This is a genomic window from Halorubrum californiense DSM 19288 (assembly GCF_000336875.1).
Classification (GTDB): domain Archaea; phylum Halobacteriota; class Halobacteria; order Halobacteriales; family Haloferacaceae; genus Halorubrum; species Halorubrum californiense.
This window is the reverse complement of the sequence record NZ_AOJK01000077.1, coordinates 1-55,532: the sequence shown is the minus strand read 5'-3', so window position 1 is coordinate 55,532 and position 55,532 is coordinate 1. Positions and strand designations below refer to the sequence as shown.

Below are 55,532 nucleotides of genomic sequence, written 5' to 3'. Positions count from 1 at the left end.
TGTGTATAAGAGACAGCTCCTCGACGGACGCCGCCACCCGCTCGTACTCGTGGCGCAGATCCTGAAGGTCGCTGCGGAGCGAGTCGTATCTGTCGCTGTAGCCGGCGATTCGGTCCGCCGAACTCTCCAGCTTCGCCTTCAGCGCGTCCCACTCGCCGTACAGCCCGTCGATGTCCGTCTCCAGGCTCGATATCTCGGACCTGACGTTCGGTAGGTGGGTGTTGCGTATCTCCGAGCGCTCGTCTCGGGCCGCTCTCCGGTCGTCTTCGAGGGATTCGATGTCGGACTTGAGCGAGCGGACCGCGCTCTTCCACTCCCGCATGTCGGACTCGTAGCGGTCGGCGTCGTCGTACTGGAACTTGCTCGGTTCCTTGTGGTTCTCGAGCTCGCGTAGCTCGTCGTAGCCGTCGCTGATCCGACTTCCCAGCTCCGGGATGACCTCGTTTTCGAGCTCCCGGGCCCGGTCCTCGAGTTCGCGTTTGTTGTCCTTCGCCTCTTCGAGGTCGCGTTCGGCCGACTCGATCCGGTCTTCCGTGCGCCGAATCTCGTCTCGGATCTCCTCGGCCGTCGCGAGCTCCCGTTGGACCGCCTCGACCAGCTCATCGATCGCCTCCCTGACCGTCTGTATCCGGGCGGCGAGCTCCTGTAGCTCGTCGAAGAGCGGGGCGAGCTGGAGCATCCGCGTCGCCCCGGTCGCCCTGAACGACGCGAGGGTGTCCACGCTGCGTGCGGTCGCGCGCGCCGACTCGACCCGCGCCCGCTTCCGGTCGCCCTCCGCCGACAGCTGGGTGCCCGTTCGATCGCGGATCTCGCTGTCGGTGTCGGTCGCGTCCGACATGGTGTCGTACCGGCTGTCGATCCGGTCGAGCACCGTCCGACGCTGCGCCTCGCGGACGACCTCGGCCTCGTACCCGCTCTCGACGAGCGCCTCCTTGGCGCGCTCGCGGACGGACTCGTGTTCGTGTTCGAACGCCGGAGCGAGAAGCACGCGGACGATGTCGGTGGTCTCCAGCTCGTCGAGCGCCTCCACGAGCGGCTCCAGTCGGTCCGGGTCGGCGTCGCCGGCCTCCCACAGGCGCTCGATGGCGTCCGCGAACTCGACGAGCCGGTGGTCGACCGCCGCCTCGATCTTCGCCGCTGCGACCGGGTCGGAGCCGACCGCGTCGGGGTCGATATCCCAGAGGGCCTCGTGAATCTCCGGGGGGCGGACGGACAGCCACACCCGGGCCGCGTGTGCGCTCACCTCCGGGTCGAACGCCGCTCCCGCGCCGTCGACGATCGTCCGGAGCGTCTCGCGGATCGTCTCGTCGACCGCCAACTCGTCGTCGGAGAAGAAGACGTGCCGCATGTGATCGTCTTGAGCGGGCGTCTCCGTGTGTTGGTGGGGGGTAAGCCCGACGAGGATCTCGCCCAGCACGTCGATGCCGGCGTGCGTCGCGTCGGCGTTGAGGTCGTTCTCGAGGACGAACTCGCACAGCCGCTCGGCGTGGCCGCGGAGTCCGCCGATCGCTTGGAGCGTCTCGAAGGCCGTTTCGACGACCGGCTGTCGCTGCTCGACCCTCGTCAGATCGACCAACCAGTCGACGATCGCCGGCCCGACGTACCCGACGACGACCAGTTCGGCGACGAGCAGCGACGGCAGCTCGTCGGTCTCGCCCGCGAGGTACGACTCCAACCGCTCGACGGCGTCTTCGGGCGACTGGTGGGACTGGAACTCCCGCGCCCACGTCCCGAGCGTCTCGAGCGCCGCCCGCTCGACGTCGGCGTCGTAGTGGTTGCGGAGGGGGTACAGCACGTCGATGACCAGCTCCGTCGGGACCTCGGTGATCGACTCCTCGGCGAGCGTCTCCAGCAGCGAGACGCGGGGCTGGGTGCCGAGCGTCGGATCGACGAGCCGCCGCCTGATGTCGTCTTCGCGAAACGCCTCGATCCGGTCGTTGGAGGTCCGGTCGTCGGCCTCGGTGACGCGCCGGAACTGCGCTTCGGCGGCCGCGACGGTCTCCGAGGACGTGTCCCGGCGGAGCAGGCTGTGGATCTCGTGGAGAAACGAGATGAACACGTGGGGATGCTCGTGGCGCAGTTCGTAGGCGCGGTCGCCGATCGCTTTCACGCCGGCCTCCGATTCGACGCCCGCGTTCGTCCGGGACCCGAGGTGTCTGACGAGGCGGACGAGGACGCGGAGCTCCTCGTCGTCGTCCAAGCGTTCGAACGACTCGAGGAACGTCTCCCAGTCCATCTCGCCGGGCAGTCCCTCGATACCGCCCTCGGTCGTCGTCGCGACCGCGAGCAGGTGGCGCGGCTCCAGCTCGTCCGGATCGAACGCGCCCGACAGCGCCGACCCCTCCGCCTCGTCCGTCCGCCCGGCGAGGAACCGTTCGAGTCGGTCCGGGGTGAGCGTGCGGTCCGAGCTCATATGAACGAGGGGACGAGGACCCCGACGAGCACGCCCGCCAGGAGCGCGAGCTTCGCGTACTCGACCCACTCGGGCGTCTGCGCCTCCTGTAGCTCGTCGATCGAGCGCTGAAGCTCGGTGACGCTCGACCGGAGCTCCCCGTTCGACTGCTCGATCGTCGAGGCCACGTCGTCCTGTATCGAGGAGTTCCGGTCGGCCTGCTCGCGGATCTGCTCGAGGACCTCGCCCGACTCGCGTTCGAAGGTGGACGCCGCCTCGTTCATCGGCTCCGCGATGCCCTCCAGCGTCTGTATCGTCTCCGTCTGGCGGCGGTTGAGGTCGGAGAGCGTCTCGCTCACCTCTTCGAGCCCGGCGAGCGTCTCGGGGACGTTCTCCGCGAGCATCTCGCGGGTCTCGGCCTCGCGCTGGATCACGTCGTCCAACTCGCTCACGGTGCGGCGCATCGCCTCGGAGTGCTCTGAGAGCTGTTCGAGCCGCGACTTCAGCGCCTCCGAGTTCTCGCGCTGCGTCATCGTGTGCTCGGTCTGCCACTCTTGGAGCCCCTCCATCGACTCCTCGTACACCTCCTCGACGCGTCGGTGTTGGGCGGCCCACTCCGAGAGCACCTCCGTCGTCTCGGAGAGCAGCTGCTGTTGCTCCTGTTGCCACGTCTCGACGTTGGCCGCGATGCGCTCGACCGGCTCGGCGGCGTCCTCCAAGGTGTCTCCCCACTGTCTGAGCCCGTCGAAGTCGTCGACCGTTTCGATCGCCGACGAGAAGCCGGTCACCGCCTCGTCCATCTCCTCGAAGGTGGCTTCGAACTGGTCGCCTATCTCGTTGAGCTCCTGCTGAGACTGTTCCAGCGTCTCTACCTGTTCGGTGACCGCGGTGTCGACGGACTCCTCGATGCGGTCCGCGGTGTCGTCGAGCGAACCGCTGAGTTCCTGTTCGAGGGAGTCCAGCTGCGCCTGTTCCTGCTGTCGCGACCAGTAGCCGACCGCGCCGACAGCGACTGTTCCAACGACGATAGCCAGCGTGATGATGGTGGTGTCAGTTGTGATCATCGGTAAGAGAGTCCTTCCGCCCTCGCTTCTCGGTTCAGCGTCGATAGCAACTGCCGTCCTCCGCGACGGAGGTCGATATCCGCGAGCATCTCCTCGAACTCTTCCGTCGAGACGCCGCGCTCGTCGAGCGCGTCGATCAGTCGCTCGGCGTGCAACGACACGAGAATCTCGACGAGCCCTTCGATGATGTCGAGCCGGTCGGTCGCGGCCGGGTGCGACGCGCGAATCTCGTCGGCGACGCGACCCGCCACGCCGAGGTTCATCACCAGCTCCAGTTGGGCGGGCGTCAGCGGCGACGTGAGTAGCCGCTCGGTCGCGTCGGCCGCCTCGACGCCGTCGACGGCGTCGGCCGCGCCGTTCGCGAACTGCATCAGCTCCGCGATCGCCCGGTAGAACCGTTCGGAGTCGCCGTCGACGCGGTCCGCGTCGGTGAGGAACGTGCGTAGCCGCTCCCACTGTCCCGTCTCGGCGAGCGCCTTCACGTACGCCGTCGTCACGGCCGAGTAGTGGGGCTCCGGGAGGTCGAACGGCCCGTCGGTGTCCGCGAGGATGTCCACGACCCGACGGTGTGCGTTTCGCGCGTCCGCGAGTCTGACGCGGTAGCTGTCGGCGACGGCCGTGTCGTCGTCGAACGATTCGAGCCGATCGATCAGATCCGTCGCCTCCTCGACAGCCAGCACGCGCAGTCGGTTCTCGATCGCCCGCTGGAACCGATCGACCGTCGGCTCCGTCTCGATGACCCGGGTCCAGATGTCGTACGCGTCGTCCCACCGGTCCCGCCGCTCGGCCGCCCGAGCGGCCAAGGCGGCGTCGCGCGGGTCCTCGCTGTCGGCGGTCGCGTCGCCGGCCCCGTACGCGTCGAGGACGTCCTCTGCGATCGACTCCTCGCCGGCCTCGTCGGCGACCTCGTACAGGTCCGGGCCGATCCCGTCCAGCGAGTCGGCCGGGTAGAGGTGGCGTCGGTAGAATATCAGTGCGTCCGAAGCGCCCGCCCCCTCGCGATGGATGAGCGCGTCGACGGCCGCCGCGAGCAGGGGCCGGTGGTCGGCCGGAAGCGTCTCCTCGTCGGCGCCTCTGCTCCACCGCTCGACCGCGCACAACACCTCGTCGTACAGCCCCTCTCGACGGCCGAACTCCGCGAGCCCGACGAGCTCGTCGACGTCGTCGCCTCGCCGCCACCTGCGAAGGCCGGTTCCGACCAGCTCCGTGACCGCCTCGTCGAGCCCCAACTCCTCGGCGATCCGGACCGTCGCGACGGACTCGCGCGGGTCGACGGAGTCCTCGATCCGCGCCGCGAACAGCTCGCTGGCGGAGTCTCGAAGTTCTCGGTCGAGGAGCAGCCGAAGTCGGCGTTCGACCGGGAGATCCGTCCGGTCGTCCGAGAGGAGTTCGAAGAGCCGGTCGTCCGCGAGCGCCACCGACGCGCCGTCGCGCCGAACCGCGGTTTCGAGGATCCGGAACCACTCGTCGCGTTCCCGGCAGAACGCGAACGCCTCCGCGGGCAGTTCCGGGTCCGACCCGGCGTTGTTCGCCAACAGCCACGCGATCAGGTCGGACTCCGGGTCGCGGTCGACGGTCACGTCGCCGAGCTCGGACGCCGGGAACCCGCCGCGAACGATCAGCTGCGCTGCCGCTCGCAGGCCGGACCGGTACGCCGCGCCCGTATGGGGCGCGGAGAGAAAGGACCGAACGGCGTGTATCGACTCGTTCCGGTCGACGTCCGCCGACCGCGCGGCCTTCCGTTCCGCCTCGACGACCCGTCGCAGACTCCGCGAGTACGCGAGCGAGTCCACGGTCGGAATCGTCCCGCCGTCGGCCTTGACGAGACCGCCGTCCGGAGGGGCGACGGTATCGTGAGGATCCGACCGATTGCCGTTGTCTGACACGACAACTCATGTCAGTCGAGATTACTTATATCGCCCGATCCCCACAATCGGCGTTACGTCCCTCCAGAATCGAGCGCGTGGATTCCGGTGTCCGATCCGACATACACCGTCCGATCCGCCACCGCCGGCGAGGCGGAGACGCGGTCGCCGACGCGGTGACGCCATCGCGGACGGCCGTTGGAGACGTCGAGCGCGTAGACGCTCCCCGTGTCCGACCCGACGTACGCCGTCTCTCCGGCCACCGTCGGCGCCGACCGGACCCAATCGTTCGCGGGGAACCGCCAGCGCTCCTCGCCCGTGGCGCGGTCCGCGGCGTACACGTGGCCGTCGTCGGAACCGAACAGGACGGCGTCGTCGGTGACGGCGGGCGACGCGTGGACGTCGCCCTCGGTGTCGAACGTCCACCGCACGGAGCCGTCGGCCGCGTCGAGGGCGTACAGCCGATTCTGCGAACTGCCGACGTAGACCCGGCCGTCAGTGACGGCGGGGGTGGTGTGTATCACGAAGTCGGTCTCGAAGCGCCAGAGCTCGGCCCCCGTGTTCGCGTCGAGCGCGTAGGCGTTCCCGTCGTCGCACGCGACGTACACCGTGCCGTCGACCACCGCCGGCGACGAGGCCGACGCCTCGCCGTCGGCTCTGAACTCCCACAGCAGCTGGCCGTCGGCGCCGTCGAGGGCGTACACGGAGAAGTCGTCGCTACCGACGTACACCGTTCCATCCGCCACCGCCGGGGAGGACAGCACCCAGAATCCCGTGTCGTAGGTCCACCGGGGTTCGCCGGTGTCGACGTCGACGGCGTGTACCGACTGGTCGGTGCCGCCGACGACCACGGTGTCCCCGGCGACGGCCGGGGAGGATCGGATCCGGGAGTCCGTCCGGTAACGCCACACCTCGGCCCCGGTGTCGGCGCGCAGCGCGCGCAACGAGCCGTCGTCGCCGCCGACGTACACCGTGCCGTCGACCACCAGCGGCGACGACGCGACGGGCGCGTCGGTAGCGGTGTGCCACCGCGTCCGCACGCCGTCGGTCGGTCCGGCAGTCCCCGCGGTCGACCCGCTCCGAGCCGGTCCGCCGCGGTACATCGGCCACGCGTTCGGGTCGGTCGACGGGTCGAGAGCGGTCTCCTCCGTCACCGTATCGCTCTCGACGGAATCGACGTACCCCCGCTTACACTCCGGACAGATGTCGCCCGGACGCAGCGACGCCGAGCGATGGCCGCACTCCGGACAGACGACCGGTTCGGGTTCGACCGACTCCGCGACGCGCTCTCCCGCAGTGCCGGTCGCGGCCTCGCGGGAGCGGTCCTCCGCTTCGACGCTCGTCCGCGACTCGCCTGGCCCGGCGGACGACCCGGTGTTCGCGGTCGATCGAGCGGCGCCTCGGCTCACCCCGTCGTCGCCCTCTGCCGCGTCGAGGAACGCGCTCCGGAGGGCGTCCCGAAAGGGACGGAGGTACAGCCGGTTTCGGGGGTCACGCGCGAGCGCTCCCCGAAGCGGCTCGTCGACCGCGGCCGGCACGTCGGCCAGCCGGCTCGGCTGATCGGGGCGACCGTCGCCGCGCTCGGGCAGGCGGCCCGTCAACAGCTCGTAGATAACGACGCCGAGTTGGTACACGTCTGAGTCGACGCCGATCCGGTCGCGATCGGCGGGTGACCGCATCTCAGGCGACGCGTACTTCGGCGTGATCGACCGTGCGTCGTGACGGCGGACGCCGCCCTCCGGGCTGCCCGCCCAGTCGATGAGCTTCGGCGCGTCCCACGTCCCGTCGGGCGTCGGGACGAACCGGACGTTCTCCGGTGTGATGTCGTAGTGTCCCACCCCCCGATCGTGCGCGTGTGCGACGGCGTCGGCCAGCGCGTACGCCGCCCAGAGCCGGTGCGTGACGTCCAACTCGTCGCCGCGCTCGGCCAGCGATCCGGCGTCTAAGAACTCCATCGCGTACCACGGCCACGGCTGTCGGCTCCAGCCGAGGACCGTCACCACGTGGGGGTGGCGGTCGATCATGGCCGTTCGCTCGGCCTCGGCGCTGACGCGGTCGCGGGCCTGCGTCCCCGCGGTCTGCTGCTGGGAGACCTGCTTGAGTGCGGTCGTGATCCCGTGTCCGCGCACCCTCGCCCGACGGATTTCGATCCCGTCCCGCTGTGACAGCGGGGGCTCGTTCCGGTCGTACGCCAACTGGTCCTCGCCGAACGGCGGGAGATCCGGGCCCGCAAACGTGTCGACCGCCGGAACGGCCGGAACGCGCTCGGAGAGGTCTGTCTCGTCGGGCGACATCTGTCCGGCCCTGCGAACGCGATCCACATAGTCCCGTCGGGCGGCAGGGAAACCGGACGTTCTCAGTCGAGGACTCCGCGGCCTTCGGACGTACTCGGTCCGGAGTCGGGGCCCTCGGCAGAATCGGGCGGCTCGCGACTCGGGGACGCCGGGCCGACGACCTGCGGCCGAGCGCTCAGACCGCGACGTGTAGTTCGTCCTCCAGTTCTTCGACCGCGTTTCGGAGGCGACGACGCTCGTCCTCGGCGAGTCGACTGGTCCGCGTGTCGCTCAACGCGGCCTCCACGTCGGCGACGTTGCGCAGCGCCTGCCCGCTCACGTCGTCGATGCGGTCGATCAGATCGACGAGCCGGTCGATGCGGGGCGTCAGGTCCTCGCGCTCGGTCGACGGATCACTGGCGGCGGCTTTCAGCTCCGAGGCCTGTTCGAGCGCCTTCACGAGTGCGGTCGACGGCCCCGAGTCGCCGGACTCGTCCGGCGAGTCGGCGTCCATCCGCGCCTTGAGATCGACCAACTCGGAAAGCCGGTCGACGTCGGCAGCGGAATCGCCGGCAGCGGAATCGCCGGCGGCGTCGTCGTCTGTCGGGCCGGAGCCGTTCACCCGAACGGATCCGATCTGCGAGTTATCGATCCGGACGTTCGTTTCGTTGGAGTTCTCGATCCGGACGCTCGTCCGGTCGGTCTTCCGGGACGCGGACTCGTGCGGGTCGCAGTCGTGATCGGCGACCGCCGAGTGGCTCTCACAGACGGGTCGACCGCAGGCCGCACACTCCGCAGTCGCCGCCGCGCGACAGACGTGACACTCGTCCATATCTCCTCCTCCGACCGGAATCGGTTAACGCTTTGCCACGACTCGGCCGTATGCGCCGGGGGGCCGAATCGCCGGCAAGCGGAGACTGTATTCGGATCATGTCACACAAAATAAAGCACAAATGTTCAAGTGACGGCTGCTCGCATGTGACAACATGGTTGCACTCGACCCGATCGACGCCATGGAGGACGGCGAGGAGGTCCACGTCGACGACAAGGGCAACATCACGCCCGCGGAGGACGTCGGCGACTCCGAGAAGGGCGTGAAAATGAAGCCCACGCGGTGGGCGTAACCCGAACGGCACCGACGCACCGATGCGCGATACCGATCCGGGGACCACGATCAAGTCCCAGCGGTGGCACGGGAGACAGTGGTACGAGCGGGATCGCGAGCGACTCAAGCAGGAGGAGCACGTGATGAACGAGAAGTTCCCGCAGTTCTCGCTGTACACCGTCGACGACCAGTTGTACTGGCGCGGAACCCTTCGGTCGAACGACTACAACCGGTACGACGTCAAGATATTCTATCCCCAGTCGTNGTACACCGTCGACGACCAGTTGTACTGGCGCGGAACCCTTCGGTCGAACGACTACAACCGGTACGACGTCAAGATATTCTATCCCCAGTCGTACCCGTACGAGCCGCCGGAACCGTTCATCGTGGATCCGGACGTGCGCGAGTACAACCCGCCGCACGCCTACAGGAACGGGCGGCTGTGCGTGTTCGAGCAGACGGACGGCACGTGGCAGCGAAACTCGACGATGGCGACGATGGTCGGACTGGTCGGCGCGTGGATAAACGCGTTCGAACACTGGCGCGCCGGCAACGAGTGGCCGGGGCCCGAAGCGGACTGAGCATGCCCGGAACGCGTGATTCCGTCGTCGAGGATCCCACCGTGATCGTCCCCCGGCCGGAGCTTGACACGATCCGGAGCGAAACGGCGGCCGACCGGGAGGACAGAAGCGAGACCGGGGGCGTGCTCATCGGCAGGCGACTGGACGACGAGCGGCTGTTCTGTTTCGCCGCGACGCGCCCCGGGCCGAACGCCGAACACCACAGAGCGGAGTTCTCACCCGACGTGGATCACGCGCAGTCGATCCTCGACGACTACCGGACGGAGTACGACGTCGTCTGGATCGGGACGTGGCACAAACACCCTGGCGAGATGAACCGCCTGTCCGACGGCGACGTCACACAGATGCGTGACTTCGTCCGCGATCCCGAGACCGTCGACGAGATCGTCGCGATCGTCACGACGTACGTCGACGGAGTCGTGAAACTCAATCCGTTCTATATGGATCAGACGTTCGAGTGGCGCCGGATCGGCGTGGAGTTCGTCGACGGCGTCGGCGAGTACGAGTCAGAACTACGCCGCGATGACGGCGTCGAGGAACCCAACTGGGAGGGCGCCGGGGACCCCCGAGGCGACGACTCGGGCCCGAAGTCGTCGGATCCCGGCGCCTCCCGAGACGACCGAAACGACCGTCTCTCACGGCTCAACGACGCGCTCGATCGCTTTTTCGGCCGCCGCTGACGCGTCGGCGGGACGACCGTGGGGTCCGGGACCGCGTCCGACGGTCACCGGTCGCGGCGTCGAGAGTCGGACGAGTCCCGTCGAGTGTCCTCGCGTCCTCGGGAGCCCGACGACCCTCTCCGGGTCTCCTCGCGTCCGCGGACGTCCAGTTCGCCGACGGCCGAGTCCATCACCTCGACGGTGGTGTCGTTCTGCTCCGAGCGGCCGTTGATGAACGTCTCGATGTCGAGGATCACCTGTCTCGTCGACTCGCCGGCGATCCGGAGCGCCTCCTCGACCATGGCCCCCGGGAGATCCGCGGGGCCGGCGGCTCGGCGGTCCCGCTCCGCGGTCGACGACTGGTCGGACACCGCCTCGACGATCGCCGAGACGTTCTCGCGGACCTCGCGGCTGTCGGTCCGGTCCCAGAGGTCGCGCAGGCTCGGCACGGCGCCGGCCTCTCGGATCAGGGCGGGGTCGCTGCGGGCGAGACACGCGAGCGCGTCCGTCGCGTTCACGAGCGTCGTGTGTTCGGACGACGAGAGGAATCGAGTGAGAGTCTCCGTGAACGGTGCGACCGCCTCCGGGTCACGCGCCGCCAGTTCCGCGAGGATCGCGATGACGTTTCCCTGAACCCGCGAGTCGGTTTCCGTGCGGAGGATCGCCTCGAGGTCGTCGACGAACGGGGCGACGGACTCGGGGTCTTCGCGTGCGACCGCCGAGAGCGCCCCGGCGGCGGCGATTCTGGTGATCTCGTCCGTGTCGGTCGACAGCCGCGTCGCGAGTCGGTCGACGGATCGGTCGACGCGGGTCGGGTACGCGTCGGCGACGTTGTACACCACGATCGCGGCGTGGCGGCGGACCTCGCTGTCGTTGGACGCGAGCAGCGCAGCGAGTCGGTCGCGGCCGTCGAGCGCGCCTTGGGGGGCCGACCGTGTCGTGTACGCGAGGGCTTCGACGGCGTTTTTCACCACCGTGGAGTGCGAGTCGCTGAGCGCCTCGACGAGCGAGTCCGAGTGCCGGGCGACGTCGTCCGGGTACGTCTTGGCGACCATCGCGACCAGCGCCGACGCGTTTCCGCGGACCGTCCGCCGGTCGTCCGCGATCGCGTCCACGGCGGTCCCGAGCGCGCCGTGGACCTCCTCGGGATACTCCGTCGAGACGCGCGCGAGCGCCAACGCCGCCCGCTCGCGGTGTTCGGGCGTCCCGCCGGAGAGGAGTCGCTCCAGCGTCGTCTTGTACCGGATCGCGGCGTGAAGGTCGCTCTCGGCCTCGCGCAACACCGCCGCGACCGGACGGTCGTTCGGGTCGTGCGCACCCATGATACGCCCGACTTACTCGTGTGGTAACATAAATCCGGTCCGCGTTCGAGCCGCGGAGCCACACCTGAACAGTATGTTCTCTCGACCGAGACCGTAAACTGGGAAAAACCTAACTCAGAGGGCGTTCGTGTTAGTTCCATGGCTGATCGGGAGATCGAGGTGAACGTTTCAGAAACACAGAGTCGATCACCGACTCGGGCCAGAGTTCCGGTGAGCTTGTCCGAAGAGAACGAATGTATCGAAGAGGCCGTTGAGTCGGTGATAAGCAGTACTCAAACACTCCACGAGGCAGTTTCTGGACTAGACGGCATCAGGTTAGCGCGAAAAGGCGAGATTAATCTCCCGATGGGTTCCTACGAGGTGGGGGTGGAATCCGACGGCGAGGTGATCAACAGCCCGGTGTCGGATGAGGAGCCGCCCCATCAGGCGAGCCGCGATATCGACATCGAGATCATGACCGATGTCAATCCAGAACACGTCGCAGAAGTTGTCCGATCAGTCTTAGCAATTGACGGGAGTATTGGAACAGTTGAGTATCAGCTCGACGATGAGGTCAAAGAAAACGTATATCAGCAGGCAGTAGAGGAAGCAGTTGCCAAAGCGCGACAGCGCGCAAAGGTCGCCGCCGAGGCCGATGGAGCGGAGCTGGGGTCGCTGCGCCATGTCACGATAGGGGGCGCCGATGTGAACTCTGGGTCGGTTGGTGTGAATGTGAATCCGACAAGCTGGACAGCACCCTCAATGGACCCGATAGACATCATTTCGGACGACGATGACCCGCTGACATCCGTACTGGTCGAACCGACCCCTAAAACCGTCACCGCCGAGGTTCGCGTCGTGTTCGATCTCGTCGTCGACGGTCTGTGAAATGCGACGCACGCATTCGTTGACTAAGAAAGGATGCTTTCCTCGCCTCAAGCTTCGTCGATATCGTGTGTTTCGACATGCGTTCAGCCGTGTTTGATCGAAGATCGGCTTAAAAGCGCATCGTATCCCAGGTTACGTCGCCTCCTGAATTCGCAGATACGTGACGGACAACTGTTAAGAGATCGCGGAGAGAGTGACGGTCCATGTTCGTCACGCTTCCGCGGGACGTCGTCGCCGCGGCCATCGACCGCGCGTCGACCGTCGACGGCGTCGCCACGGCGACACTCGTCGGCACCGAGCGACCGGAGGAGTCGGTGATCCAAGTGTGGAGGCTTCGCGACTCCGGTCGGGCGGGCGCTCCGATCGACGGCGACGAACCGACCGACCACCGGTCCGCGTTCACGCCCCCCGCCGCGACGCTCGCGGCGACCGGATCGGTCGTCGTGGGCGACGGACGCGACGCGCCGGAGCCGTCCGCCGACGTCGACGCCGAGGGGCCGACGGTGCGGATCGCTCCGGCTCCGGAGGGCAGCGAACGGTCGAGAGAGACCGTCGACGTCGACGGAACGACGTGGCGGGTCGATATCGACGAAACTGACGGGCCGTCGTCCGGCGGGAACGACAGCGTCGCGGTCGTTCACGGCGAGCGCGACGCGCGAAAGCGGATCGACGGGCTGATCGACACGGACGCGCTGGCGGACGCACACGTAACGATCGTCGGGCTCGGAACCGTCGGCTCGACGGTCGCGGTCGAACTCGCGAAGTCGGGAGTCGGGAACTTCACGCTGATCGATCCCGACCGGCTCGAGATCCACAACGTCGTCCGCCACGAGTGCGGCGTCGACGACCTCGGCCGGTCGAAGCCGCGCGCGGTCGCCGACCGGATCCGCGAGACGAACCCCCTGGCATCGATCGCAACTGCGGCCGTCGACGTGACGGAGCGACCGGGAGAGTTGGCCGAACACGTCGCCGACACCGACCTCGTCGCGGTGTGTACCGACACCGAGGCCTCGAAGCTGGTCGTCAATCGCGAGTGCCTCGCGGCCGACGTCCCCGCGGTGTACGGGGGCGTGTACGCGGGGGCGACGGGCGGCGACGTGATCCGCGTCGTGCCCGGAGAAACCCCCTGTTACGACTGCGTCCTCGGCGACATGGCCGACGACATGGCCCGCGACGAGCGCGTGTCCGGCGAAGCGGACTACGGGCGCGACCCGGACGATCAGCCCGGCCCCGAGCCCGGCCTCAGCGTCGACGTCGGGTTCGTCTCGCTGATCCAGACGCGATACGCGCTGGCGATGCTCTCGGCCGGGGCCGGCGACGGGGACCGGGCGCTCGATCGGGACGTGTGCTTCTGGGGGAACGAAGCCGGGTACATCTTCGACCGGCCGCTCCAGTCGCGGTTCGCGACCGTCTCCCACCGCGAGGACTGCTACACCTGTGGCGGGACCGGAACGCTCAGCGTCGACGACCACCAAGGCGACGAGCCGGTTCTCGACAGTGTCACCGCGGTCGACGAGGACCCGCGCCCGGACAGACGCGATTAATCCTCTCGCTCCACCAACTGTCCGTATTCGTCGGTTTCGAACTCCGTCCCGTCCTCGATTCCCGGGTGGGGCCGCTCGCCCGCGTCCGAGTCCTTCGAGAGCTTGGTCGAACGCGTTCTCGACCCCGTGGTTCGCGAGCCGCCGGAGGTCGACGACGAACCGCTCCCCCCGTCGTCGCCGAACAGCGCCGAAACGAATCCGAGGACGAACGCCCCGCCGAAAAACAGGACGACGGCCGCGACCATCGCCTTGAAAGCCCACGAGGCGAGACCCGAGACTGCGTCGAATCCCCCGCTGAGCGGACCCTCTCTCAGCGACGGCACGCCGTCTCCGGGAAGCGGTCCGTCGTTGAGCGGTCCGCCGTTCCCTCCGTCGCCGCCGAGCGGTCCGCCGTCCCCTCCGCCGCCGCCGGCCGCTCCCGCGCCGCCCCCGATGCCGGGACGATACGCGTGTACCCGACCTTCGCTGGCCGTCGCGAGCAGTTCGTCGGCCGTCAGCGCCAGCCCGGAGACGTAGCCGTCGACGTTCGCCCGCCACGCGGACTCGCCCGACGTCGCATCGATCGCGTACACAGTGCCGTCGTTGTCGCCGACGTACACGGTCCCCTCGCCGACGACGGGGTCGGCGTACACCGGGGAGCCGGTCTCGAACACCCACTCGGTCTCGCCCGTCGCGGCGTCGACCGCGCGGACGGTCCCGCCGACCGAGCCGACGTAGACGGTCCCGTCCGCGACCGCGGGGCTCGACGCCAGCGCATCGCCGTCCACCGAGCCGCCGCGCAGGTCGACCTCCCACTCCGGGCTCCCGTCGGCCGTCGAAAGGGCTGCCAGCGTGCCGTCGTCGTCCGCGACGAACACCCGACCGTCGGCCACCGCCGGGCTCGCGGAGAACCCCGCCGACCGGTCGGCGCGCCACTCGACCGTGCCGTCGTCGACGTCGACGGCGTAGACGTGGGCGGTGCGGTCGCCGACGTACGCGATGCCGTCCGCTATCGCCGGCGTCCCCACGAGCGCGCCGTGAGTGCCGACCTCCCACTGGTAACTGAACCCGTCCGGGTACAGCTGGAGTCGGCGGAGGTGTCGGTCGACGGTGGCCGCGAGGACCGTCCCGTCGCCCAGCGGGATCGGACTGGCCGTGATCCCCTCCCCGAGGTCGTAGTTCGTGACTCGGTTCTCGGCGTCGACGACCTCGCCGACGTACCCGTTGTCGGTCCCGACGTAGACGGCGTCGTCCGTCGCGCCGGGGCTCGCCGTCACGGAGCCCTCCGCGGCGAACTTCTTGTACGCCTCGCCGTCGTCGCGGCGGATCGACGCGATCCCTCCCTTCGTGTTACAGTACACGCGACCGTTGACGACGACGGGATACGCCGAGCCCATCTCCCACGGCGTGTCGGTCGCCCACGCCTCGCCGAACTCGTCGGCAGAGACCGCGTCGACCCCGTTCTCGTTGTGACTGCTGTTTCGCTCGTCGTAGCCGAACAGGGGCCACGCCGCGCCGCCGTCGGTCGCGGCCGCCGACCCCGTTCCTCCAGCGACGGCCGCGGCGGCGGCGGCCCCGGCGCTGAGGGCTCCTCGGCAGAACTCGCGGCGGCTCGGATCGGTCGTCACGATCGGATCGTATGTTCCTGTAGTGTCAGTTATATCTCACGGTGGCCGAGACGCGGCGGGTGCCACCGACACGTATCACTAGGTTGGCCGAGCGACAACGAACAGATGTATACGATCTGGCGATCATGTTCCTCGGCGCCGTTCTGGGGTTCGCTCACGCCGCCAAGAGTTGGCTCGCGATCAGGGTGAAAGACGGAAAGCGGTGCGTCCCGAAGGTGTTTCTCTGGCGGGGGATCCGGAACCTGATCGCCTCCGTGGGCGCGTTCGTCGCGATCCTGAGCGTGGGGTCGGCCACGTCGTCGACGGCGACGACGACGGGCCCGCCGGAAGCGATCGGCCTGCTCTTCGCCGCGATGATCCTCTTCGCGATGGGATTCGGCATCGGAAACGGACTGTCGAATCTCACCGGCGGGACGCTGTCGTACGCCACCGAGGGACCGTACCAGCCGACCCCGTCGAACGACGAGGAGGTCTCTCCGTCGACCGACAAGTACGGGCAACTCACCGAAGACTGACCGCCACCGTGACGTTCGCTCGTCGTCCGCGGCAGACCGGCACACCCCCGAGGTATTGACAGTAAACTTATCAATGCGGCGCCGTATTCGGAGCCGTGTACGCGACACTCGTCTCGCACGCCGGCGACGGGACCGAAGTGGACGTCCCCGACGACGGTCGTATCGAGATCTACCGCGTCCCCGACCGAGGCAACGAGGTCGTCGCGAACGTCACCACTACCGACGACGCCCCCGTCGGGCTCTCCGCTCGCGATCCCAGCGTCTCCCGGCGCCCGAAACCCGTCGAACTGTTCCAAGCCGACGGCGAGGTGTTCGTGAAAGACACCGGGATGTCGGAGCCGGTCGTCCTCGAAGACGTGTTCGAGTCGATGACGCTCACCGCGGGAGACCGGTACGCCGTCCATCAGGACGCGACGCTCCGCATGGGATACGACACGGAGATCGGGATCGACGTCGGGCGGGAACGCGACGACGTTCCGATCGCGTGGCGGATCGAAGCGGCTCGCCGGGAATTCGAGCGCGGAACGAACGAGGAGGCGTTACACGCGGCCGAGGCGCTCGTCGATCAGCTCCGGCTCCGCGGCCGCGACGAGGACGTGTACGCCGACGCGCACGCGGCGTTCGAAGACGTCCGCGACCAGCTACAGAGCCGCGTTCGGCTCGGACACGACGACGCCGACGTCCCCGACTCAATCCGCGACGACGGGCGCCGATCGCTCGACCGACTGCGAACAATCTACACCCAGTGAGATGACTGACGCACAAGACACGCCCGGAGCGAGGCTGGAGCGCGCGCTCGGAACCGTCGCGGACGATTGGCTCGCGAGCGTCGCCGACGCGGCCGACGACGGCGCGCCGGCCGCGATCGCCGAGCGCGCGTCGACGCTCGCTCGCGCGGAGCTGCTGCCCGACGAGGAGTACCGCCGAGAGTTCCGGCGGGAACTCGACGCCGTCGCGACGGCCGTCGACGACCTCGCGACGGAACGGCTGCCGGACGCACGGCTCGCCGGCGCGCTCCCGGCGGCCGTCGACGCCGTCGACCTCGACGGCGACTCGCCGGCGGCCCANGCTCAGAGATGTGTATAAGAGACAGAGCGGTACGAGGCGGCTCCCGAGAGCGTGGCTGACCCGGCCCGGGAGGCGGCCGTCTCGGCCGCGTCGGGGTCGTACGACCGAGCGCTCGACCGCAGCGTGGCGAGCGTCGAGGCGCTCGCGGAGGCGCTCCCGCTCGCCCGGCGCGTCGATCGCCTCACCGCGGCGGTCGCCTCGTTCCGGCTTCCGACGTACGCCGAACTGGACGGGCTGAAGCGCGACGCGCGCAAGGCGTTCGCGGCGACCGACGAGCGCGGGATCGCTCGGCTCGAATCGCGCGTCGAGGCGGCGGACGAGGTCGCGTGGGGAGCCCCCGACCTGATCGAGCCGACGCCCGAGGAGTTCGAGGACCTCGTGGCGGACCTGTGGCGGTCGGCCGCCGATATCGGTGACGTCGCTCGCACCCGACGCAGCGACGACGGCGGCGTCGACGTCGTGGTACAGTTCGCCGACGGCCGGACCGAGGTGATCCAAGTGAAGCAGTTCGCGGCGGGCAACACCGTCGGTCGGCCGACGGTCCAACAGACCGAGGGAGCCGTTTCGCAGTTCGACGCCGACGCCGGCGCCGTCGTGACGAGTTCGTCGTTCACCGATCCGGCGCGGTCGGCCGCCGCCGCGTACGACGCGATGCGGCTGTTCGACGGCGAGCGACTCGTGCGCGCGCTCAGGGAGTCGCCGCTCGTGCCGCCACGGGCCCTGTCGCCGGACCGCTGACGGGATGGAACGGGTCGACCGGGATATCAACCGCCGTTTGCGACGAGGTATGGGCCGTGTTCGTCGTGATAGCCTCGGCTGCCGTCGCCGGCGTCTTCGATCCGGTCGAACGCGCTCGCGACGACGTGTTCTGGGGCGTCGAGTTCCGAGGCCACGGCGCTCAGCCGGACGGTGTCGGTCATCGGGTCCTCGACGTACTCCTCGCGGATGTGGCGCTCGCAGGCGTCGACGCGCTCGACGTGTACCGCCCGCTCGAACAGTTCGCGGTTCGCGTGAACCACGTCGTCGCTCCGGTCGTAGAAGAGTTCACCGGTACGCACGTCGACGAGACAGAGACTCACGTCGGTGCCGAGGCGGGTTCGAGAGAACTCCGACTCGGTGACCAACCGGCGGACCCGATCGGTCCATCCGGTCGTGGAGGCGGCCGCGATCAGGTGCGGAACGCCGCGGGTGTTGGCTCGTTCGGTGACGCGGTTGATGACATCGAGGAGGTCGTCGAGTCCGGCGGGTCTCGCGTCGAAGCCGTTGATGGCGTACGCCTCGAGGTTGCTGTGAACGGTCGCTTCGATGACCAGTTCGGCGTCCCTGACGAGGCCGAACCGGCTGCTCGTGACGACCGTGTAGCGCGAGCGTCGCCGCAGCGGATAGTGGTCGACGTCGACGTCGTCGCTCGCACCCTGCTCGTCGAGCAGCGACGCCATCCGTTCGCGCTCGTCGCCGGCCTCGTGTGCCCGACGCGCGAACTCCGACGGCGGCTCGAACGCCTCGCCGCTCGGCAGCGTGATCGAGTGCGCCTCTCGGACCGACTCGTCGAACCGGGAGACGAAGTCGACCTCGTACAGCCGGGCGATCCGGGCCGGTACCACGCCGTCGCCTCCCGCGTCGGCGTCCGACTCGGCGGGCAGGGACGCGGAGACGCGGTCGACGCGCTCCGACAGCACCTCGTGTTCCGTTTCGAGCCGGTCCCCCGCGGCTTCGAGCCGTTCTCGCTCGCGCGAGAGCCGAGAGAGTTCGCCGTCGAGCTCCTCCCGGCGGTCCCGGAGCCGTTGTAGCTCCTGTGAGACGATCTCTTCCGCGTCGTCGGCGACGCCCTCGGCCGCCTCGTCGGCCGCCCGCCTGGTCGCCTCCCGACCGGCCTCGGTGAGCTCTTCCAAGGCGTCGTCGAGGGTCTCCCGCTTGTCGGCGAGGCCGTCGATTGCCTCGTCGAGCGCCGCCACGTCGGCCCGGCGCTCCTCGCGGACCGCCTCGACCTCGGTCGCGACCTCGTCGAGCTTAGACTCCAGCCTCTCGGTGTCGACCGCGGCGCCTTTGTCGCCCTCCATCGCGGCGACCTCCCCCTGAATGCCGGCGATGTCCCCCCTGATGGCGCGCTCTTGGTCGCGCAGCGACGCGTGTATCCGCTCCGAGAGGTCGTCGAGCTGCGTCCGGACCGCCTCCTCGACCTCCTGTCGTCGTTCGGCCCCTTCGGCGGTCGCCTCGACGGCGTTCTCGATCCCCTCGATGACGTTCGGGAGGCCGTGGTGCTGGATGTACAGCGAGACGGCCTCCTCGGAGCGATCGATCCGCTCCTGATAGCGGTCGTTGAGGTAGTCCATGACCGCGGTCCGGATCCGGTTGTCTCGCCCCTCAAGCACGGAACTCCGGTCGTCCGTCTGCGAGGTGACTTCTTCGACCACGAACTCGTAGACATCGTCGTCCTTCTCGCGGATCCGTCGCTGGAGGTCCTCCGTACTCGACACGTCGAACGCGCGGTACCGATCGAACTCGACGACCGCCCGCCGTTCGTCCTCCTCGAAGGCGTTCGGATCGATGACGTCGCCGCGGTCGTCTCGATGCGACGCGACGTGGAGGAACAGCCGCGCCGTCACGAGCTGAGACCGCACCTCGCTCGTGGTCACGTCGTCCAGTTTCCGTCGGTACTCCCGGAGCAGTTCAGATTCGAACCGCTCCTCGCTCTCGCGGATCTCTTCGTAGAGCCGTTCTCGGCGCGTCGGAGACATCCGCTCCAAGTCGACGAGGTCGCCGTCGAGCACGCGGTTCGCCGGTCTGAGAACGTCGTCAAGTTCGTCGTGGAATCCCATCGTATCGCCTCGTGTTGTCGAGATGTGTCAGTCGCGTTCTCCGTCCGTCACAGCATGTACCCGAGCTCCTCCTCGAAGAAGTCGCGAAGGAACTCGGTCGCCTCGCCGTACCCCTCGATCCGGATCTCCAGGGTCGATCCGTCGTCTCGCGGGACGACGTCGTACCGGACCGTGGCTCGCCCCTTCTTCGTGTACACCGCGTAGGTGTCGTCTTGCTCGGGGTCCTCGACGGCCTTGCGCTTGTTGAGCACCGACTCGACGGCCCACTCCACCCGCTCGGGATCCGTCTGGGTCCTGATGTCGAGCCGCTCGTCGCTGGTGCTGGCCTCGCTGTTCACGGGCGTGAGATCGTACGTCTCGATCTGGTCTTCGGGGACCTTGGCGGCGAGCGCGTCGTACAGCTCGTGAATGTCGGTCCCAGAGACCAGTCGAGTCAGTCCGCGAACCGACTCGACGCTGCCCTCGTCCCAGTTGTCGAGGAGGTACTCCGCGCGCTTCCGCTCGGTGTCCGCCTCGTAATCGACGACGACGAGGTAGGTGTCGTCAGCGGTCACCGGTCGTCACCACCGGTACGCTCATTACTCGCGCCCCGAGCAGCGGGTCATCTGGACTCACTCGGTTTCGATTGGCCGTTCGCACACATATGCTTTTCCATTATGGAGACACAGATATGTCGCACACTCCCGCTATAGCGGACGTATGGCAGATTTCGTGTCCGACAGGCTACGCAAAAGTAGTCTCCAGTTTGGAGAGAAAGTTATTTAACACATGAGCTACATTGTTGACTCGTGAAGCATCCCCGGTCGAGGCTGGACGTGCGAGGTGGGGCCGGCGGAAACACTAAGAGACCGTACGCTGACACAAACACGACATCATGTTCGACTGGTTCAGAAGCGACGACCCGAGCGGACTCGACGCGTACTCGAAAAACGACCTCGACCTCGAGGCCGAGAGTATCAAGACCGACATGAAGGTCAAGGAGAACGACCTCAACCGCCTCGACCAGAAGTTCCTGAGCAAGGCGAAGGAGGCGGCGGACGCGGCCGGCCCCAAGCGGAACCGGCTGAAGAGCGAGGCCTCCGCGATCAAGCAGAACTACGAGCAGCAGCAGGCCGAGTACCAAGCCATGCTCAAGGAGTTCACCACGATCCAGACGCTGGCTAACGCGAAGAGTCGCCTGAACTCCCGGAGCGACTCGATGCTGCGCGAGATGGATCAAGAGCAGCTACAGTCGTTCCGCGAGGACGTCAAGCGCGACGTGCTGGGACAGAACCAGGAACTCGCCCAGATGGAGGAGGTCGCGAACACGATCGACGAGACGCTGACCGCCGTGACCGGCTCGGGCGGCGGCCAAGTCGACGACGACGTCGAGGACGTCATCCAGGCGTTCGAGCAGGGGAACGACGTGAGCGACTTCTCGCTGGCAGACAAGGTCAGCGAGGACGACATCGACGAGTCGTCGTTCTCGCTTAGCGACATGTAGCCGGCGACGACAGCGACGGGACCGCTCCGCCGCCCCGGTCAGACGGGACGCGCCTCGGTCAGCCGGACGCGCCGGCCGTTCGGTCCGCGCCGCTCGATCACTCAAATCACACCGATCATGACCCGACAGCGGAACACACTCGACTTCGAAGGCGCACGCGAGCTGCTCCGAGAGGAGCTGGTCGACCGGATCGAGCCCCTCGAACGGCTGGACCGGGAGTACGACCGGCAGTCCCGGACGACGGCGAACCCGGCGACGCCGAGCGGAGACGACCGCTCCCGCGAACGGGAGTCGCTCCTGCGTCGCTACGAGCGGACGCGACACGAGTACCGCTCGCTGCTCTTCCAGTACGTGCTCACTCGAACGCTCGAGTTCGCGTCCGGCCCGGAGTTCCGTGCCGACAGCCCGACGGTCTCCGAGAGCGACCGCAGACTGCTCCGACAGGCCGTCGTGTGCGCCGCCGAAGAGGAACTGCCCGACGAGAGCGCGGTCGAACTCGAAACCGTCGCCGACGGCGTCGTCGCGGCCGTGTACGGTCCCGAAACGGACGAGGCCGCATGACCCGGCGGCGGAACGAACGCGACCGCACGGCACCGACGGCATCGAGACGATTTCCCGACCGAACTCACCACCAAACCCCATGAACGTAGACGGATACAAACGCGACATCCTCAGGAACCAGTACGAAGAGTTGCTTTCGAAGGCCGAGACGGCGAGGAAGGCCGGGAACCTCGACGCCGCCGCGAAGGGGTACCACGAGGCCGCCGATCGGCTCGAACAGCTCCAAGACGTCGAGGCGAACAGCGACTACAGCGGCCGCATCGAGCGGCTGCTGCGTGCGGCCTCGATGGCCGCCGACGGCACCGATCCCGGTGCGGCGGACGACGACGGCGGGAGCGCCGGCGCGGGTGGGTCGGGCGGCAGGGGTGGCGCGGGCGGCGGTTCGGGCGGCAGGGGTGGCGCAGGCGGCGGTTCGGGCGGTTCCGGAGACGACGAGGACTTCAAGGGCCGCGTCGAGTCGTTCGTCTCGGAGACCGACGTGACCTGGGATGATATCGGCGGCCTGGAATCGGTCCAAGACCGGCTGAAGCGAGCGATCGCGCTCGGTGCGGTCGAAGGGACTCCCTCGGCGGTCGCCGCGACCGACCGGGTCCTCATGTTCGGGCCCCCGGGGACCGGAAAGACGCTGTTGGCGTCGGCGGTCGCTGGGTCGCTCGATGCGACGTTCTTCGACGTGAAGCTGGGCGGCCTCCTGTCGAAGTACTTCGGAGAGTCGTCGAAACAGATCACCGCGCTGTTCGACCTCGCGGCGGAGATGAGTCCGTCGGTCGTGTTTCTCGACGAAATCGACGCGCTGACGCAGTCGCGCGACGACAACTCCGACCAGACGTCTCGGCGGGTGCTGAACACGCTCCTGTCGGAACTGGACGGGATCGATAAAGGGGAAGACGACTTCGTGATGGTCCTCGGCGCGACGAATAAACCGGCCGACCTCGACAACGCGGTTCGGCGACGCTTCCCCGAGCGGCTTCTCATCCCGCTGCCGGACGTCGACGCCGCCGAGGAGGTCGTCCGGATCCACAGCGTTCGCGGCGGGGTCGAGTTCGCCGACTCGCGGCCGACGGCGTTCGCCCCGAGCGGGGTCGACGCGGCGGGCGCCGCCTCGCCCGCGACCGCGATCGCCGCCGCCTGCGTGGAGCGACAGTTCACCGGGAGCGATATCGAGGCGCTGTGTCGACGCTCGGTGGACGCGATGGTGCGTCGGTCGAATCCCGACCTCGTCTCCGTCGCGGACAGCGGGCTCGGCGGAGCCCGCGATTACGATCTCACGATCGACGCCATCACGCCGGAGGACGTGGAGACGGCGTTCGATCAGACGAGCGCGTCGCTGTCGGCGGCGGAGATATCCGAGTACGACGAGTGGAACGCGCAGTACGGCACGGGTCCGTCGGCTCGAATCGAGCAGTAACACACCCAACAACTACAAATTCCCCCCACGTTCGTATCCACATGATCGATCGAATCTCGACGCTCCTCTTCGGCGACGACACGACTCATCCGCTCGAACTCGACGAGTCCGAACACCGCGATAAGCAGGTCGAACTCGACGCGAAACGCGAGCAGCTCGCGACCGACCGCGACCGACTCAAGGAGAAACACGAGAACCTGAAACAGCAGTACATGGACGCCCGCGAGGCGGGAAACGAGGACGCGGCGGAGACCGCCCTCCGCGAGGCCGAGGCCGTCAACGACCGCCTCGAAACGGTCGAGGGGAAACTCGACGTCGTGGATCAGATGTCCCAGACGGTGTCTAACTTCCTCAACGTCTACGAGATGCGAGAGCTCCGCGACGACCGGTACTGGGAGCGTCTCATGGAACTCGACCGCGAAGAGCTGGTCGAGATGTTCTCGCAAGAGAAGCTGACCATCGAGGAGATGACCCAGCGGCTCGACACCGCCGGCGTCGCCGCCCGCGACGTGGTCGACTCCTTCTCGGCGTCGACCGACCGCCTTCACGGCAACTCGCAGCTCCGCGACGAGTGGGACGCCGAGTTCGAACGAGAGCGGACGACGGAGGACGAGTCGCTCGACCCCGAGGCGGTTTTCGACGACCTCGACGGCGATCTGGACGACGACGACGTGTCCGACCTCCGGCTGTCGTAGGCCTTCGCTGCCCCTCGGGACGAAGATTTAATATTCAGAAAATCCAACAGATCGTCCGGTGTGACTCATCTGGTCCCGCTCTCCATTTTTTCGGATATACTGACGGCCATCTTCGGCTTCCTGTTTCTACTGTTTTTCATCGCAATCGCGTCCGTGATCGTCCTTGGACTGGTGGCGCTGAAGGCGCTCCCGTACATCGTCGGATTTGCCGGAGGCTTCCTCTCGGCGCTGGCGGAGGCGGACGACGCCGACCACGCCGCCGGCGCGTCGTCACAGAAGGAGAGTTCGGTGTCGGCGGGAGCCGGTTCGAACGCCACCGAATCGCGACAGGCGCGCTCGGAGCGTACCGGGAGTGACAGCCGAAAAGGGCCCTACGAGACCAACGAGTACGGCGAACTCGTCGAAGAGAAGTGACGAGTCGCGTCGGAGATATCTCGACGGAACGGTTGAACCGCGGACCGTCGGGCAGCGGTTCGGACGGCCGACGGAACGGAACAGCAGAACAGACCGGAACGGGCCGCGTCAGACGCCGGAAATGCCGAACGCGCCGATGTTCAGGTCGAGAACGCCGTTCAGGACGGCGATGACGAGTAGGGTCGCCGCCCACGCGACGAGTCCCATGATCGCCGCGTCCTTCCAGCCGCCGGGGTAGCGCCACTTGATGACCCACACCCACGCGACCAGCGCGACCACGGACCCGATCACCGGGATCAGCGACCCGATGGCCCACGCGACGGCGCCGAGCAGCGCAGTCACCACCGCGTGCGAGTAGTCGTCGACGCCCGCGACGAGGCGGCCGCTGACGTAGATCCCCACCCCACCGACCAATAGCGCGACGACGAACGAGACGATAGCTCCGAGAACCATGTGTCCGGAGTCAGCGGTCAGAGGGATATAAGACGGGGACTGCGTCTCGCTCGGTGACAGGTCTCGGGCGACCCACCGAGGCGGTCAACGTCGCCGCCCGGTCGGTCCGGCTCCCGATCGGTACGGCAGGTCGTCGTCCTGATCAGTACAGCAGTTCGTCGTCGTTCTCGATCATGTACAGCGACCGGGCGGCGATGTTGACCGCGTGGTCGCCGACGCGTTCGAGGTCGCGGATCGTGAGGAGGAGCCGCGAGACGTTCCGCATCGTCGCCTCCACGTCCTCGTCCTCGCGGAGTTCGTCGCGTTCGATGAGGTCGCGGACGACGAGGTCGCTCGCGGCCTCACAGGCGGCGTCGAGGTCGTCGTCCGACTCGGCGACCGCGTAACAGCGCTCGGGGTCGGACTCGGCGTACGCGTCCATCGCGTCCTGCAGCATCGCCAGCGTGTCGTCGCCGATGCGCTGGACGTCGACGTCGGGGAACACCTCGCGGTCGGCCCGCTTGGCGTACTCCCCGAGGTTCGTCGCGAGGTCCGCGATCCGCTCGAGGTCGGTGATGATCTTGAACGACGCGGCGATGAACCGCAGGTCCCCGGCGACGGGCTGCTGGAGCGCGATGAGGTCCGTACACTGCCCCTCCAGTTCGAGGTAGAGGTCGTTGATCTCGGCGTCGCCCGCGATCACTTCCTCCCCCAGCTCCTCGTCCTGTCGTTCGAGGGCGTCAAGCCCCATTCGGAGGCGCTCGGCGACCACTTCGCTCATGTAGAGGACGTCGTCGCGGAGCCCCTCCAGTTTCGTCTGGTACTGTTCGCGTGGCATCTTGGCGTATCCGCCACGCCCGACGCACAAAAACACGTCGGCGTCGGCGAGTTCCCGGAAATTGTCTCCGGCTGTCAGACGTTCGGTCGAACGCTGCCAGTGTGTTCGGTGATATATACGCCGAGCCGAAAGAGAGCGCGTGTCACGGAAACTCGATCCGTCGCGGCGACGCGTGCTTCGCGGCGTCGCGACTGGAGTGACGGCGGGGGCCATTGCCGGGTGCGCCGGCCGCGGCTCCGACGACGGGGACGGAACGGCCGGAGACGGTACCGGCGGAACCGACGGGAACGAAACCGACGGCGGGGACGGGGGCGGGAGCGAGCCCGTCAGCGGCGGCGAGCTGGTGTACTCACAGCAGGTCTCGCCGATCGAGTTCGACCCGATCGTCGTCAACGACATCTACTCGCAGCAGGTGTGTTCGCAGGTGTTCGAGCCCTTGTACGCCTACGACGAGTCGACGAATCCGGTCCCGCACCTCGCCAGCGAGGAGCCGACCGTCGAGCGCGACGGGACGCGGTACGTCGTCGAACTCCGCGACGGGCCGCGCTTCCAGAACGGCGACCCGGTCACCGCGTCGGACGTCAAGTACTCGCTGCTCGCGCCCGTTGAGGAGGAGACCGCGAACGCGCCGGACGTCGAGATGATCGACACGATCGAGGTCGTCGACGACCGGACCGTCCAGATCGACCTCCAGTACGGGTACGGCCCGTTCTACACGCTCGCGCTGACGCGGAACGTGGTTCCGGAGTCGGTCCGGGAAGAGGACAAGGACGCGTTCAACCTCGAGTCGCCGGTCGGCTCGGGGCCGTTCGAGTTCGACGACTGGACCGAGGGGCAGTTCGTCGACCTGGTGACGTGGGACGACTACTGGGGCGACACGCTGCCGCACCTCGACCGACTGCGGTTCGAGCCGGTCGAGGAGAGTACGACGCGCGTCGTCTCCCTAGAGACGGGTCAGTCGGACGTCGCGGACGGGATCACGCCCCAGACGTGGGAGACGGTCCAGAGCGCGGACAACATGTCGCTCCAGTCGGAGCCGGGCATCTCCTACTACTACATCGCGTTCAACTGCAACGAGGGGCCGACGGCGGACCCCCAAGTCCGCGAGGCGATCGACTACGCCGTCTCGATGGACCAGGCGGTCTCGAACTTCATCGAACCGGCGGGGGAACGCAACTACGCGCCGGTGCCGCTCCCGGTCGCCGACTCGTGGGACTTCCCGACCGACGAGTGGGCTGACATCGGCCACGACCGCGACACCGACCGGACCGCGGAGCTGCTCTCGGACGCGGGCGTGCCCGAGGACTACAACTTCCGGATCATCGTGCCGCCGGACGACCTCCGCGAACAGATCGGCGTCTCCGTCTCGAACGGGCTGAACGAGGCCGGCTACGACGCCGAGGTGCGGCGGTACGACTGGGGGACGTTCCTCGATACGTACGACACCGGTAACGAGGACGACTACAACATGTACGCACTGGGGTGGCTCGGCGGCCCCGACCCCGACTCGTACGTGTACAACCTGTTCCACGACGGCCAGATCGGCGCCACCAACGGGACCTACTACGAGAACGACGACCTCATGGACGACATCATCGAGGCCCGGCGCGCCAGCGACATCGACGAGCGGCGCGAACTCTACGAGTCGATCATTCCGACGGTGCTCGAAGACCGGGTCCACCTGCCCAGCTACAGCCTGCGCGTCTCCATCGGGGTCCGCGACTACGTCAACGACTTCGTCGCCCACCCGCGCTCGCAGTACAACCCGCGGGTCCTGAGCAACTACAACAACGTCTGGCTCGACCAGTGACGGACCGGCTCGGCGGGTAGCGCGGCCTCGGTCGAAGCGTTCAAACCCCGCCGCGACGAGGGCTCGCACATGCAGAACATGGAAGACATCGTCCTCGACGAGAACGAGGAGGCGCTCGCGCCCGCGGTCGTGATCGCGACGGTCGCGCTCCTCGCGGTGTTCGTCGTCGGATTCTTGATCGCCGCGGTCGGCCTCGTCGCCTGACGGCCCCGTTCCGTGGACGGTGACCCCCTCCGCGGACGGCGATCCCCTCCGCGGACGGCGGAGAACCACTCCCGTGCCCACGGCGTTTTTTGTCCCTTCGGCGGGTCGGGGCGGTATGTCCCGCCGGGCACTCGTCGACCTCCTCGACCGCAACGACGACCACGTCGCCGCGCTCTCGTCCGGTTCCTTCGACCAGCACCGCGACGGCCAGCGGCCCGGCGTGGTCTCCGTCTGCTGTTCCGACTCGCGCGTCTCCCAAGAGGGGATGTTCGCCGTCGACGAGCCGGGGTTCCTCTTCACCGCCGGCGCCATCGGCAACAGCGTGAGCGCGCTCGTCGACGGCGAGCGAGTGCTCGACGGGAGCGTGGCGTACCCGCTCCGACACACCGAAACAGAGGTCCTCGCCGTGGTCGGTCACACCGGGTGCGGCGCGGTCGACGCTGCCCTCACGGCGGCTCGCACCGGCGAGTTCCCGCCCGAACCGGGCATCCGCGCCGACGTCGAGGCGCTGGTACCGATCGTGGAAGAGGGCCTGAGCGACCCTGCCGTCGTCGGTAGCGCGGTCGACGACGCGAACGCCGACGGGCCAGCCGACGGCGCAGCCGACGAGGATCCGGACAGCCATGCCGACACCTCGGTCCGCGACCGCCTCGTCGAGTACAACGTCCACGAGCAGGTCGCGTTCGCCGGCGAGAGCGAGGAGACGGCGGACGCGACTGTGTACGGATTCGTCTACGACCTCCACGGCGCCTACGGCGACCGCGACGGCGCCGTTTACTTGGTGAACGCCGACGGCGAGCGCGACCCCGCGGCGCTGCGCGACCTCGTCGGCGAGGCGCACGCCGACCACGTGGCGACGCTGCTGGAGCGGTAGGCGCGGCCTCCCGGCGGGTCTCCCGACCGCCGCGGACCGGGGTGCGCATCCGACAACCGTTTCACGGCGACGCCCGAAGGGGGTTCAAATGGACCGACGCGTCCTGTTCGCGACGCTGATACTGCTGGCCGGCGGCGCGACCGGCGTCGGCGTGGCGCTGTTCGCGTTCGTCGGCGTCGACGACGCCACGACGGAGGCCACGGTCGTGTGGGAGTCCGAGCCGGCCGCGGGCGACGACGGCACCGGCGCCGTGGTCGCGACCGTCGACGGCGACCCGCACCTCCTCCGACCCGCGGTGGAGAACGGGTCGCGAGTCGTCACCGCGACGGTCGTCGGGACGGACGAGGCGCCGTGGACGGCCCCGATATCCGGCCCGGACGCCGAGCGAGGCGGCGGCGACGGGTCCGGGGACAGCGGCGGGAGCAGCTCCGACGGGCCCGGTGATGGCCCTATCGGCGTCAGCGGGCTCACCGCCGGCACCCTCGGCGGCGACCCGGTGGTCGCGCTCACGACGGCGTCGGGCGAGCTCGTCGTCATCGACGCGGCCGACGGGACGGAGCGGTTCGCGGTCGACCTCGGCGGCCCCGCCGGGCTCCGACCGGCCATCGGCGACCTCACCGGCGACGGGAGCCGGGAGGTCGCCGCGGTCACGACCGACGGGGGCGTTCGCGTCGTCGACGGCGAGGGCGATCCGGTCGCGGAGGCCTCGCTGGCGGGGGAGATCAGCCGGCGGCCGCTCGTCGTCGAGCCCGACGCCGAGGACGACGAGCGAGGCGGGCTGGCGGTGCTGACGACCGCGGGGAACCCCGCGACGGTCCACATGCTCGACGAGCGCGGCGACACGCGTTGGACGACCGAGCCGAGCGTGAACCCGCTGAGCTGGAACGCGGCGGACAGCCGCGACGGGCCGGTGCTGGCGCTCGGCGGCGCGAACGGAAACATCGAGACCCTCGAAGTGAGCGACGGGTCGGACCGGTACGAGGTCAAGCTACAGGACCGTCCGATCGCCGTCGGGGACGCGGACCCCGGGCGAGTGTACGTCGGCGGCTCCGGGAGCGTGTGGGCCGTCGACCTCCTCGACGGCGAGGTCGTCTGGAAACAGCAGTACGGCGCGTCGACCCGGATCAACGAGCCGCGCATGGGCGACGTCGACGGGAACGGCGAGCGCGCGCCGGTGGTGGTCAACCGGGCCGGCGGAGTGCTCGCGATGACCCAGAGCGGCGAGGTGATCGCTCGGGGCGACGCCGGTGACATCGTCGCCTACGGCGGCCCCCTGTTCGCCGACGTCACGGGCGACGGCGGCGACGAGGTGGTCGTGGTCGCGGACGACGGGACCGCGATCGCGGTCGACACCTGAGACGGCGGGGGCGTCTCGGCCGATTTATAAACAGATTTCTCACGAGAACCGAGCGACTGCGACGAGTTCCCGGGCGTGATTCACCGGAAACGCGGTGTGCCGACTGAGCGGGAGCTCGGCGGGCAGCGGAAAAAAGTGAAACGCTCCGAGAGCCGCGGCGTCAGTGGTCTTCTTCCTCGTACACCCATGCCGAGGTGTCGAGGTCGTAGTCGACGAGCTCGTCGTCGTCGAAGAACAGGTCGATCTCGCGCTCGTTCGCGCCCTCGTCCTCGTGGTCCGACGCGTGGATCACGTTGTGGCCGAGGTCGAGGCCGAAGTCGCCGCGGATCGTGCCCGGCGGCGACTCGGTCGGGTCGGTCTCGCCGACCATCGCACGGACCTGACGGGTCGCGTCCGCGCCCTCCCACACCATCGCGAAGACGGGGCCGGAGGTGATGAACTCGACGAGGCCGTCGAAGAACGGCTTGTCCTCGTGTTCGCCGTAGTGCGATTTCGCGAGCTCCTCGTCGAGCTGGACGAACTTCCCAGCGACGAGCTTGAGCCCCCGGTCCTCGAAGCGCGAGACGATCTCGCCGATGAGGCCGCGCTGGACGCCGTCGGGCTTCACCATCACGAAGGTGCGCTCGTCGTGGTGGCTCACTGCTCGTCGCCTCCGGCTCGGTGGCCCTCCTCGGTCCACTCGACGTCGCGCGCCTCGCGGCCGAGGAAGTAGTTCTTCTCCGCCTTCGAGTCGACGAAGTGGAGGACGGTGCCGTCCTTCTTGACGAACATCGTGCCCGTGCCGGGCTCGATCTCCTCGCCGCTGTAATCGCAGGTTCGCTTCTCAACCATTGGTTATCGGCCTCCGATGGAGTCGGCGTCGCGCTGGGTCTCCCGCAACTGGAGCACGTCGCCCAGGCGGACGGGACCCAGGACGTTCCGGGTGATGATCCGGCCCTGGTTCGATCCCTCCTGGATGCGGCACTTGACCTGCATGGCCTCGCCGTGCATCCCGGTCTTGCCGACGACCTCGATGACCTCCGCGGTCGTCGAGTCGCCGGTGCCCTCTTCTGCGCTCATGGGAGGTTATCGGAGCTCCGCGACCTTCTCGCCGATGTCTTCGACGTCGTCGGCGGCGTCGCCGGCGTCGACGACGGCGGCGGCGGCCGAGCCGACCTCGAGGCCGGCGGCCTGTCCGACCTCGTCCTGCGTGTCGACGAAGGCGACCGGAATCCCCTTCTCCTCGGCGAGTTCGGGGAGGTGCATCACGATCTCCTCGGGGGAGACGTCCTCGGCGACGATGACCAAATCAGCGTTACCGCGCTCGACGGCCTTGGTCGTCTCGTTGGTTCCTTTCTTTACTGTACCGGTGTCTCGGGCGACCTCGAGCGCTTCGAGGGATCGCTCCGCGAGGTCCGCCGGGGTGTCGTAGTCTACGTAAACGGGCATATGTTGTTCACCTATCCTCCGTGCGGGCTCGCGTGCCCGTCCCGTGGTCGGTCCCTAACGGAACGGCACATCATCAACCCCACAGAGGCTGTGCCCCGTGGTAGTCAGGACATCCATAAAAGCGCTTTCAATGCCCTGCGCGTGTGCGAGCGGGGATCACGGGGCGAGATCGCGGGCAGGACCGGCGGCGGCGCGGTCGCCGCCGCACCCCGCGCGGCGGCCGCGTCGACACTCCGCGCTTTTTATGCGTCGCTCGACCCTCCGCCCACACAACGAATGGTCCGGCTCGTTCACTACTCCGACATCGAGAACGTCTTCGACGCCCCCGAGCGGGCGGCCCGGCTCGCCGGCCGGATCCGGGGGCTCTCGGGCCCGGACGCCGCGGTCGTCGGCACGGGCGACACGACCGCGCCGGGCGTCCTCTCGCTGGTCGCGACCGGCAGGCAGGTCCTCGACTTCTACGAGGCGACCGACACCGTCTTCGACACGTTCGGCAACCACGAGTTCGACTACGGCCCCGACGCGCTGCGCGGCCTCGTCGCCGACGCCCCCGCGACGTTCGTCTCCGCGAACGTCCGCGACGAGGCCGACGAGCCGTTCGGCCGCGACGAGGGTGTCGTCCCGTGGGCGACCCACGAGGTCGACGGCGAGACGGTCGGGTTCGTCGGCGTCACCGACCCCGCGACGGACTCGCTGAACCCGATGGCCGCCGACCTTTCCTTCGACGACCCCGTCGCCGCGGCGCGCGACGCGCTCGCGGAAATGCGGACCGCGGTCGCCGAGCGCGGGGACGGGGAAGTGGATTCAGGGAGCGAGGAGGACGCGAGCGGAGGGCGGGCAGGCGTCGGCCCGCTCGATCACGTCGTCGTCCTCTCGCATCTCGGCGCGGGCGACGACGATCTCGCGCGCGAACTCGACGTCGACGCGATCCTCGGCGGTCACGTCCACAGTCGCCGGAACGAGGTCGTCGCGGACACCCGCCTCGTCCGGCCCGGTGTCAACGGAGAGACGGTGGCCGAGATCGACCTCGATTCAGAGCCGCCGACCGCGACGCTCCACGAGCCCGACGGGGCCGACCCCGCGCCGGGGCTCGCCGACGCGCTCGCCGAGCGGATGGCCGCGGCCGACCTCGACGAGACCGTCGACGTCGTCGACCGACCGATCGAGCGCTCCGGCGACGTGGTCCACGGCGGGGAGTGCCGCGTCGGCAACTTCGTCGCGGACGCGTTCCAGTGGGTCCACGACGCCGACGTGGGGCTCTCGAACGCCGGCGGGCTCCGGCAGGGCGACCCGTGGGCGGGCGACGTGACGAAGGCGGACCTCATCTCCCTGATCCCGTTCGAGGAGCCGGTCGCGCTCGCCTCCGTCACCGGCGCCGAGCTCCACGACGTGTTCCGCGAGATGGCCGCCCCGGACGTGGACTTCGGCGAGGAGGACTGGTGGCACGGCCACGTCTCGAACGCCCGCGTCGTCTGGGACGACGACGCCGAACTCATTCTGGAGGCCACCGTCGGGGGCGAGCCCATCGACCCGGACGCGCGCTACACGGTCGCCGTCTCGGAGTACCTGCTCCACTCCGAACACGAGTACCCGACGCTCGGCCAGCGCCACCGGATCGACGAAGCGGACATCCAGTACGAGGTGTTGGCCGCCTACGCCCGCGAACACGGGATCGCCCCCGAGATCGAGGGCCGGATAGAAATCCGGAACCGCGCCCCCGCGGCCGATGACGACGACTGACGAGACCGCGAGGACCGCTCGTTTATAAAGGGCCGCCGTCACGCGGCGCGATCGGATTACCGATTCCGGGAGTCGGTCAGCGGGAACACGCCGACGTCTTCCAAGAACCCTACCCAGTGCGGGTAGGTACACGTTTCGACGAGCCGGCCGTCTTCAAACGTGTTGAGTTCGAGGCCGTCCATCTCTATCGTCTGGCCGGTCGGTTCGACGCCGTTGTACTCGCCTTCATGCGTTCCCGTCATGGTCCAGCGGACCGTGACAGCGTCGCCGTCCTCGCCGACGACCACGTCGTCTACCCTGAACTCCATGTCAGGGAACATCTCTCGCGTGGTGCGAACGAGGTCCTTGTAGAGTTCCGCGCCGCCCGTCTGGACCTCGCCACCGCGGGTAAAAACGAACGTATCGGCGACGACCGCATCGACCACATCGAGTTCCCCGTCTGTCCATGCCCCCTCGAATAGCCGGCGCATCCGCGTGGCGTTTGATACGTCAGCCATCGTCCGACGATGGTCCCGTTCATACAAATGTCACTTGTTCGTTTCTTGATCCGCTGGTCAATCGGCAGTTGAGACAGCTCCCGCGTCACATACCGCGGGTGTACCGTACCCTTCGATTTGCGAGCCCTCTGTATCGGCCGCACCCGGTCAGAATGCGTCGGTTCTCGTGGATTTCAGCAGAACCGCCGCTCCGCGAGGAACTCCGTGTGAACACCTGACACCGATTTCTGAAAAGAAACTATGTGAACTCACGAACTCCGCCGCGTCCTCGCCTCACTCCAACTCGATCTCGACATCGCGCTGGATCCCGGCCGCCTTCACCGTGTTATACAGCAACATCGCGCGCGTCATCGGTCCGACGCCGCCGGGGACGGGCGTGATAGCGCCCGCGACTTCCTTCGCCGACTCGTACTCCACGTCGCCCACCAGCTCGTACCCCTTCTCGGTGTCGGCGTCGACGCGGTTGATCCCCACGTCGATGACGGTCGCGTCCGCCTTCAGCATCGAGCCGTCGACGAACTCCGGGATCCCCGCGGCCGCGACGACCAAGTCCGCGTCCGCCAGTTTCTCCTCCAAGTCCTCCGTCCGAGAGTGACAGACCGTCGTGGTCGCGTTGCCGGTCGGGGACTTCTGGATCAGCAGGTTCGCCATCGGCTTGCCGACGATGTCGGAGCGGCCGACGACGACCGCGTCCGCGCCCTCCGTCTCCACGTCGTAGGCGTCGAGCAGCTTCTGGACGCCGTGGGGGGTACAGGGCTTGAACCGCGCGTCGCCCGCGACGAGCCGGCCGACGTTCTCCGGGTGGAAGCCGTCCACGTCCTTCTCTGGGTCGATCCGTCGGAGGACGGTCCGCTTGTCGACGTGGTCCGGGAGGGGAAGCTGAACGAGGATCGCGTGAACGTCGTCGCGGTCGTTGAGGTCGTCGATCGTCTCGTACAGTTCGCTCGCGGGCGCGTCGGCGTCGATCTCGACGTGGAAGCTCTCGATGCCGACCTCCTCGCAGTCGCGCTGCTTCATCGAGACGTACGTCTCGCTGGCGGGGTCGTCGCTCATCAGCACCGTGGCGAGGCCCGGCGCGACGCCCGCGTCGGACAGCCGCGCTACCTCGTCGGCGACCGCGTCGCGCACGTCCGCCGCGACCGCCTCCCCGTCGATGATCTCGGTCATATACGGCCGTCGGCGGCCCCGAGGTAAAAATGACGCGGGATCGTGGTCATCGAACGCGTTTTATCTCCAGTTTGATCCAAGTATGCAGATCGTTTACTCCGGGAACAGTTCCGCCTCGCGCTCGACGGCGTCGATGGCGGCGACCTCGGACCCGGTCAGTTCGAGGTCGGCCGCGGCGAGGTTCGCGCGGAGGTGTGCCTCGCTCGACGCCTTCGGGATCGTCACCACCGGATCCTTCGCGGCCGCCCACGCGATCGCGACCGTCTCGGGCGTCGTCCCGTGCGCCTCGGCGACCTCGACGACGGCGTCGATCTCTCTCACCCGCCCGCCCGCGAGCGGCGAGTACGCGACGACCGGGTAGCCGTGTTCGCGGGCGTGTTCGAGGAGTTCCGGGCCGAAGAACAGCGGGTGGAGTTCCGTCTGGTGGGCCGCGGGCGGCCGGCCGAGAACCTCGATCGTGCGGTCGAGATCCGGGAGTTCGAAGTTCGAGACGCCGACGTTCCGCACGAGCCCGTCGTCGACCAGTCGGTCGATCGCGGGCAGCGTCGCTTCGGGGTCGTAGTCGCCGCGCGGGCGGTGGACGTACAGCAGGTCGAGCGCGTCGACCCCGAGTCGGGCCGCGCTCTCGCGGGCCGCGGGCCCGACCGCGTCGGCCGCGAGGTCGTCGATCCACAACTTCGTCGCGACGGTCACGTCGTCGCGGTCACGGTTCCCGGCCGCGGCGCCGGCGTCCCCAGCGAGCCACGTGGCCAGCCCCCCGCCGACGACTGCCTCGTTGTCGTAGATCCGGGCGGTGTCGAGGTGGCGGTAGCCGAGTGAGAGCGCGGCCGCGACCGCGTCCGGATCGTCGATCCCCATCGTGCCGAGGCCGACAGGCGGGAGTTCCATGCGAACGGCTCGCGCGAGGCGATTCAAAAGCGGTTCGGACCGTCACCGCGTCAGCGACACCGTCCGCTCGACGACCTCGTACCCCTGCGCCGCGAGCGCGTCGGGGTAGTAGCGGTCTCCCACCCACCCCTGCGGGAGCCGGCGGAGACCGAACCGCCGCGTCGGCTCCAGTTCGACGTCGACGACGCTTCCCCCGTCGGCCCCCCCGCGGACCGCGACCGCGTACGACCCCCACGGGCGACCGTTCGCGGTCCCCTCGATTTCGACGGTCGCGACAGGCGGATCGTCGGGAGCGCTTCTGCCGACCGGAGCGACCTCGTCGACTGCGTCCCCCTCGGTCACGTCGACGGAAATTTCGAGTTCGACCGTTCTGAGACCGAAGAGGTAGGAGAACTCGTAGGTCGCGGCCGTCCCGGACGCGCTTCCGTCGTCGGAGTCGGGCGGGGCGCTCCCGCCGTCGACGCTCCGGACCTCGTCGGCGATGCCCCACTGGAACGCGAGGTTCGGTGGCGTTGACGACCCGAACTCGCGGACGACCGCCGCGGGCGACGCGTCCGCCCGGAGGCGGGTCGAGCCGCGCCGTCGGTAGACCGGCGCGCGGAGCGCAACTACGAGAACGGTGCCCACTGCCACACCGGACCAGAACGAGAGGACGGCGGTCGCCGAGAGGAACGCGGCGACGACGAGCAGCGCGAGCGTCCAACTGACGGCGCGCTCCGCGCGGCGGTGGCGGGCGACGACGGATCGCACGTTCGACGCGTCTCGGTCGGCGGCTGGGCTCGCGGAGGGCGAGGACATGGTCGCGTTTCGGAGACCGACCACATGCCCGTTTTGGTCGACGTGGCTGCCCGGGAGTCGGCCGTCGGCTCAGGCCCCGCCGTCGGGGTCGGCCGGCGCTCGCCCGCAGATGCTCACGAGGTCGTGGAGGTCGTCAATCTCGTAGGTCGGGTGGCAGTCCAGTTCTGTCGACCGCCGGTGCGGGCGGCGGAGGAACGCGGAGTCGATGCCGGCGTTGTCGGCCGCGCGCACGTCCGACTCGTTGTCGCCGACGAACAGCGCCGTCTCCGCGCCGAGGTCTTCGAGGGCGCGCTCGATGTAGTACGGCGAGGGCTTCTTCCGCGAGAGGCTCGCAACCGAGGGCTCGCGGCCGTACGCGACCTCGAAGTGGCCCGCGAGCCCGAAGTGGTCGAGGAGGGCGTCGACGGTCGCCTGCTGGTTCGAGGAGACGACGCCGAGCGGGGCGTCCAGCGCGCGGACGGCGTCGACGTCGTCGTACGGCGTCTTCTGCCCCTTCCGTGCGGCGTCGATCTGCGCCGCGGCCGCGGTCTCGTCTCTGACCCGCCAGAACTTCGCGGGGTCGACTCCGTAGCGCTCGCAGATGTCCGTCAGGGTGGCGGGGTCGACGCCGACCGCGACGTCGTCGACGTGGGCCAAGTCCGGGTCCTCGACGCCGAGACTCACGAACGCGTCCCAGGCGGCCTCGCGGAGCGTGTCGAACGGCGTCCGCCCGACCAACACCCCGTCGTTGTCGAGGACGACGGCGTCGTACACGCGTCTCCGTGGGTGGGTAACGGGCAAAAAGGTTTCACACGCCGAGTAGGCGGGGCCTCACGGCCCGCGGGAGTGTCTTCACACGCCGAACAGCCGGAAGAAGAGTCCGGCCAGCAGCGCGAGCGTGCCGGCGATCACCCCGACGAAGGGGATCGGAGCGGGGAGCGGGATCACGATCAGCGCGACGCTGACGGCGATCAGCGCGGTCGAGAGCTTCACGGGATGGCTTCGCCGTCGACGCTGAAATACCTTCAGGCGGATTGCGCGCGGCTGACGACGGCCCCCGGCGCGCGCGACGACTCCCGCACTTTCAATACCCGGCCCGTCGAATCCCCAGATTGGACTATGAACATCTCTGATATCGCGGTTCCGGAATACGTCGAGGTTGACATCGACGAGCGGCTCGCCAAGGTCCGTTCTATCTTCGAGCGAGAGAACCCGAAGGGGATCGTCGTCGTCGAGGACGGCGAGTACGCCGGCGTCGTCGGCGAGAAGCAGCTCATGCGCTCGCGCATGGAGGACGACACGAAGGTGTCGGCGGTGATGAAGCCGGCGCCCTCGGTCGACCGCCACGAGGACGTCCGCGAGACCGCCCGGCTCCTCGTCGAGGGGGACGTGAAGATCGCGCCCGTCTACGAGGGCGAGAAGCTCTACGGGATCGTCACGGTCGACCAGATCCTCGAGGCCGTCCTCGACAGCCTCGACGCGATCACCGTCGGCCAGATCGCCACCGAGGACGTGATCGGCATCGGCGAGACGGAGAGCGTCGGCCGCGCCATCAACCGCCTCCGCGAGAACGGCGTCTCCCGGCTGCCCGTCCTCGACGACGACGGCCACCTCGTCGGCGTCGTCACCACGAACGACATCGTCGAGTTCGTCGTCCGCGATCAGGAGCGGCAGGGCAGCGGCGACCGCGCGGGCGACATCGACCGCATGCTCGACATCCCCGTCTACGACATCATGTCGAGCCCGGTCGTCACGGCGACGAACGACGAGACCGCGCAGGCGGTCGTCGAGCGCATGTTCGACAACAAGGTGTCCGGGCTGGTCGTCACGCCCGAGGGCGCCGACACCGTCGCCGGGATGGTGACGAAGACCGACGTGTTGCGTGCGCTCACGTTCACCGAGCGGGACTCGATGGACGTCCAGATCACCAACGTCGACCTGCTGGAGGGGACCTCCCGCGAACACATCGTCGAGTCCATCGAGCAGGTCGCGGACAAGTACGCGGACATGCACGTCATCCACGCGCACGTCCGCCTCCACGCGCACAAGGAGAAGCTCCGCGGCACCCCCCTGATCCAGTGCCAGATCCGCCTCCGAACCAACGAGGGCCAGGTCGGCGGCTCCGGCGAGGGGTACGGCGCCGAACACGCCTTCCACGTCGCGCTCGACAAGCTGGAGCGGAACGTCCTGGAGATCAAGGGCGTCAACGCCGACGAGGAGTACCGCGGCCAGCTCCTCCGGAAGCTCGGCGAGCTGTGAGCCGGTAGGCGCCCGAATCGGCGGGCGCGGTCGTCACGCCGACGGATCCGGATCGATCGCCGCGAGAATTCCGGTCTTCGTCTTCGCTTTCTCCGCCGTCCACTTCGATTCGTCTCTCGTGACCCTCAGGCGTCGGTCCCCTCCGCGAGCCCGTCGCCGACGATCCGGAACGTCGCGGTGTCGCCGGCGGGCTTCGATCGGTGTTTTTCGAGGGTGGCCCGACGGTTCCCGCCGCGGAACCGGTCGACGCGGAGGATGGCACCGGTCCAGTGGTTGAGGGTGTTGCCGCCGAGCGCGCGGTCGCGGTCGCCCTCGGGGTCGGTGAACACCTGGTTCGTGATCACGACGGCGACGTCGTGACGCCGGGCTAGCGAGAGGAGGTGCGTCACCTGCTTGGCGACCTTGCGGAGCGACTCGCCGCCCTCGGTGTCGCCGGCGCGCTCCAGCCGGTAGAATCCCGTCGCGGAGTCCAACACGATCAGCTCGACCTCCTCGGCGAGCTCCTCGGCGTCGCGGACCGCCTCGCGCTGATCGTCGAAGTCGTACGCCTCCGAGATCACGAGCCGCGAAGCGAGCGCTTCGAGCGTGTCCTCGCCGTCCCCCCGGTCGAGCCGCCCCTCGGCCATCTGTTCGAAGCGGTCGATCGAGAGCCCCTCGGTGTCGATGTAGAGGGCGCGGTCGCCGCCGGCCGCGACCTCGACCGCGGCGGCGAGCGCGAGGTTCGTCTTCCCCGCCGCCGGCGGCCCGTACACCTGCGTGACGACGCCGCGCTCGAAGCCGCCGGCCAACAGCTCGTCGACCGGGCGACAGCCGGTCGGGATCGGATCGCTCACTACCGGGCGGTTCGCTCGCGCTCGTATTTAAACGGTCGATCGTGCCGCTCGTCGGGCGAGCCGTCTCGCGTCGGAGAGTGCCGTCTCGTATCGAAGAGAGCCGTCGCTCGTCGAGGTGTGATAAGTGTGAAAGAAGCGGAGATAGGCGCCATTCGCGTCGAACGACGGCCGAAATCCGGTGTTGCGTGCGGACGCGTCGTCCGCGATTCAGAGATTAGTTGCGGACGAGGTTCGTCGCGCGCGGTCCCTTGGGGGACGATTCGATGTCGAATTCCACTTCCTGACCCTCCTCGAGGTCCGGGCCGCCGACGTCTTCCATGTGGAAGAACACGTCTTCGTCGTCGTCGAGGTCGCCGTCGTCAGTCGAGATGAAACCGTAGCCGCCAGTGTCGTTGAAGAAATCAACCTTACCGTTTGCCATTGCGAATATACGTACAGCCCGTTTGGGTATAACCCTTGCGAGGGTCACGGTACCACGGAGGTTCCGGACGTTCGTCTATCCGGGAAAGGCCGAATCCCGCCGCGTTTCGGGGCGCTCCGGCCATCGTTCTATCGCTCTCGGTCGTGTTCAGCGCGCGCCACCAGGCGCGGGGTTCATTTACGAGCGACCACGTAGGTCGGACAACGACATGGACCGCCGCCACTTCCTCCGTTCGCTCGCCGCCACCGGGACCGCCGCCGGCGTGACCGCCACGGCCGGCTGTGCCGGCGTCCTCGGTGACTCCGGTCCCGAGGGGACGATCCTCGACGCGCCGGAGCAGACCCGCGGCGATCCGGTCCACCCGATTCAAGGCGACGAGATGCCCGAGTTCACCGTCCCCGACCCGATTTCGGGCGAGGAGATATCGACGGCGCAGTTCGAGGGCGAGCGCGCCGTCCTGTGGACGTCCTTCTACACGAACTGCCCCGACGGCGTCTGTCCGGCGCTCATCCTCCGACTACGGCGCGCGCAGGAAGTCGCCGCCGAGGAGGGGTTCGGTGACGAGGCTGCCTTTCTCCCGCTCACCTTCGATCCCGAGCGCGACACCGCGGACGTGCTCCGCGAGTACGCCGCGCAGCGCGGCGTCGACCTCGACGCCGGCAACTGGCACTTCCTCAGACCCGAGAGCTACGAGGCGGGCGTGGAGCTGATGGACGAGAACTTCGGACTCAAGATCCAGAAGACGGACGGGTCCGAGTACGAGGACTTGGAGTACGCGTTCCCGCACTACGGACTTATCCTGCTCGTCAACAAGCGCGGCATCGTCGAACGCGCGTACCCGCGCGGGCCCGCCACCGACATCGAGCGGATCGTCGACGACTTCCGACGGGTGGTCACGGCGTGAGGCGACGGCACCTGGTGGCCGGACTCGCGAGCGTTGGGGTCCTCGGCGGAGCGGGTGCCGTCGCGACCGGGGGCGTGCCGGACTCGCTCGGCGGCGACGCTCCGGAGCCGGTCGAGCCGGTGACGCTCGACACGGTCGACGCGCGGGGCAGCCGCGACGGCGAGGTGACGCTCCCGGCCCCCGACCGGCCGACGTTCGTCGACTTCTTCGCGACGTGGTGTAGCCCCTGCGTCGAGCAGATGCCCGATCTGATCGAGGCGCACGACCGGCTCGGCGACGAGGTGCTGTTCGTCTCGGTGACCCCCGAGGACGTCGGCGGCTCGGTGAGCGAGGAGACCGTGGCGGAGTGGTGGCGCGAGAACGACGGCGACTGGCTCGTCGCGGCCGACGTCTCGGCCGAACTCGCGGCGCGGCTGAACGTCGGTGGGTATCCGAGCGCCCGCGCCATCGACGCCTCCGGGCGCGTCCGGTGGGCGACCTCCGGGACGCACACCACCGAGGAGTTCGTCGCGGGCATCGAGCGGGCGCTGGACGGATGACGGAGCGGGTCGACCGATGAGCGAACCAACCCACCTATGACCGACGTCTCGCTCGCGACGAACGTCCCGTTCGCCGTCACCGCGGGCGTCGCAACGTTCTTCTCCCCGTGCGCGTACCCGCTCCTGCCGGGGTACGTCGGCTTCTACGTGAACTCCGTCGAGGCGGACTCCGCGTCCGTCCTCGGGGCGGGGGTGCGCGGGGTCGCGGCCGCGCTCGGCGTGCTGGCAACGTTCGCGCTGCTCGCGGGCGCCACCGTCCGGATCGGCTACTCGACCCTGTCGAACATCACGGTCTTCGAGACGCTCGTCGGGGGGCTCCTCGTCGCGTTCGGCCTGCTCGTCGTCGCCGGGCGCGCGCCCTCGATATCGGTGCCGCTGCCGGAGCGGCGGTCGAGCGTATTCGGCTTCGGCGTCTTCGGCGCCGGGTACGCGCTGGCCGGGGCCGGCTGCGTCGCGCCGGTGTTCCTCGGCGTCGTCGCCCGCGCCGTCGCGCTGCCGTCGGACACGGCGGCGCTCCTCCTCGCCGTCTACGGCGGCACCGTCGCCGTCCTGATGGCCGCGACCACCGTCGCGACGGGCGTCGGCCTCGTCAGCAACGCAAACCGGGTGATGGCCCACGCCGGCCTGTTGAAGCGGGTCGCGGGCGCGGTGATGATCGTCGCGGGGATCGGTCAGCTGTACCTCTCGCTGGTCGTGTACTGAGGCGGTGCCGCGTGGCGAGCCCGGCGAGGGCGTCCCCGACTCGTGCGGTTTCTTCTCACGTCTCCCGTAGATTCTTAAGCGATACCGGGGAACTTTGCCATAGCCGAACCGAGACGGTTCGGTCCCCGCACCATGAATCTCGATCAGTTCACCGCCGAGAACGCACCGACCGACAGCGCGGAACCCTTCCAGCGCGAGAACAGCTACACCCTCGACGTCGAGGTCGCCGGTACCGTCATGGCGAAGGCGGGCTCGATGGTCGCGTACACGGGCGACGTGTCGTTCACGGGCAAGGCCTCCGCGGAAGGGGGAATCACCGGCTTCCTCAAGGAGGCCGCGACCGGAGAGGGGACGCCGATCATGGCCGTCGAGGGCGACGGCAACGTCTACTTCGCCGACGACGGCAAGAAGGTCCAAGTGATCGAACTCGGCGCCGGCGAGTCGATCACGGTCAACGGCGAGGACGTGCTCGCGTTCGAGGAGTCGCTCTCCTACGAGATCAACACGATCGACAGCCTCGCCGGGGCGCTCGCGGGCGGGTTCAGCAACGTCTACCTCGAAGGGCCGGGGTACGTCGCGCTCACCACCCACGGCGACCCGATCGTCTTGGAGCCGCCGGTGGCCACCGACCCGAGCGCGACGGTCGCGTGGGGCGGTACCTCCCCGGACGTCGAGGTGAACCGCAGCCTCTCGGACATGATCGGTCAGGAGTCCGGCGAGCGCTACCAGATGCGCTTCGACGGCGACGGCGGCTTCGTCGTGGTCCAGCCGCGGGAAGAACACGTCTAAGTCGGAGGTCGGCCGCGCCGCGTCCGCTACCGCACTTCCCTCTTTATCGCGCCGCCAACCAGTCGGCGAAGTCGCCGGTGAGGAAGGTGACGTAGTCTGAGATACCGAGGAGTAACGAGACGAGAATGACGATAGCGACAGGGATCCGAACGACCCAGATCCACGCGACGTCGAGGCCGCGGACGTCTGCGATCCCCTTTCGGAGCTCCTCGCGGCCCAGATCCGGGACAACCCAGCCGACGAACAGCGCGAGCAGCAGCGAGCCGAGGACGAGGAGGATGCCGTCCGCGAGCCCGTCGTACAGGCCCAGGAAGATGGAGTCGATGGTGACCGGCACGCCGAGCAGGAACACGGCGGTGCCCACCGCGGCCGCGGCCGGTACGCGGGCGACGCCGAGTTCGTCGATGAGGTAGGAGACGAGCACTTCGAGGATGCTGATCGCCGAGGAGAGCGCGGCGATGCCGACCATGCCGAAGAAGACGATCCCGAGGATCCGGCCGCCGGGGATGCCGGCGAACGCGGCTGTGAGGCTCACGAAGATTGCGCCCGGGCCGCCCGCACCCGGCTCGATGCCGACCGTGAAGAGGACCGGAAAGACGACGAAGCCGACGAGGACCGCGACGAGCGTGTCGAGCGTCGCGATGATCCCGGCGTCGGCGGCGAGGTTCCGGTCCTCGCCGAGGTAGGAGGCGTAGGTGATCATCACGCCCATCCCGAGCGAGAGGGTGAAGAACGCCTGTCCCGCGGCGGCCGGCAGGATCTCCGTCCAGTTCGCGGCGATCGTACCGAAGTCCGGAGAGAGGTAGTAGCTGTACGCCGCGCTCGCGCCGTCGAGCGTGAACCCGTACGCGGCGAGGCCGAGGAGTAGGATTAGGATGACGGGGATCATCACCTTCACGCTCAGTTCGATCCCGCGCCGGACGCCCGCGGCGATGATGCCGATCACGAGCAGCATGAAGAACGCGTGGAAGACGAGCGTGTCGAGACCGGTCGAGACGGCCCCGTACAGCGCCTCCGCCTCGCTCGGGTCGGTCAGCGTGTAGCCTTCCGTGATCCCGATGAGCATGTAGCGGAGGAACCAGCCCGCGACGACGCTGTAGTACGAGAGGATGATGAAGCCGGTGACGACGAACAGCCACCCGGCGCGCGACCAGACGCCGCTCCCCAACTCTCGCAGCGCGCCGACGGGGTTCCGCTCGGTCCGCCGCCCGATGACGAACTCGACGAGGATCGCCGGGAAGCCGATCAGCGCGACGAACGCCAAATACGTGATCAGAAACGACGATCCGCCGTACTGGCCGGTGATGAACGGGAACCGCCAGACGTTTCCGAGGCCGACCGCGCTGCCGACCGCGGCGAGGATGAACCCCATCCGCGTCGCCCATGTCTCGCGTGCCATTGGTGTCAAAGAGAGATCCGCAACCGTGTAAAAACGTGTCTCTCCGTCGCTCTCACCGACAATCATCGAACATGATCAATCGGGCACCGGTATCGCTGAGCGGTCTCACCTCGGTCGGCGGCGAAATCGCCGGGAACCGCCGCGGAGCGAGGTCCGAGGCCGGTCCGCGTCGGGGACCGTGAATTTAATAGCCGGACAGGAACCTCTCGGGGTATGGAACGCGTAGACGTCGCGATCGTGGGCGGCGGGCCGGCCGGATCGTCCGCGGCGCACGCGGCCGCGACCGACGGCGCGGAGGCGCTGGTCCTCGAGAAGGGCGTCCCCCGGGCCGACCGCGACCGCCTCGGTCCGGACTCGACCGACGCGGCCGGGATCTTGGACTACTGGGTGGACATCATGGGGATCCACCCTGACGAGTTCGACGACGGGGTCGTCCAGCGGGAACTGAACCGCGCGGAGTTCCGTGGGCCCGAGGAGTCGGCGACGCTCACCTCGACCGGCATCGACTCCTCGTACGACAAGTTCGGGTACACCTTCCAGCGCGCGCGCTTCGACGACTGGCTCCGCGACCGCGCCGAGGACGCCGGCGCCGAGTACCGCGTCGGCACCTCGGTCCGGGGCGTGGACACCGATCTCTCGGCGGCGCCCGGCGACGACGACCCGCGTCACACGCTCGAACTCGCGGACGGCGGCACCGTCGGCACCGACTTCGTCGTGCTCGCCGACGGTCCCCAGCGCACCGTGACGAACCGCGTCCTCGACGAGTACCTGCCCGCGGACGCGCAGGCCTCCGAGCGGCTGGCCTCCCGCACCGCGAACCACATCGCCTACCAGGAGTACCGGCGCGTTCCAGAGGAGGTGTTCGAGGACGTGAACGACGCCATCGTCTTCTGGTGGGGCGTGATGCCCGGCGAGACGGCGTATCCGTGGGTCTTCCCGAACGCGGACCGCGTCTGCCGGGTCGGGCTGACGATGCCGATCGGCCTCGACATCGGCGAGGTGGACGCGTCCGAGTACGCCCTCCTCCGCGAGGACGACGAGTCGATCCCGCAGGGCGGCGAGTACATCCGCCGACTGCTGGAGTGGCAGTACGGCGACGAGTACGACATCGATGAGGAGTTCCCGGTCGTCGAGGACGCCGGGAAGCGGAACGGGACGGAGACGTACCCCATCTCGTCGACCCGGCCGATCGACTCGCCGGTGGACGCCGGCATTGCGGTCGCGGGCGGCGCGATGGGGACGACCTCGGCGTTCCACGAGGGCGGCGACCACGTCGCGGTCCGCACCGGCGCGATCGCCGGGGAACTCGCCGCCGAGGGCGATCTGGCCGCGTACAATCGCCGCTGGAAGGAGGCGATCGGCGACGAACTCGTCCGCAACGTGACGATGGCGGACATGGTCGCCGACTACGAGCCGGCCGACTGGAACCGGATCATCGGCGCGGCCGACGCGATGCTCGACGCCGAGGCGGGCGGGAACCTGCTCTCGCAGCCGTACCGCTCCGGCTGGGAGTCGGCGAAGCTACTGCTCGGCTACAAGTGGAACAAGCGGCGAGTGAAGAAGGACTACGTCGGCATCGACGAGAGCGAGTACGTGTACTGACGCGGCGTTCGAGCGGGATTCTGCGCGCTACTGACGGGAGGGACCCCGTTACCGGATCACCGGCGCCGCCAGATCGACGGGCTCGGTCTGGATCCCCGGGAGGTCCACCGGTTCGACCTCGTGAGTCGGCCACCGTCCCGTCTTCGTGAGCCGTTCGGTCAGGTCGGACGTGACGAGGTGCGTGTCCTCGCTTTTCGTCCCTCGAACCGTGGGATTCCACGCGTACCCCATCGGTCGTCGGACCGGCTCGTCGCCGTCCGGGGTCGCGAACCACTCCCGACCCGCGAACCCGGCGGCCCCGCCTTGGTGGTGTTCCTCCCACTCGTCGGCGAAGCCGACCGCGTCGTACGCGTCTTGAATGGCCGCGAAGACGTCGCCGGCCGTGTCGGGAGCGTCATTGGTACCCTCGCCGGAGAGCGTCCCGGCCGCGGCGGCCTCCGTGGCCCGGACTGCGGTCGCCTCGACGCGCGCCGCGGCGCGGTGGCGCTCCTCGAACCAGTCCGGGGCGTCGAACGCGACGGTGCGCGTCATTGAGGCGTACAGCCCCGCGCGCTCGGCGGTGACCGACACGAGCGCGTAGTCGCCGAGGGCGGCGTCGCTCGGCGTGTAGTGGCGGAACGCCTGTGCCCGCTCCGCGCCGCCGACAAGGACGACCGGCGTGTCCACGTCGCGGGAGGCCAGCGAGATGTCGATGCCGGCCGCGACCTCGTACTCGGGGTCCTCCGGTTCGAGATTCCGGCAGACGGTCTCGACGGCGGCCGCGACCTCGCGGCCCAGCTCGCGGTACCGCTCGACGTCGTCGTCGGTGAGCGGCTGCCTGAGCCGGCTCCCGTCGACGCTCTCGAAGCCGGCCACGTCGAAGTCCGCGGCCGCGGGGGCGAGCGAGCGCTCGGCGACCGCCTCCGCGAGCGAGTCGGCGTGCCACGGGAACGACTCGACCGCGAACCCGTCCGGGAGCTCCTCGTCGGCGAGCCGGTCCGCCTCGATGTTGTCGGTTATCACACGGAGTTCGCCGTCGTAGCCGGCGGCCGCGACGCCCGTCGTCGCGTCGGCGTCGACGACGTTGTCGCCGCCGGTGAGCCACGCGAACCCGTTGGGGCGCGCGAACCAGACCGCTTCGAGCCCGCGCTCGTCGAGGTACGCGTCGAGCCGCTCCGTGCGAGCGTCAAGGTCGACCATACGCACGGACTGTCGGCGAGCGGGTAAAAACGGTCGAAAACCGTCGCGCCGTCGACTTCGGAGGCCTGCCGTCGCCCGATCGAGGGGCGGTCACGCGCCCCGTCCCGAACCCCGAAACGAAAGGTTCAATTATGTCCCCCGGAAACGACGAGATGCGTCAGTAAGCCCCTGCGGGTTGGTAGTCTAGTCCGGTTATGACACCTCCTTGACATGGAGGAGGCCGGCGGTTCAAATCCGCCCCAACCCACTCGCGCTACGCGCGTTTCTCAAGGAGACTGTCCCCGCGCCGTACCGGGGCTTGTTCCTTCCAGCGTTCTCAATTGAACTGCGCAGCAACGCTTCACGTCTCACCACAGGGCCGTACGGCGATTCACGCTTAAGGAGACACGGAAGTGATAATAAACTGCCGGTAACTGCGCATTCACGGAAATTGCCGACGATCGCTCTACCGCCAACTGAACAAATTCAACAAAACGCATCTGGAGCCAGTCTCTATATAAACCACTTATATCTCTATTTCGTCGTCCCACCGATTACTGCGATTCTCGCAACATAACTTATCAGGTGGGGGGTTGTCTCTCTCAAGCCGAGGGTCAATCAGATTGTACAGGACTACATCAATCACCACCGATTCAGCAAAACGGACGAATCTGGAAGCGAGCCACTATTTAAATCCCGGAAATCAAATTAATAGTACAACTGTGTGATATATTTTAGATATTCAATTGTAAAAACAGTATCAGGATAGCTACCTGTTTATTTTTGTACATTCATTTTGGGTGTATTTTTAATTACATTAACTGATGTAAGTTTATCCAGTCCGCGCGGAGCTTCTACGTACTCGATCCGTTCTTGTGGATACAACCGGATACTTCCGTCCAGCATCCGTATCTTTGTCCACGTTCCTTGTTGACTATATTTCACCGAGTTGCATGTTAGCTTCTTTTCTTCATTTTTAATATGAACAAATATTTGATCAGACTCTAATTCTTCAACATCTTCGATTGAAGCTCCACAGTTTTTACAGAACTCTTTTGATGGGTCTACTACATTTCCGCAATCAGGGCACGTAGCCATGTAAATAAATAATGTGATGTATCCAATTAAAACTAACGCATATTAATAACATAGTGAGACGTATCGTGCTATTAATTTCAGTTCATATTAGAATTTAGTTAGAAAGTTTGAAAACCAAATAAATATACCAATCGATCAAATATTTAATTTAATATCAAAATTAATTATGTATAGAACACAAAGAGACGGATATATTGGAACAAATCTGTATTCATCTAACTTATAAATCACATTTGATTTCTGTAGTAAATTTAAATAAATGGAAATAGATTCCCAAAGGCCACCAAAGTAACTAAAATCATTAACAAAGTCATTCCAACTGTAAGATATATCATTATTTTGCCGCCAGTTTTTAATTTTGATACGAAACCGCCAGAGGATGTGTCTGTATCTTCTTCTTCTTCAGGCCCTTCATCGACATAACCACATTCATGACATTCCTTCCCGCTTGTAACCTCAGTCCCACATTCGGGGCAGTACCATGACATATCAAACCAACACACGAACTGTTATAGGCATATGATATAAATATTGCCCTTTATTGGGTCAAAGCGTATATTATAGTTTGATGAAAAGATGCGAAATATTTCCCATATTTGGGAACGTTCCCGAATACGGACATCAATAAACAGCGCGCGCATGTAAGAGCGATATGGCACGACGCGCTCTGTTGACAGATCGAGAGCGGGAACTCATTAAGGGAGAGAGTGAGTCGGACGATGGCCTTCGGTATCAGGCTATCTCTCGCATTCGTCGTAAGATTGAGGCTGAGATGACGACTGACGTGGAGATACTGCGGGAACATCATCCCGATCTCTACGCGGAACTTCGAGAGGTCGTGTGTGATCCTGAACGACCATCGCATTGAGGCGGCGGGAAAGCAACACGACTCGATGGATCGAACCTCCAGTTGAAACATTGCCATGTGCGCTCGCTACATATATATGTAAGTCTCTCCGAGAAATTTCTCGTCTGGAGTCTGGAATTTGAGTTACTGAGCTGGTCGATATTCCCCGCATTGAGTTCTCGGAAACGGGGAGTATGGATGGCCGCGACAGTTACTTGTCTTCCTCTCACATGACTCTATGACGTACCACCGGGGATTCATCGCGGAACGAACCAGCTACATGAATCGGTTACTGCTTCCCCCAAGGAACAATGCATTGAGGGGGAAGAACTCCCCCGCTCAATGCGTTGGAATATCGAACGAGTAACCCAGCGACTTATTCTACTCCGTGTTCGGGAGTCTCCTGCGGAGACGAATCCCGACTCAATGCGTTCCTACTCCTCAATCGATAATTCCGAAGGTCGTTGGGTAGGTCACATATGGTTCCTTATGTGGTGAACCCAATGACTTCAGGGATTGAACATCACACATCTCTCGAAGTCTCCACCACACCACTCCCACTCAGTCGCTCCCTGATGCCCAGTTCCCACAGACTTCGTGACATTGTTCTGCCCCTCCATCTTATTGAGCCAATTAATAACGTAGGACTTGTTGCTGTCTGTCTCAGTAGCGATCCGCTTCGCAGTACATCCTGACGAGTTCTCCAGTACTTGTACGAACCCTGCTTGCTTGCCGGTAGCTGAACGGTACTTTGTCCTGATCTCCTCATCAACGAGCATCCTCGGAAGTGCGTCCGACCACACATATACAGTAGCTCCGGAGTCAGGATCGTCAGGATTTCGTGCGTATCTCCCCGCGGCTTGTGCGAGATTATTCTCCCGGACTGAAGCCAGAATCTCTCTTGCTACCTCTGCGTCTGGGCCAACGAAGTCACGACCGGTCGCTCGTTTTCGTTGTCCTGACTCCGTTATCATTCGTCTTGGTTTTGCGTCCATTTCGCGGAGGGCAAGCAGATCAAGAATATTTTCGTCACCGGGATCGATACATCCAACGAGCAACCCGATCTCCTCGTTCGAGAAGTCGTTGCGACTTTTCTGTTCACCGTAGTGCATCGTCTTCGGCTTCTCGATACCTGCGTCAGCCATCATCTGTCGAACGTCCTGTTCAACACTACTTGGAGAGATACACGAACGGAATGCCTCGCCGTGTAGTTGCCGTATTTTCTGGATAACCGCTTCTCCTCGTGTTTCGCCGGCACCCTCTCCCCAACCCTGCGTATATGACCGAGTTGCCTCTCCGAGTTGCTTGATTTCCAGCCCTCGCTCGTTTCGTCGCCACCAATTACGGTCGGCGAGAGGCAACACTGCCGCTCGTGAGAGGTTGTCAACGGTGTTGATCTCCCACCGGGTCTCTGAGGGGAACGCATCAAGGCCGATGACACAGCGGGCTTGGGAAAGGTCTGGAGTATGCTGGATATGTCGAATCTCACCGCTTACTCCTTCCAGCACAACCTCAATGCGGCCGTCTCGTCCATGGTAGCGTTCTGCGCAGACTTCCTGCGAACTGAGGATAGCACGCCCGATAGCGGGAGCCAATCGGTGGGTTTCTTCACGTCGGAATAGCCACTCCTTACTGACCTCGTCTTCGAAGTGTTCTCTTAGCTCTCCTTTCAATTCAGGATGATCACGAACAGCGGCGTTCTTGAGATCAATCATCGCACGGGTTACATCGGAACGATGATCAAGTAGGTTGGTCGTCGCCTGCTGAAACTGCTCTCTTTCGTCGCTTTTGAATGAGAACCCAAACTCCGGACGTTCATCGAAGACCACATTCGCCCCCTCAATGAGGTCGTCAACGTGAGCGAAATTCGACGTCGTATGTAGTACGTCGTAACCCGGTTCATCGTCGCTGTCTGAAAGTCCCCACCATTGAGTGACAGCGTCGCAATCCTCTCCGCAGGGTAGATCGCAATGTCGCGCCAATTGGTGGTGAGCTTTCTGGAATGTGATATTACGCACGTTACACATCCAGTCGAACCACTTCGAGGGAGTGCGACCGTTTGGAGCGGTCAACTCGCCATCGCAGTTTCCTGCGGCTACAGGACACGCATCAGTCCGACCACGTAGCACGCGATATTCCACACCGGGTTCCTCCCGACTTTTTTCGACAGCGTCCTCCCTCGCCTTCTTCGTCTGGTGGATATGGATGACCGGCTCACCGCCTGTGATTTCGGGATAGTCACGCCATCGTGTCGTCGCAATTTGGTAGGTCTTACCGACCGAAGTCGGCGCATCGATGAGCGTATTCTCTCCGGCTTGGAGCGCCGAGAATAGCGTCTCTTCGAGACGATCACGCGCTTCGTTGGTAGTAACCCTGTTCGGAGAATCAGTCGGTTCGTCATAGCTATCGCTGTTCGAGATTGAATCTGTAGTCATATTTCTGGTTGCGGTAGAAGTCTCTCTGTGGTTCGTTCTATTCCCCTCAATGCGTCGAAGCTGTCGAAAAAAATAGCGTAGTTCCGACTCGGCGGATGGAGAATCCCGCGAGAGTATGCCTTCACCCTAAAGACAACGTCCAGGGTTAAATAGGTGCCGAAAATCGCAGACTGCGTCGATGTAGCCGTGAAATGATCAAAGAGATAGAGCATGGTCTTGGGCACTCGAACCCCAGGAGTTGCGGGCAAGATGTAGTTGAAAAAACGGAGTTGCTACTCCATCCCAAACTCTTCGCGGCGAAGTTCCCGCTTTTCACTCTCCGTCCGAGCATCGTAGTGCTTCTCCAGCGTCTTTACCGAGACGTTCATCCTATCGGAGAGGAGTTCCTTCGTGTGGCCGTCGTTGAGCCATGCCGTGATCGCAGAACGACGAATTGCGTGAGGCGGAACTGAACCAGGACACCGTGCCGCCGCGTCCCGTCGCTGTGAGGCTTCGCAACTATCCGGATCCCTATCGTGGGGACAGCTGTCCGCGTACACGCAGGGTCGCGTCATCGAGTTGATGTGGCCGCGTATGTTCGATCGAACCGGACGACCTTGTTCCGTAGTGATCAGCGGTTTTCGTCCGTGGTCATCGGTTACGTCGTGCCTGTACATCTCGACGTAGTCGTCGATCACGTCGCACACCCACTCGTGGAGGTTCACTTCACGTTCGGCTCCGTGCTTGTTCTTGAGCGGTGTACCAGTCTCTGCACGATGTTCCACCTCAATGAACTGTTCCTCTAAGTGGTAGTCTTCGAGATCGATCGCTCGGAGAGTTCCTACACGGAACCCCGTGTCCCACAGGAGCGAGAACACCGTATGTTTCAACGTCCCGTGTTCGTACTTCTGGAGGTACTGGAGGATCTGTGCCGCCGTCTCCGAGTCGATCATCGTGTCCCGAGAGTCGTCTTCGGGAACCGGCATTAGGATGTTCTCCGCGAGGCCTTCCACCAGACTGCGTGATTCACACCATCGGAGAAAAACGCGGAGGACAGTCATCTGGTTGTAGAGTGTGACTTTGTTGATGCCGTCCTCGTCCCGGCGGTGGATCTTGAAGTCGGAGATATGGAACCCGTCGAGTTCGTTGACGTAATCCAGACCTTGGGCCTCACACCACTCAATGAACTGTGACAGCAGAGATGAGTGGTTGTAATAGGTGGACTCGGAAATGTCCCCCCGGCGTTCGTTTAGATACCGTTCTACTGCGCGTTCGGGTTCGATTTGTCGGGTCATCGGTGTTTCCGAATCGCCCGACCCTGTGTGGTACGTGCGCGGCGTTATACCGCAGATCTCGACTCGTCTGGAGCGCCGAACCCGCCGCAGGCGGGCACGAGAGGCGCTGAGGAGGCCGACGGTTCAAATCCGCCCCAACCCACTTTCTTGCGACCGAAACTAAACGACAGAGAGAGGCGCTTGTACCATCGGTCGGAAAGAAGATATTCCCGGATCATCGTGGCAGGTATCAGAAAGTCGGGAGATCCGTGACCCGATGCGAAGTTTCTTTTACTTCACCACGGAGGATATCGGTAGATGAGTGACCGAGGCGGTCGAGCGCCGGACCGGGCCGAATCGCCGACTTCGAACGGTGGCGCGGCGGATTCGCTCGCTCCGGCGCGGTCGAGCTCGGTCGACGACGACGACGGATCGGCCGGCCGGCTTGTCGTCGTCTGCGGGCTTCCCGGCGTCGGCAAGACGACTGTCGCCGAGCGGATCGCCGACCACGTCGACGGGCGGATCCGGCGGACCGACGTGATACGCAAGGAGCTGTTCGACGACCCCGAGTACACCGACGCGGAGACCGAGGCCGTCTACGCCGAACTCCTCACTCGCGCCCGCGAGGACGTCGACGCCGGCGGCGCCGTCGTCCTCGACGCGACGTTCGCGGACGCGCGATTCCGGGCGGACGCCCGCGAGACGGCCGCCGCGGCCGCCGCCGAGTTCGACCTCGTCGAGGTCGCCTGCGACGAGACCGTCGTCGAGCGCCGGATCGAACGCCGCGACGGGATCAGCGACGCCGACTTCGAGATCCACCTCCACTTCAAGGGGCTGTTCGACGAGGTGGCGAGCGACCACGTCGTCGTCGACAACTCCGGCGCGGAGGCGGAGACGTTCGCGCAGGTCGACGCCGCGTTCGGCGAGAACGCGTCCGGCGAGGAAGCGTCCGACGGAGAGCCGTCCACGGAGCGCGACGACCGCTCCGCGCCGGTCACCGACGCGGAATGAACCGTCGTCAGTGCGGCCCGAGAGGGTGCTAACAGATCTCGTGACGTGGGCACACACGCGTCTCCCATCACTTATACGGGCGAGCGCACTACGGGTGGTATGAGCGAAAACTCCGGGCGGAAGAATCTCCGCATGCCGAACGACGACGAAGTGTTCGCCGTGGTGACCGAGCACCTCGGCGGCAACCACGTCCAGCTGCGATGCGCCGACGGCGAGGAGCGGCTCGGCCGGATCCCCGGCCGCATGAAGTACCGAACGTGGATCAACGAGGGAGACGTAGTCCTCGCCGAGCCGTGGGACTGGCAGGACGAGAAGGCGAACGTCGAGTGGCGGTACGACGACGAGGACGCGGACCAGCTCCGCCGCGAAGGCCACATCCAGTGAACTACCCCACCCTACCGCTCGCCTGACGGCTCGCGCTTGAGGGTGGGGCTTCCTGCTTCCACGACGCGCTTTGCTGACACCGAATTGGTGNGTGAACTACCCCACCCTACCGCTCGCCTGACGGCTCGCGCTTGAGGGTGGGGCTTCCTGCTTCCACGACGCGCTTTGCTGACACCGAATTGGTGTCCGTAGGGAACGCAGTCTCCACAGGCGTTGATTCGGAGCGTCCCGCTCCTAACTGCTTCATGCCGCGAGAAAGGATATTCCACGCCGCATTCGCGTCCCTGTCTGCCTCAAACCCACAGGCAGGACAAGAGTGTTCACGCACCCACAACGGCTTCTCCGTCTCCACGCTACACGACGCACACTCCTTAGTCGTCCCCGCCGGGTCTACTGCCACGAAGTGCGCCCCCTCGCGTTCGCACTTATATTCGAGTATCCGCAGGAACGTCCCCCATGCCACACCTGCTCGGTTGCGCGAGTTACCCGGCAGTTCAACCAGTCCCTTCGCATCCAAGTCCTCCACGGCAACCAAGTCGTATTCGGTAGCGTAGTAGTTCGACAACTTGTGGAGAAAGTCACGTCGCTTTCGCTTGAGGTCGGCGTGGCGCTTTGCCACGATTCGGCGTTGTGTCTCCCAATTCGCAGAGCCGTGTTCTTTCCGCGAGAGGTCTCGCTGTGCGCTTTCCAACCGTTCGCGTTCGTCTGAGAGGTCGGGTGATTCGACAGCTGTGCGGTCAGTATCGTGTGCGTACTTGAGAATCCCTACGTCGATACCGACGCACTTCTCGGGATTCTCGGGTTTCTCCGGCGGGTCGTCGGGAGTCTCGACCCCGAGGATGGCGTACCACTTCCCGGTGGGTTCCTGCTTGACCGTGACGGTCTTGATTTCGGCGTCGTCGGGCAGGTCACGGTGGAAGGTGAGCGGGATTTCTCCGAGTTTCGAGAGCCACAGTCGAGCCCGACCGCTCGTGTCTTTGAGCTTGAAGCCGGATTGACTGTAGGTGAAACTGCGGTACTCGCTTGGTGATTTCCAATTGAGTGTTCCGACGTGGTAGCCGTTCTCTTTGCGACCACGGAGCGTTGAGAGGTTGTCGTATAGCCGCTGAACGACTTTTTGAAGAACCTTCGAGTGAACGTCTTTCAGGTCATCCCACCACTCTTTGAGATCAGGGAGGCGCTTCTGCTCGGAGTATGCCGAGGCGTCGTCGGTTCGGTTGAGTCGGTGGAGAAAGTGGTTATAGACCTGTCTACAAGTATCGACAGTCCACGCTAACTGGTCTTTGAGCGCGTCGGCCGGGTGGAGCCGATACCTGTAGTTGTAGTTCATCTGTCAGGGCTATTCGTCGGTGGGTTCGCTTGTTCGGACGATTTTCACGTCTGCGCCACGCCAGTCCCTCGGGACGAGGACGTGAGCGCCGTTTCCGGTGGCTTTCGCCGTCCCTGCGATGACTTCGTGGCCTTCTATTTCGTGCCTATCCATCACCCGAGTTTAAACATTGTATCAACATAAATGTGCCCATGCGTGGGCCTGTGGGCCAAGCGTCGAACGTGTTTGCGAACTGTGCGGCGCTGTATCCCCTCCCTACTCGCTCCCTTCGGTCGCTCCTTGAGGAAGGGGCCTTAGCGCCTCAATTCAGGTAA

57 protein-coding genes and 1 tRNA gene are annotated in these 55,532 nt (G+C 66.4%); 27 read left to right on the top strand and 31 right to left on the bottom strand.

Annotated features, from left to right (window positions below; translation table 11 throughout):
• The 5 genes from C463_RS16470 to C463_RS16450 all read right to left on the bottom strand — a co-directional run.
• Positions 1–2,413 (bottom strand): chromosome segregation protein SMC (locus tag C463_RS16470; RefSeq protein WP_008446042.1); only part of this gene is annotated, 2,413 nt, incomplete at its 3' end.
• Complete coding sequence (locus C463_RS16465; RefSeq protein WP_008446040.1) at positions 2,410–3,456, bottom strand: hypothetical protein; 1,047 nt, start codon at positions 3,454–3,456, stop codon at positions 2,410–2,412. The genes C463_RS16465 and C463_RS16470, both read right to left, overlap by 4 nt.
• Positions 3,453–5,342 carry a hypothetical protein gene (locus C463_RS16460; RefSeq protein ID WP_008446039.1) on the bottom strand — a complete coding sequence of 630 codons (1,890 nt, stop codon included), beginning with the start codon at positions 5,340–5,342 and terminating at the stop codon, positions 3,453–3,455. The genes C463_RS16465 and C463_RS16460 overlap by 4 nt, the downstream gene beginning before the upstream one ends.
• Positions 5,343–5,395: 53 nt before the next feature.
• The gene (locus C463_RS16455) at positions 5,396–7,615 is read right to left on the bottom strand and encodes an outer membrane protein assembly factor BamB family protein (protein ID WP_008446038.1); all 2,220 of its coding nucleotides are present in this window, start codon (positions 7,613–7,615) and stop codon (positions 5,396–5,398) included.
• 175 nt (positions 7,616–7,790) lie between these two features.
• The gene (locus C463_RS16450; protein WP_008446036.1) at positions 7,791–8,426 is read right to left on the bottom strand and encodes a hypothetical protein; all 636 of its coding nucleotides are present in this window, start codon (positions 8,424–8,426) and stop codon (positions 7,791–7,793) included.
• 154 nt (positions 8,427–8,580) lie between these two features.
• On the opposite strand from C463_RS16450, the gene C463_RS19055 reads away from it, so the two are divergent.
• On the top strand, positions 8,581–8,718 hold the full coding sequence (locus tag C463_RS19055; protein WP_158294491.1) for a hypothetical protein: 138 nt from the start codon (positions 8,581–8,583) through the stop codon (positions 8,716–8,718).
• A gap of 564 nt (positions 8,719–9,282) precedes the next feature.
• Positions 9,283–9,960: a Mov34/MPN/PAD-1 family protein gene (locus tag C463_RS16440; RefSeq protein ID WP_137695700.1), complete on the top strand. Its 678-nt coding sequence runs from the start codon at positions 9,283–9,285 to the stop codon at positions 9,958–9,960.
• Positions 9,961–10,004: 44 nt separating this feature from the next.
• On the opposite strand, the gene C463_RS16435 is transcribed toward C463_RS16440, so the two are convergent.
• Positions 10,005–11,261, bottom strand: coding sequence for a HEAT repeat domain-containing protein (locus tag C463_RS16435; protein WP_008446030.1), 1,257 nt, complete (start codon positions 11,259–11,261; stop codon positions 10,005–10,007).
• A 138-nt stretch (positions 11,262–11,399) separates the two neighbouring features.
• Between C463_RS16435 and C463_RS16430 the strand changes: the two genes are divergently transcribed.
• Both C463_RS16430 and C463_RS16425 read left to right on the top strand, forming a co-directional pair.
• The gene (locus C463_RS16430) at positions 11,400–12,128 is read left to right on the top strand and encodes an SIMPL domain-containing protein (protein ID WP_080510872.1); all 729 of its coding nucleotides are present in this window, start codon (positions 11,400–11,402) and stop codon (positions 12,126–12,128) included.
• A gap of 203 nt (positions 12,129–12,331) precedes the next feature.
• The gene (locus tag C463_RS16425; RefSeq protein WP_008446028.1) at positions 12,332–13,672 is read left to right on the top strand and encodes a HesA/MoeB/ThiF family protein; all 1,341 of its coding nucleotides are present in this window, start codon (positions 12,332–12,334) and stop codon (positions 13,670–13,672) included.
• Here C463_RS16425 and C463_RS16420 read toward each other — a convergent pair.
• On the bottom strand, positions 13,669–15,279 hold the full coding sequence (locus tag C463_RS16420) for an outer membrane protein assembly factor BamB family protein (protein ID WP_008446026.1): 1,611 nt from the start codon (positions 15,277–15,279) through the stop codon (positions 13,669–13,671). The genes C463_RS16425 and C463_RS16420 overlap by 4 nt on opposite strands.
• Before the next feature lie 59 nt (positions 15,280–15,338).
• Here C463_RS16420 and C463_RS16415 point away from each other — a divergent pair, with 59 nt between their 5' ends.
• The 3 genes from C463_RS16415 to C463_RS16400 all read left to right on the top strand — a co-directional run bounded on the left by C463_RS16415 (position 15,339) and on the right by C463_RS16400 (position 17,600).
• Positions 15,339–15,794 (top strand): hypothetical protein, encoded by a 456-nt coding sequence (locus C463_RS16415; RefSeq protein ID WP_152422429.1) that lies wholly within the window; start codon positions 15,339–15,341, stop codon positions 15,792–15,794.
• Between the two features lie 95 nt (positions 15,795–15,889).
• Entirely contained in the window at positions 15,890–16,543 is a 654-nt protein-coding gene (locus C463_RS16410; protein WP_008446023.1) for a hypothetical protein, read from the top strand.
• Between the two features lie 370 nt (positions 16,544–16,913).
• Positions 16,914–17,600, top strand: a complete 687-nt coding sequence (locus tag C463_RS16400) for a restriction endonuclease (protein WP_008446018.1) — start codon at positions 16,914–16,916, stop codon at positions 17,598–17,600.
• Positions 17,601–17,626: 26 nt separating this feature from the next.
• Here C463_RS16400 and C463_RS16395 read toward each other — a convergent pair whose 3' ends face one another.
• Positions 17,627–19,681, bottom strand: coding sequence for a hypothetical protein (locus C463_RS16395; RefSeq protein ID WP_008446016.1), 2,055 nt, complete (start codon positions 19,679–19,681; stop codon positions 17,627–17,629).
• A gap of 47 nt (positions 19,682–19,728) precedes the next feature.
• Complete coding sequence (locus tag C463_RS16390; protein ID WP_008446014.1) at positions 19,729–20,235, bottom strand: hypothetical protein; 507 nt, start codon at positions 20,233–20,235, stop codon at positions 19,729–19,731.
• Positions 20,236–20,555: 320 nt separating this feature from the next.
• Here C463_RS16390 and C463_RS16385 point away from each other — a divergent pair, with 320 nt between their 5' ends.
• The 5 genes from C463_RS16385 to C463_RS16365 all read left to right on the top strand — a co-directional run bounded on the left by C463_RS16385 (position 20,556) and on the right by C463_RS16365 (position 24,242).
• Positions 20,556–21,164, top strand: coding sequence for a hypothetical protein (locus C463_RS16385; RefSeq protein WP_008446013.1), 609 nt, complete (start codon positions 20,556–20,558; stop codon positions 21,162–21,164).
• Positions 21,165–21,281: 117 nt separating this feature from the next.
• A complete protein-coding gene (locus C463_RS16380; protein ID WP_008446010.1) occupies positions 21,282–21,725 on the top strand; it encodes a hypothetical protein in 444 nt (147 codons plus the stop codon).
• 79 nt (positions 21,726–21,804) lie between these two features.
• Positions 21,805–23,133: an AAA family ATPase gene (locus C463_RS16375; protein WP_008446009.1), complete on the top strand. Its 1,329-nt coding sequence runs from the start codon at positions 21,805–21,807 to the stop codon at positions 23,131–23,133.
• Between the two features lie 41 nt (positions 23,134–23,174).
• Complete coding sequence (locus C463_RS16370) at positions 23,175–23,828, top strand: hypothetical protein (protein WP_008446006.1); 654 nt, start codon at positions 23,175–23,177, stop codon at positions 23,826–23,828.
• A gap of 60 nt (positions 23,829–23,888) precedes the next feature.
• Positions 23,889–24,242 (top strand): hypothetical protein, encoded by a 354-nt coding sequence (locus tag C463_RS16365; RefSeq protein ID WP_137695692.1) that lies wholly within the window; start codon positions 23,889–23,891, stop codon positions 24,240–24,242.
• Between the two features lie 108 nt (positions 24,243–24,350).
• Here C463_RS16365 and C463_RS16360 read toward each other — a convergent pair whose 3' ends face one another.
• Together C463_RS16360 and phoU are read right to left on the bottom strand one after the other, a co-directional pair.
• Positions 24,351–24,695 carry a hypothetical protein gene (locus C463_RS16360; protein ID WP_008446003.1) on the bottom strand — a complete coding sequence of 115 codons (345 nt, stop codon included), beginning with the start codon at positions 24,693–24,695 and terminating at the stop codon, positions 24,351–24,353.
• Positions 24,696–24,837: 142 nt separating this feature from the next.
• Positions 24,838–25,512 (bottom strand): phosphate signaling complex protein PhoU, encoded by a 675-nt coding sequence (gene phoU / locus C463_RS16355; RefSeq protein ID WP_008446001.1) that lies wholly within the window; start codon positions 25,510–25,512, stop codon positions 24,838–24,840.
• A 139-nt stretch (positions 25,513–25,651) separates the two neighbouring features.
• Between phoU and C463_RS16350 the strand changes: the two genes are divergently transcribed.
• The 4 genes from C463_RS16350 (at position 25,652) to C463_RS16340 (ending at position 29,757) form a co-directional block, all read left to right on the top strand.
• A complete protein-coding gene (locus C463_RS16350; RefSeq protein ID WP_049906079.1) occupies positions 25,652–27,322 on the top strand; it encodes an ABC transporter substrate-binding protein in 1,671 nt (556 codons plus the stop codon).
• Between the two features lie 69 nt (positions 27,323–27,391).
• Positions 27,392–27,526: a hypothetical protein gene (locus C463_RS19975; protein ID WP_008445998.1), complete on the top strand. Its 135-nt coding sequence runs from the start codon at positions 27,392–27,394 to the stop codon at positions 27,524–27,526.
• A gap of 115 nt (positions 27,527–27,641) precedes the next feature.
• Entirely contained in the window at positions 27,642–28,400 is a 759-nt protein-coding gene (locus C463_RS16345; protein ID WP_008445996.1) for a carbonic anhydrase, read from the top strand.
• Between the two features lie 88 nt (positions 28,401–28,488).
• Complete coding sequence (locus C463_RS16340; RefSeq protein WP_008445995.1) at positions 28,489–29,757, top strand: outer membrane protein assembly factor BamB family protein; 1,269 nt, start codon at positions 28,489–28,491, stop codon at positions 29,755–29,757.
• Positions 29,758–29,917: 160 nt separating this feature from the next.
• Here the strand turns inward: C463_RS16340 and ndk are convergent, their stop codons facing one another.
• The 4 genes from ndk to rpl7ae are packed head-to-tail and all read right to left on the bottom strand — an operon-like array spanning position 29,918 to position 31,185.
• Entirely contained in the window at positions 29,918–30,397 is a 480-nt protein-coding gene (gene ndk, locus C463_RS16335) for a nucleoside-diphosphate kinase (RefSeq protein ID WP_008445994.1), read from the bottom strand.
• A complete protein-coding gene (locus C463_RS16330; RefSeq protein ID WP_008445992.1) occupies positions 30,394–30,588 on the bottom strand; it encodes a 50S ribosomal protein L24e in 195 nt (64 codons plus the stop codon). Before C463_RS16330 ends, ndk begins: the two co-directional genes overlap by 4 nt.
• Positions 30,589–30,591: 3 nt before the next feature.
• Positions 30,592–30,816 carry a 30S ribosomal protein S28e gene (locus C463_RS16325; protein WP_004595321.1) on the bottom strand — a complete coding sequence of 75 codons (225 nt, stop codon included), beginning with the start codon at positions 30,814–30,816 and terminating at the stop codon, positions 30,592–30,594.
• A gap of 6 nt (positions 30,817–30,822) precedes the next feature.
• Entirely contained in the window at positions 30,823–31,185 is a 363-nt protein-coding gene (gene rpl7ae, locus C463_RS16320) for a 50S ribosomal protein L7Ae (protein ID WP_004595322.1), read from the bottom strand.
• Positions 31,186–31,461: 276 nt separating this feature from the next.
• On the opposite strand from rpl7ae, the gene C463_RS16315 reads away from it, so the two are divergent.
• Complete coding sequence (locus C463_RS16315) at positions 31,462–32,925, top strand: bifunctional metallophosphatase/5'-nucleotidase (protein WP_008445989.1); 1,464 nt, start codon at positions 31,462–31,464, stop codon at positions 32,923–32,925.
• Between the two features lie 56 nt (positions 32,926–32,981).
• Here C463_RS16315 and C463_RS16310 read toward each other — a convergent pair whose 3' ends face one another.
• The 6 genes from C463_RS16310 to C463_RS19330 all read right to left on the bottom strand — a co-directional run bounded on the left by C463_RS16310 (position 32,982) and on the right by C463_RS19330 (position 37,247).
• The gene (locus C463_RS16310; protein WP_239638927.1) at positions 32,982–33,422 is read right to left on the bottom strand and encodes an ester cyclase; all 441 of its coding nucleotides are present in this window, start codon (positions 33,420–33,422) and stop codon (positions 32,982–32,984) included.
• A gap of 273 nt (positions 33,423–33,695) precedes the next feature.
• Positions 33,696–34,589, bottom strand: coding sequence for a bifunctional 5,10-methylene-tetrahydrofolate dehydrogenase/5,10-methylene-tetrahydrofolate cyclohydrolase (locus tag C463_RS16305; RefSeq protein WP_008445985.1), 894 nt, complete (start codon positions 34,587–34,589; stop codon positions 33,696–33,698).
• 93 nt (positions 34,590–34,682) lie between these two features.
• Positions 34,683–35,477 (bottom strand): aldo/keto reductase, encoded by a 795-nt coding sequence (locus C463_RS16300; protein WP_008445983.1) that lies wholly within the window; start codon positions 35,475–35,477, stop codon positions 34,683–34,685.
• A 42-nt stretch (positions 35,478–35,519) separates the two neighbouring features.
• Positions 35,520–36,275: a hypothetical protein gene (locus C463_RS16295; RefSeq protein WP_049906078.1), complete on the bottom strand. Its 756-nt coding sequence runs from the start codon at positions 36,273–36,275 to the stop codon at positions 35,520–35,522.
• Positions 36,276–36,344: 69 nt separating this feature from the next.
• Complete coding sequence (locus C463_RS16290; RefSeq protein ID WP_008445978.1) at positions 36,345–37,028, bottom strand: HAD family hydrolase; 684 nt, start codon at positions 37,026–37,028, stop codon at positions 36,345–36,347.
• Positions 37,029–37,106: 78 nt separating this feature from the next.
• Positions 37,107–37,247: a hypothetical protein gene (locus C463_RS19330; protein WP_167539455.1), complete on the bottom strand. Its 141-nt coding sequence runs from the start codon at positions 37,245–37,247 to the stop codon at positions 37,107–37,109.
• A gap of 126 nt (positions 37,248–37,373) precedes the next feature.
• Between C463_RS19330 and C463_RS16285 the strand changes: the two genes are divergently transcribed.
• Positions 37,374–38,513, top strand: coding sequence for a CBS domain-containing protein (locus tag C463_RS16285; protein ID WP_008445976.1), 1,140 nt, complete (start codon positions 37,374–37,376; stop codon positions 38,511–38,513).
• A 125-nt stretch (positions 38,514–38,638) separates the two neighbouring features.
• Here C463_RS16285 and radB read toward each other — a convergent pair whose 3' ends face one another.
• Positions 38,639–39,346 (bottom strand): DNA repair and recombination protein RadB, encoded by a 708-nt coding sequence (gene radB, locus C463_RS16280; protein ID WP_008445975.1) that lies wholly within the window; start codon positions 39,344–39,346, stop codon positions 38,639–38,641.
• Between the two features lie 214 nt (positions 39,347–39,560).
• Positions 39,561–39,767 (bottom strand): cold-shock protein, encoded by a 207-nt coding sequence (locus tag C463_RS16275; protein WP_004595330.1) that lies wholly within the window; start codon positions 39,765–39,767, stop codon positions 39,561–39,563.
• A gap of 208 nt (positions 39,768–39,975) precedes the next feature.
• Here C463_RS16275 and C463_RS16270 point away from each other — a divergent pair, with 208 nt between their 5' ends.
• From C463_RS16270 to C463_RS16255, 4 genes are all read left to right on the top strand, one after another.
• On the top strand, positions 39,976–40,671 hold the full coding sequence (locus tag C463_RS16270) for an SCO family protein (protein WP_008445972.1): 696 nt from the start codon (positions 39,976–39,978) through the stop codon (positions 40,669–40,671).
• Complete coding sequence (locus C463_RS16265; protein WP_049906077.1) at positions 40,668–41,210, top strand: TlpA family protein disulfide reductase; 543 nt, start codon at positions 40,668–40,670, stop codon at positions 41,208–41,210. Before C463_RS16270 ends, C463_RS16265 begins: the two co-directional genes overlap by 4 nt.
• Positions 41,211–41,246: 36 nt before the next feature.
• A complete protein-coding gene (locus C463_RS16260) occupies positions 41,247–41,912 on the top strand; it encodes a cytochrome c biogenesis CcdA family protein (protein ID WP_008445967.1) in 666 nt (221 codons plus the stop codon).
• 132 nt (positions 41,913–42,044) lie between these two features.
• Positions 42,045–42,701, top strand: coding sequence for an AIM24 family protein (locus C463_RS16255; RefSeq protein WP_008445965.1), 657 nt, complete (start codon positions 42,045–42,047; stop codon positions 42,699–42,701).
• A gap of 43 nt (positions 42,702–42,744) precedes the next feature.
• Here C463_RS16255 and C463_RS16250 read toward each other — a convergent pair whose 3' ends face one another.
• Entirely contained in the window at positions 42,745–44,100 is a 1,356-nt protein-coding gene (locus C463_RS16250) for a sodium-dependent transporter (protein ID WP_049906076.1), read from the bottom strand.
• Between the two features lie 213 nt (positions 44,101–44,313).
• Here C463_RS16250 and C463_RS16245 point away from each other — a divergent pair, with 213 nt between their 5' ends.
• The gene (locus C463_RS16245; protein WP_008445962.1) at positions 44,314–45,702 is read left to right on the top strand and encodes an NAD(P)/FAD-dependent oxidoreductase; all 1,389 of its coding nucleotides are present in this window, start codon (positions 44,314–44,316) and stop codon (positions 45,700–45,702) included.
• 48 nt (positions 45,703–45,750) lie between these two features.
• Here C463_RS16245 and C463_RS16240 read toward each other — a convergent pair whose 3' ends face one another.
• Positions 45,751–46,881, bottom strand: coding sequence for a M24 family metallopeptidase (locus C463_RS16240; RefSeq protein ID WP_008445961.1), 1,131 nt, complete (start codon positions 46,879–46,881; stop codon positions 45,751–45,753).
• A 172-nt stretch (positions 46,882–47,053) separates the two neighbouring features.
• On the opposite strand from C463_RS16240, the gene C463_RS16235 reads away from it, so the two are divergent.
• Positions 47,054–47,128: transfer RNA gene (locus C463_RS16235), tRNA-Val, on the top strand.
• Positions 47,129–47,637: 509 nt separating this feature from the next.
• Here the strand turns inward: C463_RS16235 and C463_RS18885 are convergent.
• Both C463_RS18885 and C463_RS18880 read right to left on the bottom strand, forming a co-directional pair.
• On the bottom strand, positions 47,638–47,958 hold the full coding sequence (locus tag C463_RS18885) for a zinc ribbon domain-containing protein (protein ID WP_137695690.1): 321 nt from the start codon (positions 47,956–47,958) through the stop codon (positions 47,638–47,640).
• Positions 47,959–48,209: 251 nt separating this feature from the next.
• The gene (locus C463_RS18880; RefSeq protein WP_137695689.1) at positions 48,210–48,446 is read right to left on the bottom strand and encodes a hypothetical protein; all 237 of its coding nucleotides are present in this window, start codon (positions 48,444–48,446) and stop codon (positions 48,210–48,212) included.
• A 164-nt stretch (positions 48,447–48,610) separates the two neighbouring features.
• Between C463_RS18880 and C463_RS20235 the strand changes: the two genes are divergently transcribed.
• Positions 48,611–48,826 (top strand): hypothetical protein, encoded by a 216-nt coding sequence (locus C463_RS20235; RefSeq protein ID WP_080510871.1) that lies wholly within the window; start codon positions 48,611–48,613, stop codon positions 48,824–48,826.
• Between the two features lie 488 nt (positions 48,827–49,314).
• Here C463_RS20235 and C463_RS16225 read toward each other — a convergent pair whose 3' ends face one another.
• Both C463_RS16225 and C463_RS16220 read right to left on the bottom strand, forming a co-directional pair.
• The gene (locus C463_RS16225) at positions 49,315–51,240 is read right to left on the bottom strand and encodes a hypothetical protein (RefSeq protein WP_049906074.1); all 1,926 of its coding nucleotides are present in this window, start codon (positions 51,238–51,240) and stop codon (positions 49,315–49,317) included.
• Between the two features lie 272 nt (positions 51,241–51,512).
• Positions 51,513–52,514, bottom strand: a complete 1,002-nt coding sequence (locus C463_RS16220) for a tyrosine-type recombinase/integrase (RefSeq protein WP_008445959.1) — start codon at positions 52,512–52,514, stop codon at positions 51,513–51,515.
• A gap of 297 nt (positions 52,515–52,811) precedes the next feature.
• Between C463_RS16220 and C463_RS16215 the strand changes: the two genes are divergently transcribed.
• A complete protein-coding gene (locus tag C463_RS16215) occupies positions 52,812–53,504 on the top strand; it encodes an AAA family ATPase (RefSeq protein WP_008445957.1) in 693 nt (230 codons plus the stop codon).
• A 99-nt stretch (positions 53,505–53,603) separates the two neighbouring features.
• Complete coding sequence (locus tag C463_RS16210) at positions 53,604–53,888, top strand: translation initiation factor eIF-1A (protein WP_008445956.1); 285 nt, start codon at positions 53,604–53,606, stop codon at positions 53,886–53,888.
• Positions 53,889–53,994: 106 nt separating this feature from the next.
• On the opposite strand, the gene C463_RS16205 is transcribed toward C463_RS16210, so the two are convergent.
• Both C463_RS16205 and C463_RS18875 read right to left on the bottom strand, forming a co-directional pair.
• On the bottom strand, positions 53,995–55,218 hold the full coding sequence (locus C463_RS16205; RefSeq protein WP_008445955.1) for an RNA-guided endonuclease InsQ/TnpB family protein: 1,224 nt from the start codon (positions 55,216–55,218) through the stop codon (positions 53,995–53,997).
• 9 nt (positions 55,219–55,227) lie between these two features.
• Positions 55,228–55,371 carry a DUF2080 family transposase-associated protein gene (locus C463_RS18875; RefSeq protein ID WP_137695800.1) on the bottom strand — a complete coding sequence of 48 codons (144 nt, stop codon included), beginning with the start codon at positions 55,369–55,371 and terminating at the stop codon, positions 55,228–55,230.
• Positions 55,372–55,532: the final 161 nt, after the last annotated feature.

Bases quoted from the DNA above. Each gene is read 5' to 3' on its own strand.
- C463_RS16310 (WP_239638927.1), bottom strand. From the start codon at position 33,422: ATGGCTGACGTATCAAACGCCACGCGGATGCGCCGGCTATTCGAGGGG.
- C463_RS16300 (WP_008445983.1), bottom strand. From the start codon at position 35,477: ATGGAACTCCCGCCTGTCGGCCTCGGCACGATGGGGATCGACGATCCG.
- C463_RS16395 (WP_008446016.1), bottom strand. From the start codon at position 19,681: ATGGGATTCCACGACGAACTTGACGACGTTCTCAGACCGGCGAACCGC.
- C463_RS16375 (WP_008446009.1), top strand. From the start codon at position 21,805: ATGAACGTAGACGGATACAAACGCGACATCCTCAGGAACCAGTACGAA.
- C463_RS16315 (WP_008445989.1), top strand. From the start codon at position 31,462: ATGGTCCGGCTCGTTCACTACTCCGACATCGAGAACGTCTTCGACGCC.
- C463_RS16205 (WP_008445955.1), bottom strand. From the start codon at position 55,218: ATGAACTACAACTACAGGTATCGGCTCCACCCGGCCGACGCGCTCAAA.
- C463_RS16435 (WP_008446030.1), bottom strand. From the start codon at position 11,261: ATGGGTGCGCACGACCCGAACGACCGTCCGGTCGCGGCGGTGTTGCGC.
- C463_RS18885 (WP_137695690.1), bottom strand. From the start codon at position 47,958: ATGGCTACGTGCCCTGATTGCGGAAATGTAGTAGACCCATCAAAAGAG.
- C463_RS16215 (WP_008445957.1), top strand. From the start codon at position 52,812: ATGAGTGACCGAGGCGGTCGAGCGCCGGACCGGGCCGAATCGCCGACT.
- C463_RS16455 (WP_008446038.1), bottom strand. From the start codon at position 7,615: ATGTCGCCCGACGAGACAGACCTCTCCGAGCGCGTTCCGGCCGTTCCG.
- C463_RS16465 (WP_008446040.1), bottom strand. From the start codon at position 3,456: ATGATCACAACTGACACCACCATCATCACGCTGGCTATCGTCGTTGGA.
- C463_RS16285 (WP_008445976.1), top strand. From the start codon at position 37,374: ATGAACATCTCTGATATCGCGGTTCCGGAATACGTCGAGGTTGACATC.
- C463_RS16305 (WP_008445985.1), bottom strand. From the start codon at position 34,589: ATGACCGAGATCATCGACGGGGAGGCGGTCGCGGCGGACGTGCGCGAC.
- C463_RS19975 (WP_008445998.1), top strand. From the start codon at position 27,392: ATGCAGAACATGGAAGACATCGTCCTCGACGAGAACGAGGAGGCGCTC.
- C463_RS16370 (WP_008446006.1), top strand. From the start codon at position 23,175: ATGATCGATCGAATCTCGACGCTCCTCTTCGGCGACGACACGACTCAT.
- C463_RS16245 (WP_008445962.1), top strand. From the start codon at position 44,314: ATGGAACGCGTAGACGTCGCGATCGTGGGCGGCGGGCCGGCCGGATCG.
- C463_RS16440 (WP_137695700.1), top strand. From the start codon at position 9,283: ATGCCCGGAACGCGTGATTCCGTCGTCGAGGATCCCACCGTGATCGTC.
- C463_RS19055 (WP_158294491.1), top strand. From the start codon at position 8,581: ATGGTTGCACTCGACCCGATCGACGCCATGGAGGACGGCGAGGAGGTC.
- C463_RS18875 (WP_137695800.1), bottom strand. From the start codon at position 55,371: ATGGATAGGCACGAAATAGAAGGCCACGAAGTCATCGCAGGGACGGCG.
- C463_RS16430 (WP_080510872.1), top strand. From the start codon at position 11,400: ATGGCTGATCGGGAGATCGAGGTGAACGTTTCAGAAACACAGAGTCGA.
- C463_RS16220 (WP_008445959.1), bottom strand. From the start codon at position 52,514: ATGACCCGACAAATCGAACCCGAACGCGCAGTAGAACGGTATCTAAAC.
- C463_RS16340 (WP_008445995.1), top strand. From the start codon at position 28,489: ATGGACCGACGCGTCCTGTTCGCGACGCTGATACTGCTGGCCGGCGGC.
- C463_RS16210 (WP_008445956.1), top strand. From the start codon at position 53,604: ATGAGCGAAAACTCCGGGCGGAAGAATCTCCGCATGCCGAACGACGAC.
- C463_RS16325 (WP_004595321.1), bottom strand. From the start codon at position 30,816: ATGAGCGCAGAAGAGGGCACCGGCGACTCGACGACCGCGGAGGTCATC.
- C463_RS16270 (WP_008445972.1), top strand. From the start codon at position 39,976: ATGGACCGCCGCCACTTCCTCCGTTCGCTCGCCGCCACCGGGACCGCC.
- C463_RS16295 (WP_049906078.1), bottom strand. From the start codon at position 36,275: ATGTCCTCGCCCTCCGCGAGCCCAGCCGCCGACCGAGACGCGTCGAAC.
- C463_RS16380 (WP_008446010.1), top strand. From the start codon at position 21,282: ATGACCCGACAGCGGAACACACTCGACTTCGAAGGCGCACGCGAGCTG.
- C463_RS16345 (WP_008445996.1), top strand. From the start codon at position 27,642: ATGTCCCGCCGGGCACTCGTCGACCTCCTCGACCGCAACGACGACCAC.
- C463_RS16425 (WP_008446028.1), top strand. From the start codon at position 12,332: ATGTTCGTCACGCTTCCGCGGGACGTCGTCGCCGCGGCCATCGACCGC.
- C463_RS16255 (WP_008445965.1), top strand. From the start codon at position 42,045: ATGAATCTCGATCAGTTCACCGCCGAGAACGCACCGACCGACAGCGCG.
- C463_RS16330 (WP_008445992.1), bottom strand. From the start codon at position 30,588: ATGGTTGAGAAGCGAACCTGCGATTACAGCGGCGAGGAGATCGAGCCC.
- phoU (WP_008446001.1), bottom strand. From the start codon at position 25,512: ATGCCACGCGAACAGTACCAGACGAAACTGGAGGGGCTCCGCGACGAC.
- C463_RS16275 (WP_004595330.1), bottom strand. From the start codon at position 39,767: ATGGCAAACGGTAAGGTTGATTTCTTCAACGACACTGGCGGCTACGGT.
- C463_RS18880 (WP_137695689.1), bottom strand. From the start codon at position 48,446: ATGTCATGGTACTGCCCCGAATGTGGGACTGAGGTTACAAGCGGGAAG.
- C463_RS16260 (WP_008445967.1), top strand. From the start codon at position 41,247: ATGACCGACGTCTCGCTCGCGACGAACGTCCCGTTCGCCGTCACCGCG.
- rpl7ae (WP_004595322.1), bottom strand. From the start codon at position 31,185: ATGCCCGTTTACGTAGACTACGACACCCCGGCGGACCTCGCGGAGCGA.
- C463_RS16385 (WP_008446013.1), top strand. From the start codon at position 20,556: ATGTTCGACTGGTTCAGAAGCGACGACCCGAGCGGACTCGACGCGTAC.
- C463_RS20235 (WP_080510871.1), top strand. From the start codon at position 48,611: ATGGCACGACGCGCTCTGTTGACAGATCGAGAGCGGGAACTCATTAAG.
- C463_RS16250 (WP_049906076.1), bottom strand. From the start codon at position 44,100: ATGGCACGCGAGACATGGGCGACGCGGATGGGGTTCATCCTCGCCGCG.
- C463_RS16225 (WP_049906074.1), bottom strand. From the start codon at position 51,240: ATGACTACAGATTCAATCTCGAACAGCGATAGCTATGACGAACCGACT.
- C463_RS16360 (WP_008446003.1), bottom strand. From the start codon at position 24,695: ATGGTTCTCGGAGCTATCGTCTCGTTCGTCGTCGCGCTATTGGTCGGT.
- C463_RS16450 (WP_008446036.1), bottom strand. From the start codon at position 8,426: ATGGACGAGTGTCACGTCTGTCGCGCGGCGGCGACTGCGGAGTGTGCG.
- C463_RS16240 (WP_008445961.1), bottom strand. From the start codon at position 46,881: ATGGTCGACCTTGACGCTCGCACGGAGCGGCTCGACGCGTACCTCGAC.